General features: G+C 66.5%; 53 protein-coding genes (2 of these 53 cut by a window edge). 11 read left to right on the top strand and 42 right to left on the bottom strand.

The window, feature by feature from the left end; translation table 11 throughout:
- The 5 genes from NNX38_RS06735 to NNX38_RS06715 all read right to left on the bottom strand — a co-directional run.
- Positions 1–83, bottom strand: partial view of a hypothetical protein gene (locus tag NNX38_RS06735; RefSeq protein ID WP_255789884.1) — the 5' end (the start) only. It extends 88 nt beyond the left edge of the window; only the first 83 of its 171 coding nucleotides appear in the window; the start codon lies at positions 81–83; its stop codon lies off the left edge, out of view.
- A gap of 98 nt (positions 84–181) precedes the next feature.
- Positions 182–1,516, bottom strand: a complete 1,335-nt coding sequence (locus tag NNX38_RS06730; RefSeq protein ID WP_255797310.1) for an MFS transporter — start codon at positions 1,514–1,516, stop codon at positions 182–184.
- A 98-nt stretch (positions 1,517–1,614) separates the two neighbouring features.
- Positions 1,615–4,680, bottom strand: coding sequence for an AAA family ATPase (locus NNX38_RS06725; RefSeq protein WP_255797309.1), 3,066 nt, complete (start codon positions 4,678–4,680; stop codon positions 1,615–1,617).
- A complete protein-coding gene (locus NNX38_RS06720; protein ID WP_255797308.1) occupies positions 4,677–5,840 on the bottom strand; it encodes an exonuclease SbcCD subunit D in 1,164 nt (387 codons plus the stop codon). Before NNX38_RS06720 ends, NNX38_RS06725 begins: the two co-directional genes overlap by 4 nt.
- 98 nt (positions 5,841–5,938) lie before the next feature.
- Complete coding sequence (locus tag NNX38_RS06715) at positions 5,939–6,952, bottom strand: aquaporin (protein ID WP_255797307.1); 1,014 nt, start codon at positions 6,950–6,952, stop codon at positions 5,939–5,941.
- A gap of 620 nt (positions 6,953–7,572) precedes the next feature.
- Here NNX38_RS06715 and NNX38_RS06710 point away from each other — a divergent pair.
- Positions 7,573–8,613, top strand: a complete 1,041-nt coding sequence (locus tag NNX38_RS06710; RefSeq protein ID WP_255797306.1) for an ADP-ribosylglycohydrolase family protein — start codon at positions 7,573–7,575, stop codon at positions 8,611–8,613.
- A gap of 37 nt (positions 8,614–8,650) precedes the next feature.
- Here NNX38_RS06710 and NNX38_RS06705 read toward each other — a convergent pair whose 3' ends face one another.
- From NNX38_RS06705 to rph, 4 genes are all read right to left on the bottom strand, one after another.
- The gene (locus tag NNX38_RS06705; RefSeq protein ID WP_255797305.1) at positions 8,651–9,667 is read right to left on the bottom strand and encodes an exonuclease domain-containing protein; all 1,017 of its coding nucleotides are present in this window, start codon (positions 9,665–9,667) and stop codon (positions 8,651–8,653) included.
- Entirely contained in the window at positions 9,660–10,358 is a 699-nt protein-coding gene (locus NNX38_RS06700; RefSeq protein ID WP_255797304.1) for a DedA family protein, read from the bottom strand. The genes NNX38_RS06705 and NNX38_RS06700 overlap by 8 nt, the downstream gene beginning before the upstream one ends.
- A 95-nt stretch (positions 10,359–10,453) precedes the next feature.
- Complete coding sequence (gene rdgB, locus NNX38_RS06695) at positions 10,454–11,098, bottom strand: RdgB/HAM1 family non-canonical purine NTP pyrophosphatase (protein ID WP_255797303.1); 645 nt, start codon at positions 11,096–11,098, stop codon at positions 10,454–10,456.
- Positions 11,099–11,872, bottom strand: a complete 774-nt coding sequence (gene rph / locus NNX38_RS06690) for a ribonuclease PH (protein ID WP_229949457.1) — start codon at positions 11,870–11,872, stop codon at positions 11,099–11,101.
- 155 nt (positions 11,873–12,027) lie between these two features.
- Between rph and NNX38_RS06685 the strand changes: the two genes are divergently transcribed.
- Complete coding sequence (locus tag NNX38_RS06685; RefSeq protein ID WP_255797302.1) at positions 12,028–13,434, top strand: alpha/beta hydrolase; 1,407 nt, start codon at positions 12,028–12,030, stop codon at positions 13,432–13,434.
- Between the two features lie 8 nt (positions 13,435–13,442).
- On the opposite strand, the gene NNX38_RS06680 is transcribed toward NNX38_RS06685, so the two are convergent.
- From NNX38_RS06680 to clpS, 4 genes are all read right to left on the bottom strand, one after another.
- On the bottom strand, positions 13,443–14,294 hold the full coding sequence (locus NNX38_RS06680; protein WP_255797301.1) for an MBL fold metallo-hydrolase: 852 nt from the start codon (positions 14,292–14,294) through the stop codon (positions 13,443–13,445).
- Positions 14,291–15,292 carry a glutamate racemase gene (murI, locus tag NNX38_RS06675; RefSeq protein ID WP_370646381.1) on the bottom strand — a complete coding sequence of 334 codons (1,002 nt, stop codon included), beginning with the start codon at positions 15,290–15,292 and terminating at the stop codon, positions 14,291–14,293. The genes NNX38_RS06680 and murI overlap by 4 nt, the downstream gene beginning before the upstream one ends.
- A 94-nt stretch (positions 15,293–15,386) precedes the next feature.
- Complete coding sequence (locus NNX38_RS06670; protein WP_255797299.1) at positions 15,387–15,944, bottom strand: DUF2017 domain-containing protein; 558 nt, start codon at positions 15,942–15,944, stop codon at positions 15,387–15,389.
- A gap of 57 nt (positions 15,945–16,001) precedes the next feature.
- A complete protein-coding gene (gene clpS, locus NNX38_RS06665) occupies positions 16,002–16,310 on the bottom strand; it encodes an ATP-dependent Clp protease adapter ClpS (RefSeq protein WP_255797298.1) in 309 nt (102 codons plus the stop codon).
- A gap of 87 nt (positions 16,311–16,397) precedes the next feature.
- Between clpS and NNX38_RS06660 the strand changes: the two genes are divergently transcribed.
- Both NNX38_RS06660 and NNX38_RS06655 read left to right on the top strand, forming a co-directional pair.
- The gene (locus NNX38_RS06660; RefSeq protein ID WP_255797297.1) at positions 16,398–17,723 is read left to right on the top strand and encodes a nicotinate phosphoribosyltransferase; all 1,326 of its coding nucleotides are present in this window, start codon (positions 16,398–16,400) and stop codon (positions 17,721–17,723) included.
- A 3-nt stretch (positions 17,724–17,726) separates the two neighbouring features.
- Positions 17,727–18,329 (top strand): isochorismatase family protein, encoded by a 603-nt coding sequence (locus tag NNX38_RS06655; protein WP_255797296.1) that lies wholly within the window; start codon positions 17,727–17,729, stop codon positions 18,327–18,329.
- Between the two features lie 93 nt (positions 18,330–18,422).
- On the opposite strand, the gene NNX38_RS06650 is transcribed toward NNX38_RS06655, so the two are convergent.
- The 7 genes from NNX38_RS06650 to NNX38_RS06620 all read right to left on the bottom strand — a co-directional run bounded on the left by NNX38_RS06650 (position 18,423) and on the right by NNX38_RS06620 (position 26,906).
- Positions 18,423–20,219 (bottom strand): DEAD/DEAH box helicase, encoded by a 1,797-nt coding sequence (locus NNX38_RS06650; protein WP_229949470.1) that lies wholly within the window; start codon positions 20,217–20,219, stop codon positions 18,423–18,425.
- A 166-nt stretch (positions 20,220–20,385) separates the two neighbouring features.
- On the bottom strand, positions 20,386–20,694 hold the full coding sequence (locus tag NNX38_RS06645; RefSeq protein ID WP_227918249.1) for a DUF3039 domain-containing protein: 309 nt from the start codon (positions 20,692–20,694) through the stop codon (positions 20,386–20,388).
- Positions 20,695–20,718: 24 nt separating this feature from the next.
- Entirely contained in the window at positions 20,719–22,293 is a 1,575-nt protein-coding gene (locus NNX38_RS06640; protein ID WP_255797295.1) for a transporter, read from the bottom strand.
- Positions 22,275–23,048 (bottom strand): ABC transporter ATP-binding protein, encoded by a 774-nt coding sequence (locus NNX38_RS06635; RefSeq protein WP_255797294.1) that lies wholly within the window; start codon positions 23,046–23,048, stop codon positions 22,275–22,277. Before NNX38_RS06635 ends, NNX38_RS06640 begins: the two co-directional genes overlap by 19 nt.
- A 28-nt stretch (positions 23,049–23,076) precedes the next feature.
- On the bottom strand, positions 23,077–24,180 hold the full coding sequence (locus NNX38_RS06630) for an NADH:flavin oxidoreductase/NADH oxidase (protein ID WP_255797293.1): 1,104 nt from the start codon (positions 24,178–24,180) through the stop codon (positions 23,077–23,079).
- Between the two features lie 16 nt (positions 24,181–24,196).
- Positions 24,197–25,159, bottom strand: coding sequence for a tetratricopeptide repeat protein (locus tag NNX38_RS06625; protein WP_255797292.1), 963 nt, complete (start codon positions 25,157–25,159; stop codon positions 24,197–24,199).
- Between the two features lie 52 nt (positions 25,160–25,211).
- Positions 25,212–26,906: a hypothetical protein gene (locus NNX38_RS06620; RefSeq protein WP_255797291.1), complete on the bottom strand. Its 1,695-nt coding sequence runs from the start codon at positions 26,904–26,906 to the stop codon at positions 25,212–25,214.
- A gap of 292 nt (positions 26,907–27,198) precedes the next feature.
- Here NNX38_RS06620 and NNX38_RS06615 point away from each other — a divergent pair, with 292 nt between their 5' ends.
- Positions 27,199–28,545, top strand: a complete 1,347-nt coding sequence (locus tag NNX38_RS06615; RefSeq protein ID WP_255797290.1) for an AI-2E family transporter — start codon at positions 27,199–27,201, stop codon at positions 28,543–28,545.
- 4 nt (positions 28,546–28,549) lie between these two features.
- Here NNX38_RS06615 and NNX38_RS06610 read toward each other — a convergent pair whose 3' ends face one another.
- Complete coding sequence (locus NNX38_RS06610; protein ID WP_229949483.1) at positions 28,550–28,894, bottom strand: hypothetical protein; 345 nt, start codon at positions 28,892–28,894, stop codon at positions 28,550–28,552.
- 40 nt (positions 28,895–28,934) lie between these two features.
- Between NNX38_RS06610 and nucS the strand changes: the two genes are divergently transcribed.
- From nucS to NNX38_RS06595, 3 genes are all read left to right on the top strand, one after another.
- Positions 28,935–29,630, top strand: coding sequence for an endonuclease NucS (gene nucS, locus NNX38_RS06605; RefSeq protein WP_229949485.1), 696 nt, complete (start codon positions 28,935–28,937; stop codon positions 29,628–29,630).
- Between the two features lie 49 nt (positions 29,631–29,679).
- Positions 29,680–30,897 carry an N-acetylglucosamine-6-phosphate deacetylase gene (locus tag NNX38_RS06600; protein WP_255797288.1) on the top strand — a complete coding sequence of 406 codons (1,218 nt, stop codon included), beginning with the start codon at positions 29,680–29,682 and terminating at the stop codon, positions 30,895–30,897.
- Positions 30,898–31,130: 233 nt separating this feature from the next.
- Positions 31,131–31,334 (top strand): cold-shock protein, encoded by a 204-nt coding sequence (locus NNX38_RS06595; RefSeq protein ID WP_146361532.1) that lies wholly within the window; start codon positions 31,131–31,133, stop codon positions 31,332–31,334.
- 76 nt (positions 31,335–31,410) lie between these two features.
- Here NNX38_RS06595 and murA read toward each other — a convergent pair whose 3' ends face one another.
- The 13 genes from murA to NNX38_RS06530 form a co-directional block, all read right to left on the bottom strand.
- Positions 31,411–32,676 carry a UDP-N-acetylglucosamine 1-carboxyvinyltransferase gene (gene murA / locus NNX38_RS06590; RefSeq protein ID WP_255797286.1) on the bottom strand — a complete coding sequence of 422 codons (1,266 nt, stop codon included), beginning with the start codon at positions 32,674–32,676 and terminating at the stop codon, positions 31,411–31,413.
- Between the two features lie 105 nt (positions 32,677–32,781).
- Positions 32,782–33,210 (bottom strand): DUF2550 domain-containing protein, encoded by a 429-nt coding sequence (locus NNX38_RS06585; RefSeq protein WP_227918260.1) that lies wholly within the window; start codon positions 33,208–33,210, stop codon positions 32,782–32,784.
- Between the two features lie 9 nt (positions 33,211–33,219).
- Complete coding sequence (locus tag NNX38_RS06580; protein ID WP_227918261.1) at positions 33,220–33,513, bottom strand: F0F1 ATP synthase subunit epsilon; 294 nt, start codon at positions 33,511–33,513, stop codon at positions 33,220–33,222.
- Positions 33,514–33,518: 5 nt separating this feature from the next.
- Positions 33,519–34,982 (bottom strand): F0F1 ATP synthase subunit beta, encoded by a 1,464-nt coding sequence (gene atpD / locus NNX38_RS06575; protein WP_255797283.1) that lies wholly within the window; start codon positions 34,980–34,982, stop codon positions 33,519–33,521.
- A 77-nt stretch (positions 34,983–35,059) separates the two neighbouring features.
- A complete protein-coding gene (locus tag NNX38_RS06570) occupies positions 35,060–35,953 on the bottom strand; it encodes a F0F1 ATP synthase subunit gamma (RefSeq protein WP_229949496.1) in 894 nt (297 codons plus the stop codon).
- 99 nt (positions 35,954–36,052) lie between these two features.
- Positions 36,053–37,690, bottom strand: coding sequence for a F0F1 ATP synthase subunit alpha (atpA, locus tag NNX38_RS06565; protein WP_255797282.1), 1,638 nt, complete (start codon positions 37,688–37,690; stop codon positions 36,053–36,055).
- Between the two features lie 100 nt (positions 37,691–37,790).
- A complete protein-coding gene (locus NNX38_RS06560) occupies positions 37,791–38,606 on the bottom strand; it encodes a F0F1 ATP synthase subunit delta (RefSeq protein WP_255797281.1) in 816 nt (271 codons plus the stop codon).
- Complete coding sequence (locus NNX38_RS06555; RefSeq protein WP_255797279.1) at positions 38,606–39,154, bottom strand: F0F1 ATP synthase subunit B; 549 nt, start codon at positions 39,152–39,154, stop codon at positions 38,606–38,608. The genes NNX38_RS06560 and NNX38_RS06555 overlap by 1 nt, the downstream gene beginning before the upstream one ends.
- 44 nt (positions 39,155–39,198) lie before the next feature.
- Positions 39,199–39,420: an ATP synthase F0 subunit C gene (gene atpE, locus NNX38_RS06550; RefSeq protein ID WP_227918267.1), complete on the bottom strand. Its 222-nt coding sequence runs from the start codon at positions 39,418–39,420 to the stop codon at positions 39,199–39,201.
- Positions 39,421–39,492: 72 nt separating this feature from the next.
- Entirely contained in the window at positions 39,493–40,296 is an 804-nt protein-coding gene (gene atpB / locus NNX38_RS06545) for a F0F1 ATP synthase subunit A (RefSeq protein ID WP_229949509.1), read from the bottom strand.
- A 353-nt stretch (positions 40,297–40,649) separates the two neighbouring features.
- Positions 40,650–41,132, bottom strand: a complete 483-nt coding sequence (locus tag NNX38_RS06540) for a hypothetical protein (protein WP_255797277.1) — start codon at positions 41,130–41,132, stop codon at positions 40,650–40,652.
- A 126-nt stretch (positions 41,133–41,258) separates the two neighbouring features.
- On the bottom strand, positions 41,259–42,254 hold the full coding sequence (locus NNX38_RS06535; RefSeq protein ID WP_255797276.1) for a glycosyltransferase family 4 protein: 996 nt from the start codon (positions 42,252–42,254) through the stop codon (positions 41,259–41,261).
- Positions 42,254–44,185 (bottom strand): nucleoside-diphosphate sugar epimerase/dehydratase, encoded by a 1,932-nt coding sequence (locus NNX38_RS06530; RefSeq protein ID WP_255797274.1) that lies wholly within the window; start codon positions 44,183–44,185, stop codon positions 42,254–42,256. Before NNX38_RS06530 ends, NNX38_RS06535 begins: the two co-directional genes overlap by 1 nt.
- A gap of 157 nt (positions 44,186–44,342) precedes the next feature.
- Between NNX38_RS06530 and NNX38_RS06525 the strand changes: the two genes are divergently transcribed.
- Genes NNX38_RS06525 through NNX38_RS06515 form a run of 3 tightly spaced genes read left to right on the top strand, consistent with a single transcriptional unit; the run spans position 44,343 to position 47,207 of the window.
- Positions 44,343–45,242: a glycosyltransferase gene (locus NNX38_RS06525; RefSeq protein WP_255797273.1), complete on the top strand. Its 900-nt coding sequence runs from the start codon at positions 44,343–44,345 to the stop codon at positions 45,240–45,242.
- Position 45,243: 1 nt separating this feature from the next.
- Positions 45,244–46,236 carry a glycosyltransferase gene (locus NNX38_RS06520; protein WP_255797272.1) on the top strand — a complete coding sequence of 331 codons (993 nt, stop codon included), beginning with the start codon at positions 45,244–45,246 and terminating at the stop codon, positions 46,234–46,236.
- On the top strand, positions 46,233–47,207 hold the full coding sequence (locus NNX38_RS06515; RefSeq protein ID WP_255797270.1) for an NAD(P)-dependent oxidoreductase: 975 nt from the start codon (positions 46,233–46,235) through the stop codon (positions 47,205–47,207). Before NNX38_RS06520 ends, NNX38_RS06515 begins: the two co-directional genes overlap by 4 nt.
- Here NNX38_RS06515 and NNX38_RS06510 read toward each other — a convergent pair.
- From NNX38_RS06510 to lysA, 8 genes are all read right to left on the bottom strand, one after another.
- Positions 47,204–47,920, bottom strand: a complete 717-nt coding sequence (locus NNX38_RS06510) for an L-threonylcarbamoyladenylate synthase (protein WP_255797269.1) — start codon at positions 47,918–47,920, stop codon at positions 47,204–47,206. The two genes, NNX38_RS06515 and NNX38_RS06510, sit on opposite strands and share 4 nt — an antisense overlap.
- The gene (prmC, locus tag NNX38_RS06505; RefSeq protein WP_255797268.1) at positions 47,917–48,837 is read right to left on the bottom strand and encodes a peptide chain release factor N(5)-glutamine methyltransferase; all 921 of its coding nucleotides are present in this window, start codon (positions 48,835–48,837) and stop codon (positions 47,917–47,919) included. The genes NNX38_RS06510 and prmC overlap by 4 nt, the downstream gene beginning before the upstream one ends.
- On the bottom strand, positions 48,824–49,903 hold the full coding sequence (prfA, locus tag NNX38_RS06500; protein WP_229949524.1) for a peptide chain release factor 1: 1,080 nt from the start codon (positions 49,901–49,903) through the stop codon (positions 48,824–48,826). The genes prmC and prfA overlap by 14 nt, the downstream gene beginning before the upstream one ends.
- Positions 49,904–50,048: 145 nt before the next feature.
- A complete protein-coding gene (rho, locus tag NNX38_RS06495) occupies positions 50,049–52,265 on the bottom strand; it encodes a transcription termination factor Rho (protein WP_255797267.1) in 2,217 nt (738 codons plus the stop codon).
- 393 nt (positions 52,266–52,658) lie between these two features.
- The gene (gene thrB / locus NNX38_RS06490; protein ID WP_255797266.1) at positions 52,659–53,651 is read right to left on the bottom strand and encodes a homoserine kinase; all 993 of its coding nucleotides are present in this window, start codon (positions 53,649–53,651) and stop codon (positions 52,659–52,661) included.
- A gap of 11 nt (positions 53,652–53,662) precedes the next feature.
- Complete coding sequence (thrC, locus tag NNX38_RS06485) at positions 53,663–54,790, bottom strand: threonine synthase (RefSeq protein ID WP_255797265.1); 1,128 nt, start codon at positions 54,788–54,790, stop codon at positions 53,663–53,665.
- Positions 54,791–54,793: 3 nt separating this feature from the next.
- Positions 54,794–56,089: a homoserine dehydrogenase gene (locus NNX38_RS06480; protein ID WP_255797264.1), complete on the bottom strand. Its 1,296-nt coding sequence runs from the start codon at positions 56,087–56,089 to the stop codon at positions 54,794–54,796.
- A 23-nt stretch (positions 56,090–56,112) separates the two neighbouring features.
- Positions 56,113–57,121, bottom strand: the 3' portion of a protein-coding gene (gene lysA / locus NNX38_RS06475; protein ID WP_255797263.1) for a diaminopimelate decarboxylase. The gene runs 416 nt beyond the window's last position; the window shows 1,009 of its 1,425 coding nt (coding positions 417–1,425); the start codon falls outside the window, past its right edge; its stop codon occupies positions 56,113–56,115.

The raw sequence follows: 57,121 nt of genomic DNA, 5'->3' as shown, positions 1-57,121 counted from the left end.
TGGGGGATGGTGCCTTCGGGGCCGCCCTGCGAACCCGTCTTCGACTGATCCCCCTGGCCGGCTTCCTTTTCGGTATTTCCCATGGTGTTTCTCCTTTGTGGTGCTCGCTGGCCTACTTATTCGATACTAGGCCAACTGTGGCCCGGCCAACACCTGCCGATGGGTTCGGCAGCCGCCCTGTTCAGGCCGCAGAACGTTTGCGGGCTGCGCGGACAGCGACCAGGCTCAGCAGCAGCAGGGCTGCCGCTGAAGCAGTCGGAACGATGAAGGCGTGGCTGTGGCCGAAGGAATCCGCCAGTCCGCCAGCCACGGAGGAACCCAGCGCCTGGCCGGTGACGACGCCGCTGGCCAGCAGGGTCATTACGGTACCCATCAGCTCGCGCGGGGCCACGATGGCGCCGATGCCGAAGATGCTGACCATGGTCGGCCCCACGGGGAGACCCAGAATCAGCAGCACAACAACCATGGTGCCGATGCTCGAGGGCAGGAACAGGAGCAGGGTGAACGCCAGCATCGCCGCGGCGCACAGGACCCAGCGGCCTGCAGTGCCGAACCGCTCAGGCCAGAAGGCCACGGACAGGGCAGCAACGGCGGAACTCAAAGCCATGGCCGCGTAGATCAGGCCTGCGGAAGTGGCCATGCCGAAGCTGCCGGCGAACGCCGTGAGGCTGGTCTGGGTGGAACCGAAGAACGACCCCATGGCGACCATGCCGAGTACCGGAACCATGATCAGCAGCCACTGCGGACGTTCCCGCGGGGCCGGCGCTTCCGGATCCGGCATGCCCTGCGCTGCTCCCTTGCGGGCGATCTTCGGGCGGCGCGAGGTGGGGACAACGTGTTCCACGGTGTGGTGTACGGCAAAGGCGGTCACCATGGTGACCGTCAGCACTGCCGCCAGCACAAGCGGCAGCCAGGGGGCGACGGCGGCGGCGAGCAGGCCCACGAGGGCCGGCCCGAGCACGAAGGTCAGTTCGTCCGCGGTTCCTTCGTAGGCGAGGGCGGTGTCCATCTCGCGGCCCTGCGGACGGCGGGCGGTCATTGCCATCCAGCGGACGCGTGCCATGGGCCCCACCTGGGGGCAGGAAGCACCCATAAACAATGCGGCTGCCAGCATCCAGAACGGCGCGTCGGCCGGATCCAGAAGCGCGGCGGATAGGAGGAACAAGCCGATGGCCACGGGGTTCAGGACGGCGGTGCCCAGGAGGACGGGGCGCTGTCCGATCCGGTCCGCGAGGTACCCCAGCAGCGGGGCACCCACCGCGGAGCCGACACCGACGCCGCCTGCGGCGAGGCCGCCGAGCGCGTACGAGTCGGAAACCTCGGTAATGAGGGTAAGTGCACCGACGGTGAGCATGGCCAGGGGAAGCCGTGCGAGGAAGGCGATGGGGAAGAATGACTTGCCGGCCAGGGCGAAGATGGCCTGGTAGCGGCCGCCGGCGGACGGAGTCTTCCCCGGGTCGGCAGGCGTGGAGTCAGGGCTTGGTGCCTGAGTGGGGGTGGAGGTGTCTTGGGTCATGGTGCGGTATCCAGATACGTCGAACCGCGCACCGTCCCCCCTCCCGGTGCGCACAACCCTTGTAACCCGTCGATTTTACCCATGCCGGGCCGGTGAACCTAACCGGGAACGCCGGCGCTGTAACGGACCGAGGAACCGTTGCGGCCCTTGAGGATCTGGAGCTGCGCCGGGATCCGTTGTTTCATTTCCGCCACATGGCTGACGAGCCCGACCACACGGCCGCCGTCGCGCAGTCCTTCCAGCGCGTCCATGACCTGTTCCAGAGACTGCTCGTCGAGGCTGCCGAACCCTTCATCCACGAACAGGGTTTCAATGTTCACCCCTCCCGCTTCCTGCTGGACCACGTCGGCCAGCCCCAGGGCCAGGGCCAGGGAGGCCATGAAGCTTTCGCCGCCGGAGAGGGTGGAAGTATCCCGGTGCTGTCCGGTCCACTCGTCAGTGACGTGCAGGCCCAGGCCGGCCTTGCGGTTTCCGGACTTGGAATCGTTGTGTACCAGCGCGTACCGGCCTCCGGTCATAGCCGCCAGCCGTTCCGTGGCAGCCGCTGCCACCTGCTCCAACCGGGCTGCCAGGACGTAGGTACTTAACGTCATCTTGTATTGGTTTTCGCCACCGCCCCGGGCAGTGTCTGCCACCGACTGCAGCAGGTCCCGCCGGGCGCGAAGGGGCGCGGTGCGCTCAAGCGCCGCCTCCAGCTCGGCAGAGTATTCCGCGAGCCGCACCGCCGAGCCTTCCAGCAGGCGGACGAGCAGGGCGGCCTCTTCCTGTTCCTTCCGTGCAGCCGCGGCCGCGTCTGCCGCCTCCGCCACGTCTTCCTCGTCCGGCACGGCCAGCGGCTCCCCCGCGGCGTCGTCCGGGCCGGCCGCTGCCTGGGATTCCCGCCGCAGCAGCAGCCTGCGGCCCTGCTCTTCCCAGTCCGAAACAGCCAGCGCATAGGCGTCTGCGGTGGCGGCGTCGAGCAATGCAGCCGTAACCTCGGCCGCCGAGGCAAAGGTCGTTCCAGCCAGGGCAGCGTCCAGTTCAGCGCTCACCCGGTCCAGCTCCTCTTCGGCCGCGGCGACCGCGCCTGCTGCCTCGCGCGCGGCGGCGGCGAGCTTCGCGAACAAGGCCAGGGACTGGACCCGTTCACTGATGCTCGGGAAGCCCTGGAGCGCCTCCCGCAGGCGCTCCGACAGTTCCGCCGCCTGTTCGCGGGCCGCCGCGGCACGGGAATCCGCCTGTGCCGCGGAAATGAGCGCCTCGGACCGGGCAGCCTCGGCGGCCGCGAGTTCAACAGCGATTGCAGTGAGCCGGCGGTCTGCTTCGGCCAGCGCCCGGACGGCCCCGCGGGCATCCTCCAACTCTGCGCGGGCCGCATCGAGCTGGTCCTGTGCGAAGGCGGCATCCCCTGCACCCCCGCGGGCACGAAGGGCTGCAGCCTCCTCGGCAGCGGTACCGGCCAAACGCCGGGCTTCTTCGTAGGCCGCTTCGGCCTTGCCAGCGCGTGCCTTGGCTGCCTGTTCGGCTTCGCGGGTGACCGGAGCCTCCCCGTCCGGCAGCTCTGCCGGACGCGGGTGCTCGAGTCCCCCGCACACCGGGCACGGCGTGCCGTCTGCAAGTTCCTGTGCCAGTTCCGCAGCTGCCTGGTCCAGGCGTGACTGCAGCAGATCCTGCCACCGCTGCCGCAGATCCTGATACTCCTGGCGTGCGTCGGCAGCCGCCTTCTCCGTCACCGCTGCACGCTCGTTTGCCGCGGCATAACTGCTGATGGTCGCGACCAGTTCTTCGGCGGCGGCCAAGGCTGCTTCGGCCCGCGCTTCGCCTTCCGCCAGCCGTCCCAGCGCGGCGGCTTCGCCGGCCAGCTCCGCCTCTTCCGCCCGTAGGGAGTCCAGCGATGCGTCGGCGTCGACGGCCTGTACCCGGAATGCTTCGGCAGCGTCCGTCTCCGCTCCGGCGCGGGCGAGCAGGGCTTCGGTGCGTTCTTCGTCTTCTCTCGCAGCACGCGCAGCTGCGAGATCCGCGCTCACGCGGGCCTCCAAACCGTCCGGCAGCGGTGTCTCTGCGGCCGACGACACGGTGTAGGACGCCACAGGGTAAGCAGGGGCCAGCACATGGTCGGCCAGCGCCTGCAGGGTCACTGCGGCTTCGGAGCGGCGGTTTTCCGCCCGCCCGGCGGCGGCTTCCTGAGCCCGTACGCTGCCTGCCAGCAGGGAAGCGGCAGCGTGGGTCGCAAGCGCGGCCCGCTGGGGCTCAATCTCCGCTTCGGACGCGGCATGTTCTGCTTCGTCCCGGATCAGCTGCTGCAGGGCCACGCCGCGGGCACGGCGGTGCTCGAATTCCTGCAGGTGCTTCTCGGCGCTTTCCCGCGCCGTCATCAGCTCCGCGAGTTCCTTGCGGGCAGCGGCGGTCCGGGAGTCGAGCTCCGCCTGGAACTGTTCGAGCTCCGTTTCCCCGCCCTCGGCCTCGACGCCGTCATCCGGCCCGTTGCCGTCTGCCGTTTCGCCGCGGTAGCGCCGGATTTCGTCACGTGCACGACGCAGCACATGCTCGGACTGCTCCTGCGCCGTCTCAAAGCGGTCGGTGGCTTCGACAAGCTCGGCCTTGAGGCGACGTTCAATGTCTTCAAACCGGGAGGTGCCGAAGAGCTGCTGCAGCAGCTGCTCGCGCGAGGCCGCATCGGCGCGCAGGAAGGCCGCAAAATCCCCCTGCGGCAGCATCACCACGCGGGTGAACTGGTCCCGGTTCATCCCGAGCAGCTCGGTGATTTCCGCAGAGGCTTCGTCGTTGCGGGATGACTTCTGGACCCAGGCGCCGTCAACGAACTCGCGCAGCAGCGTCTTGGCCTGCTCGGTGACCGTGCCCTTCCCGCCCGCGCGCTTGGCCGGACGTTCCCACTGAGGGCTCCGGACAACTTCGAAACGACGGACCCCGGAACTGAACTCGCAGACCACTTCGGGTGGGGTGTCCTGGGCAGCGTGGTCGCTGCGCAGCCGGCGTCCCTGCTGGCGGGCACCGGGGACGGTGCCGTAGAGGCCGAAGCAGATGGCGTCCAGCACGCTGGTCTTCCCCGCCCCCGTAGGTCCGTTCAACAGGAAGAGCCCGTGGGTGCCCAGCTCATCGAAGTCGATAACCTGCCGGTCTGCGAACGGACCGAAGGCCTGCATTTCCAAGCGGTGGATTCTCACTGTGCGGCCTCTGCTTCGCGGACCTTGTTCAGGATTTCGATGAAGAGGTCCTTTTCCTCATCCGCTGCACTGCGCGAGCGGACATGCTCAAGGAAGCCGCAGCAGATGTCGAGATCGTCGGTGGCCTTTGCCAGCCGCTGGCTGTATGTCTGGGCCGGTCCCCGGGCGCCGCCCTCCGGGTCAAAAGCCAGAACCAGGGTGTCGGGGAACCGCGTGCGGAGCAGTTCCATGGCCTTGGCCGGCCGCTGGCTGTCCGTCAGGGTGACCTGGCAGTAGGCTTCCTCGGCCTCGGCAAGGTCCGGGTCCGCCAGCAGGTCCTCGAGCTTGCCGCGCAGCACCGCCAGCCGGCGCCGGGCCGGCCAGGTGACCGCCTCCACGGAAGCGACGCCGCCGCCGTCGAACTCCAACAGCCATCCGCCCTTGGCCTGCCGTGCCTCGGAGAAGGAATACGGGAGCGGTGAGCCGCTGTAGCGGACCGTGGGGCTGAGCTGCTGGCGGCCGTGCAGGTGTCCCAGGGCTGTGTAGGAGAACTCTTCGAAGAGGTCCAGGGGGACGGCCCCAAGGCCGCCCACAGCCAGGTCTCGTTCGCTGTCGCTGCTGATGCCGCCGCTGGCGAACGTATGGGCCATGACCACGGAAGCGACGGGTTCGCCCGCACGTTCACGGGCAAGGATGTCTTCGCGGATCCGCTGTACGGCCGCCGCGGTGACGGAGAAGTGGTTCGGGACCTCAACCCCCAGCTCCCCGGCGGCGAGGCGGGGCTCGAGGTACGGGATGCCGTAGACGGCCACCGGCCTGCCCTCGGCGGGCAGGATCACGGGCCGGGCAATGTCCTCATACCGCGTGCGCAGGTGCACGCCGGCCCGCTCGAAAAGTGCGCTGCCAAATCCCAGCCGGGCGGCGGAATCATGGTTGCCGCTGGACAGCACCACCACCGCGCCGGCCCCGGTGATGCGTTCCAGTGCCGAATCCAGCAGGCGCACGGTGTCCACCGCCGGAAGCGCGCGGTCATACACGTCCCCTGCAATCAGCACGGCATCCACCCGCTGTTCCCGGACAGTGTCCACCAGGGCGTCGATGAAGTCCGCCTGGGCGTCGAGCATCCCCACGCCGTGGAAGGAACGGCCCAGGTGCCAGTCTGAAGTGTGCAGTAAACGCATGTCTTAAAAACTACAGCCCGGCTCCGACAGTTAACGGATCGGGGGCAGCGGCGCGTGCCGCTGCCCCCGGGGGGTCCTGCTGTTTAGTGCTTAAGCTCTTAGGCGCGGTTGCCCGGCGTGCCGTCCTCCGGACGGGTTGTGCCGGTGCCGTCTGCGGGCTTGTCGAAGAAGCCTCGGGCTTCCTCGTCCACAACCGGCGTCGTGCTCCCGGCATCGGATGCCGGGTTGGCCGGCTTGGCGGCAACGGGCTTCACGGTGTCGGTGTCGTCCGCATCCTCGTCCAGGGCGGCGGCAGCGTTGTTGCTGTGTGCGTCAATGGTCATGTCGACGCTGCGGAAGATGAGGCCGGCAATCACTGCGCCGAGCAGCGGTGCAACCCAGAACAGCCACAGCTGCTCCAGTGCCCAGCCTTCGGAGAAGATGGCGACGGCGGTGGAACGGGCCGGGTTGATGCCGCCGTTGGTGACGGGAACAAGGACGGTCAGCAGGACCGCGTAGGTCACGCCGACGGCGAATGCGCCGGAAACGGCGAGGGACTTGCGGGAGCCCGTGCCTGCCTTGCGGGATGCTGCGCCGAGGAAGACGGCGGTCAGCAGGGCCGCGCCAACGACCTCCATGAGCAGCGCGCTCGGAAGCGGGAAGAGGTTTGTCGAGTGCTCCCCGTAACCGTTGGCCGTGCCGCTCAGGAACTGGCGGGCCTGCTCACCGATCTGGTCATGGCCGGTGATGACCACCCAAAGGATTGCAACACCGAGTACGGCGCCCACCAGCTGGGCCAGGATGTACGGCAGGACGAACTTCCACGCCGTGCGTCCGGCCACTGCACTGCCGAGGGTGATCGCGGGGTTGAAGTGGCCGCCGGAAATGAAGCCGAAAGCCGCCATGGCACCTGCAAGGGCCAGGCCGAAGGCCAGCGGCGAGCCGATGCCGCCGCCGGCGGTGTTGCCGAAGATGGCAATCCCGATGCCGACGAAGAGAAGCAGGAACGAACCAATAGCCTCGGCTACCGTCCGTCCGACAAACCCGTAGTTGTAGCCACCGTTCGCAGGCGCTGCATCGCGGGCGGGCACAACGGCTCGGGCTCCGCTGAGTGGTAAGGACTCAGATGACATGGAAGAAGGATTCCTAACGTGTGGGTGGCGACGCCGGATTCACGGCCGCCGGTATAAGAACAGAAGTGGTACTGCGACATGGCCTGCACCGAACGGTGCGGAAGCAGACATGCGCGAACTCACTACAAACTACCCCACCGTGTCAGCGCAGGCTGTGAACTTCCTGAATTTGCCCTGTACACCAGGGACACAGGGGCCCGCCCGGTGATACTGCAGCATGTCCGGATTCCCGCCGATTGTCCCCGCAGTGTGTCCGAATCCCCGCAGTATGTCCGGATCCCCGCACCGCGCGGCGCAGGAATTGTCACAAACCGCTGGGATCGCGACAAACCGAAGGGCTTTTCCCGACCGAGGCGCTCTGCTGGTCCGCGCAGCTGCCAGTGGGACCACCCGAGAGCACTCCAGCCCCACATGCTGGGACGCTGTGCTGCCTGGACCCGGCCTCGAACACAGGGTCCCACCCGGTGGTGCTGCTGTTGCCAGTGGGACCATACCAGGGCACTTCCTCCCCACATGCTGGGACGCTGTGCTGCTTGGACCATGCCAGCCCCACACCCGGCCCCAGCCCAGGGAACCGCAGCCCGACGGACCGCTCCGGACCCAGCGCCTATGCTGGAGGAGTGATCCCCGAACCCGATTCCGCCCCTGTTTTCCTCTCCTCCGCTGCCCTGTCGGCAAAGATCCGCGGCTGCCTGCTCGGCGGCGCACTGGGCGATGCGGCAGCCGCAGCCTCCGGGCCCGCATCCGCATCCAGCACGTCGATCACCGCGGACACGCAGCTGGCCCTGTATTCCCTCGACGGGCTGCTTGAAGCCATTGAATGGGCAAATCAGGGAGTAGGAGCGGACGAGACGGCATGCATCTGGCTGGCGTATCTCCGCTGGATGCGAGGCCGGGGCCTGTCGCTCCCCGAGAACGGTCCGTCACCGCTGCCCCGCCCCATTGATGCGGAGCCGCTGCTGCAGCCTGCCGGAACCGAGGGGGACGCAGACCTGGATCCCGACGTCCTGCAGGCGCTCTCCACGGGGGAAATGGGTACCCGGCAGCGCCCGCTCCACACCGGCGTCAACACTCCTGCTGCGCTGGTGCGCTCGGCTCCGTTCGGGCTGCTCCCCTACGTCCAGACGGAAACGGTCTACAAGCTGGCCCTTGACGCTGCCTCGCTGACGCACGGACATCCTTCGGCAAGGCACAGCGCCGCAGTCTTCGCTTCGATGGTCCACGGCCTGCTGGCACCGGGGGCAACGCTCCGCAGCGCGGCAACGGAGGCACTGGCGCAGGCCCGGGCTAACGGAGTTCCGGAGCTCGCGGACCGGCTGCAGGCGGTACTGGACGACGACGGCGGTGCGGGCGCGGCAGCGGCCGGCACCTCGGGCGGAACACCCACATCGGAAGAAGCCCTGGCGATCGGGCTGCACGCCGCACAGGCCGTGGAAGACGCAGCCGACGCTGCCCCGGGAGACGGTAACCTCAGTGCCGCAACAGGAGCTGCCATCCGGGACGCCGCAACGGCGGGCGGCACACCGGCCGCCGTCGTGACGGGAAGCCTGCTGGGGACCCGGTACGGCACCCTTCCGGAAACCGACCTCGAGACGCTGCGGGAACGCGGCGTCATTGAAAAACTGGCCTCGGGGTTCGTTGCCGCAACGGTCGCGCCCTAGGAGACCCCTAGGAGACCCCTGGGAGACTTTGCTGCCGCTACTGTGATGCCCGCGGCCAGATGCCGCCGAGGGTCTGCAGGAATTCGGCTTCCGACAGGACTTCAATGCGCTGGCCGCGCTCGTGCAGGTCCAGTACCCGCCGTGCCTTGCCGGTCAGGCGTCCGCTGCGCAGGTCCCCGGGCTCGAAACCGTCGCCGACCACCAGCACACTGGTGGCGCGGGTGACGTTGCTGGCAGTGCGGGCGCCGACCTCTGCGGCCCGGTCCTTGGCGGTCTGCCGGGCCATGCCCAGGTTGCCGGTGAACACAACAGTCTGGCCGAACAGCGGATGCGCCGGGTCCGCCAACGGATTAGGCGGCGGATTCTCGCCTTCCGAAGGCCAGCCCTGCCAGACGCCGCCTGCCGCAGCCGGCGTACCGGTGCCACGCGCCAGTGCGTCCCGCGTGGCTTTGGAAAGCGGATGCTGCCCCGGCACGTAGGCCGGGAGGTGGGACGCCGGCCGGCCGTCGCGCAGGAAAAACTCCGGCATGGACTGTGCTCCGCTGCGCCGGGCAATATCCACCATGATCCCGGCGCAGGCACGTGCGTCCTCGGTGGCGTCGTGGTGGTTCAGCAGGGGCACTCCGGCCGCTTCCGCGGCGAAAGGCAGCGAATGCGAAGGCAGCTGGTAGGTACGCCGTGAATGGACCACTGTGCAGGTGTAGTCATACGCCGGTCCAGCCAGCTCGGAAACCTCAAGCGCGGAACGGATAACGCCAAGGTCAAAAGCGGCATTGTGCGCCACGAGCAGGTCATCGCCGATGAAGGCACCGATCTCCGGAAAGAGTTCACCGAAGCGCGGAGCCCCCGCCACCATTTCGGGTTCAATGCCGTGGATCCGCACGTTGCGCGGGTCAAAGTAGTCGTGCCCCTCCGGAGGCCGCATCAGCCAGGACGCTTCCTCGACAACCTGGCCGCCCCGGACCTTTACAAGCCCAACGGAACAGGGCGAACCCCGGAAACCGTTGGCTGTTTCAAAATCTATTGCGGTAAAACAGAGCCCTGCATCAGGCATTGCCGCGGGCCGCCTGCTTCCGCCTCGAGCTACGCACCTTGGAAACCACGAACCATACAGCCGCAGCAATTACCGCCACGATAACGATCTTCTGGAAAACGCCGGCGTACTGTTCAACGATGTGCCAGCTTTCGCCCAGGTAATAACCGGCCGCGATGAAGATTGCGTTCCAGATCAGGCTGCCCGCAGTGGTAAGTGCCGTGAAGGTCAGCAGGTGCATCCGTTCGATGCCGGCAGGAATCGAAATAAGGCTGCGGAACAGCGGGATCATCCGGCCGAAGAACACCGCCTTGTTGCCGTGCCGCCCGAACCAGGCCTCCACTTTGTCCACGTCCTCCAGGTCCACCAGCGGCACCTTCGCGACCAGCCGGCGCATCCGGTTCCGGCCCAACCATGCGCCGAGGCCGTAGAGTGCCAGAGCGCCGACGACGGAGCCCAGCGTGGTCCAGAAGAGCGCGGCGGCAATGGAGAAGTTGCCCTGGCTGGCGGTGAAGCCGGCCAGCGGCAGGATGATTTCGCTCGGCAGCGGGGGGAAAAGGTTTTCCAGGGCAATGGCCAGCCCTGCGCCGGGAGCGCCGATGCTTTCCATCATGCCGACCGCCCAGTCCGCCACACCCCCAAGGGCTGAGGGGTCGCCTGAGGCTTCGGCGAGGACGGAGGTGGCTGGGGTAACGGCTTGTGTAATAGTCATCTCGCGCTCAATTCTGCCCTAGGCCCCCCGGCGGGGAAGAATCGGAGCTGCCCTGCCCGGCGTGTTTGGGACACATCACACAACCCGGCCGCGGGTCAGGAAACGTGCGAAGTCCCCTCTGCCAGCGCGAGGATGATGGCAGGCAGCAGGGCGCGGAAGGCCTGGCCGCGGTGGCTGATTGCGTTCTTTTCCGTACTGCTCAGTTCCGCGCAGGTGCGGTCCAGTCCGGCCGGCTGCAGGATCGGATCGTAGCCGAAGCCGCCCGCTCCCCGCGGCGCTTCCTGCAGTGTTCCGCGCAGCTCGCCGCGTTCCACGGTCTCGCCGCCGTCGGGCAGGGCCAGGGCAGCAGCGCAGACGAAGGCCGCTCCGCGGTGCTCGGCGGGAATGTCACCCAGCTGGGCCAGGAGCAGTTCGAGGTTCGCGGCGTCGTCGCCGTGCCGGCCGGACCAGCGTGCCGAAAAAATCCCGGGCGCTCCCCCCAGGACGTCAACGGCCAGCCCGGAATCGTCCGCAACGGCGGGCAGGCCGGTGGCTGCGGCTACCGCATGGGCCTTGAGCAGGGCGTTCTGTTCAAAGGTCACGCCGGTTTCGGCGACGTCGGGGACACCGGCCGCGGCGGCGTCGATCACCTGCGTGTCGACGTCGAGGCCGGGCACCTGCCCGCGGAGCAGTTCCCGCAGTTCGCGCAGCTTGCCCGGGTTGCGGGTGGCCAGGACCAGACGCGCTGTTGGCTGCGGCATTTAGGCCAGGCCCAGGGTCTGCCGCTGGATGACGGCCAGTTCTGCGGTACCCGCCAGGGCCAGGTCGAGGAGGGCGTCGAGCTCGGCGCGGTCGAACGGAGCGCCTTCCGCGGTGCCCTGCACCTCGACGAACTTGCCCGAACCGGTGACCACCACGTTCATATCGGTTTCGGCCCGGACGTCTTCCACGTACGGCAGGTCCAGCATCGGCACCCCGTCGATGATGCCCACGCTGATGGCCGCTACGGTGTCCAGCAGCGGGTTGGCGTTGCGGGCAATGAGCTTGTTTTCCTTGGCCCAGGCTACGGCGTCGGCGAGGGCCACATAGGCGCCCGTGATGGCGGCGGTGCGGGTGCCGCCGTCGGCCTGCAGGACGTCGCAGTCAAGGACAATCGTGTTCTCGCCCAGGGCCTTGGTGTCGATGATGGAACGCAGCGAGCGGCCGATCAGCCGGGAGATCTCGTGCGTGCGCCCGCCCAGCTTGCCCTTGACCGATTCGCGGTCGTTACGGGTGTTGGTGGCCCGCGGGAGCATGGCGTATTCGGCGGTGACCCAGCCCTTGCCCTCGCCCTTGAGCCAGCGCGGCACGCCGGGAGTCAGCGACGCGGTGCACAGCACCCGGGTGTTGCCGAACTCGATCAGTGCCGAACCTTCGGCCTGCTTCGACCAGCCGCGGGTAATGGTGATGCTCCGCAGCTGGTCGGGGGTACGGCCGTCGGAGCGGACGGCTGCAGAGGGTGAAGTGGAAACAGGGCTGTTTGCGGCGGTTGTCATGGGCCCAGTCTATCGGCCGGACGGTCCGCGCCCGGCGGGCTGGCGCCGACGATAATGCGCTTCCACCCTTCCCTGTCCGCTGCGCTGCTCCTAGGGTGGCGCCGTACCGTCTGACCCAGACCTCCTGCAATGACGCAGAAAGGATCGGCACACACATGCGCAGACTTTCATCTTTGGGGGTTGCCGTTTCGCTGGCCCTGGCAACGGCCCCGGCAACGGCAACAGCGGCGGAGCCTGATGTCACGGAGCTCGGGGGGACACTTCCCGGCGGGGCAACGTGGGCAGCACAAATGCCGCAGGACTGGAACGGCAAGCTGGTGCTCTACAGCCACGGCTTCCGGCCCGGACCCGACAACCCGGCAGAGGACCCGGGCTTCGAATCCACCGCGCAGGCGCTGACTGGCCGGGGATTCGCGGTCGCATCCTCGTCCTATGCATCCGCCGGCTGGGCACTCGGCACAGCGGTCGAGGACCAGCTGGGCACCTTGGCCGCCTTCTCGGCCGCGGCGGGCGAGCCGGTCCGGACCATCGCCTTCGGCACCTCGATGGGCGGCCTGGTCAGCAGCCTCATCGCCGAAACCCCGGACAGCGGCGTGGATGGAGCGGTGAGCACCTGCGGGCTGCTGGGCGGCGGAATCAACCTGAACAATTACCAGTTGGACGGAATCCACGCGCTCGCTGAACTGCTTCTGCCCGGAACGGACCTGCAGTTGACGGGATTCCGCACCGCCGAGGAAGCCGGTGTCACCATCGATGCCCTGATGGGTGCGGTACAGCAGGCACAGGCGACGCCGGAGGGCCGGGCCCGGCTGGCATTGGCGGCGGCCCTGATGAACACACCAACCTGGTTCAGCGGAGACATGGAACCGGATCGGAAGGACTTCGCCGCACAGCAGGAGGCGCAGTACAACTGGCTGCTGCAGACGATCCCGTTTGTGGTCGGATCGCGTGCCTCGATTGTCAACGCCGCAAACGGTGACAGCGGCTGGAACGAAGGGGTGGATTACCGTTCCCTGCTGCGGGACTCGGCGCAGCGGCAGCAGGTCAAGGCGCTGTACCGCAGTGCCGGCCTGGATCTGCGCCGGGACCTGCATACCCTCACCTCCACCGCGGACATTGCGCCGGATCCGGAAGCCCTGGACTGGATGGACCGCACCTCGACCCCGCACGGAGACCTCCTGATGCCGGTGCTGACCATGCATACCCTGGCCGACATCCTGGCGCCGGTTCAGTACATGGAGGAGTATGCGGAGACGGTTCGGGACGCCGGGGCCGGAGCGCTGCTGCGCCAGTCCTACGTCGAACGGACCGGGCACTGCACCTTCACCGACGCGGAGCGGGTCGGCGCCGTGCTGGCCATGGACGAACGCCTTGCCACCGGACGCTGGGGAAACCTGGCCGAGCCCCGGCAGCTTGACCGGGCAGCCGAATCACTGGGACTGGGCGAGGCGGACTTCATCAGGTACCGCCCCGAAGAATTCGTCAACGACCGGAGCTACCCGCAGGATCCCGGCTCCGGCCACGGACATGGACACGGACACGGACATGGAAAGGGCCGCTGACGGCGGGCCTATCCCGCTTCCCTCGCCCCGCCCTGCACGGCGAGCGGCGCGGTGAAGGGGCTGCCGACGTCGTAGGAGACACCGGCCACGGCGACGGCGAGGTCCCCGCTGTAGGTTCCGCGCGCTTCCGAGACGCTGACGCTGGCGTCGTTCCAGACCGGCAGGTGCGTGAGGAGCAGCCGCCGGGCCTGCGCTGCGGTGGCTGCTTCTCCGGCGCGGCGGCCGGTCAGGTGCACGCCTTCGATGGCGTCGTCGCGGCCCTCATGGAACGCAGCTTCACAGAGGAAAACGTCGGTGTCGCGGGCAGCATCTTCCAGCCCGGGGCAGGAATCGGTATCTCCGGAATAGGCCAGCGTCCGGAGTACGGGTTCGCCGTCGGCGTCCACGGTGCGGGCCTCCACGCGCAGGGCGTAGGCCTCTTCGGCCGGGTGCCGCACCGGGTAGGGGGTCACGGTGAACGGCCCGATCTGCACTGCGCTGCCGGCGGTCCAGTTGGAGAACTCGAAATCCTCGTGCATGCCCGGATCCAGCTCCAGCCCGTAGGCCGTTGCCATCCGGTCCGCCGTTGCCGCCGGGCCCCAAACCTTGATCCGGTCCCGGTTCCAGCCGGAGGGGTCCCAGTGCACGGCTACGTGGAGGCCGCACAGATCCATGCAGTGGTCCGGATGCAGGTGGGTCAGCAGGACGGCGTCGATGTCCCGCAGGTCCATGTAGCGCTGCAGCGCACCCAGCGAACCGTTGCCGAGGTCCAGCAGTATCCGCCAGTCCCGGACGCCGTCGTTGGCGGTCACGAGGTAGCACGACGCCGGCGAGGCCGGGCCGGGGAAGGATCCGCTGCAGCCCACAATGGTCAGTTTCATACCGTGCCGTTCCAGGAAGCGCCGCTGTGCGCCTCCGTGCGTTCAGGGGCATCAGCCCGGGCTGCGGCAATCATCTGCGGGGTTACCCGCGCCATGCTGCCTGTGGGGTAATGCGCGGCCACATGTTCCACCTGCTGGACGCTGAGCACCTCGGGACCCAGGAAACGCCGGGCAAGCAGTTCGAAGGAGGCCGAGTCTCCGGTGGCAACAAAGGTATGCTGCGGCGCGGTCTGCGAGCGCCGTTCAATCCCGTGCGAGATCAGGGCGCGGTAGACATCCTTCGCGGTTTCCTCGGCACTGGACACGAGCGTGACGCCGTCGCCCATGACATAGGAAATCACGCCGGTAAGCAGCGGATAGTGGGTGCAGCCCAGGACCAGGGTGTCCACGTCACGGGCCTTCAGCGGAGCCAGGTATTCCTCGGCAGTGGCCAGCACGTCGGGCCCGGACGTGATGCCGGCTTCGACAAACTCCACGAACGCCGGGCAGGCCACCGAAGACACCTGCAGGTGCGGGGCCGCGGCAAAGGTGTCGTCGTAGGCCCGCGAACCAACGGTGGCAGCCGTTCCGATGACGCCGATCCGTCCGGTCCGGGTAGCAGCCACCGCGCGGCGGACGGCCGGCTGGATGACCTCGATGACGGGGATGCCGTATCGGTGCGTGTAGCGCTCGCGGGCATCGCGCAGGACGGCTGCGGAGGCGGAGTTGCACGCAATCACCAGGAGCTTGACGCCCGAATCCACCAGTTCGTCCATCACACCCAGCGCTTTGGCCCGCACTTCGGCGATCGGCAGGGGTCCGTAGGGCCCGTTGGCGGTATCCCCCACGTACATGACGGCTTCGTTGGGCAGCTGGTCAAGGACCGCGCGTGCCACGGTCAGCCCGCCGACGCCGGAGTCAAAGATGCCGATCGGGGCGTCCGGGTCCTTGACCCGGACTGTTTCGTGCACAGACGTGCCCAGTGGATGGGTGGAGGGGCTGGCCGGGTTCGAACTCATAATGTAACGACCATAGTCCTCCCCTGCGCGCGGGCACATTCACCGCCCCGTGCCGTTGCTCACATAGTCGACTGCCGGTGCTATGGAGTCCTTGTCACTTCAGGGAGCCGAGCAGCGCCTGCATCAGTGTCTCCTGCAGCCATGTGACGAAGTTGTACACCAGAGCAAGGTAGCCGTCCAAGTCCTCGGCCTTGGACGGATCGGTGATGTCATGCAGCCGCTCGGCGTCTTCATCATTTTCCAGCCCCAGGCGGTCGGCCAGCACCAGCCGGACATCGTTCAAGGCGCGGGCAAAGAGCTGCGCCTGCTCGGTGTCCAGTCGAAGCGGTGCCGTCTCCAGCTGCAGCGCGGCGGCGCGCAGGGCGGCTTGTTTTGATTCGCGCAGCGTTCGTTCCGTGAACCGCCGGAACTCCAGGGCGTCGTCGTCGTTCCCCGTGGTGCCGTTGGGGAGGAGCCTCAGCAGGGCGGAGTCATCCGGAACGGCCGCCGACGGGTCGATGCCGACCATGGCCGCGAGGGGATCGGCATCCGCGGCGGTGTCGGGTTCCAGCAAGGACTGCACATCGGAGAAGAGCTTGCGGAGCAGGTCCCGCTCCCCCGGTTCCAGGTTGGCGGTAATGCCCTTACGGGTGAGCTTGAAGCCGGTGGCCACGAATATCCGTTTCTGTTCTGTGTTCAGGGTCGGGCGGTGCAGGCGGTGCAGGCGGCGCTAGGCCGCGTCCGCCTTCTGGAAGGTGGCCCACAGCCCGTAGGAATGCATGGCGACGGTATCGCGTTCCGCGGATTCCCGGGATCCGGTGGCCACTACGGACTTCCCTGCCTGGTGGACCTCCAGCATGAGCCTGTGGGATTTGGACTCCGAATAGCCGAAATAACTCTGGAAGACGTAACTGACATAGCTCATGAGATTAACCGGGTCGTTCCAGACAATCACGACCCAGGGAACGTCCGAAGACGTGAGGGTATCCGTCTCCTCACGTGTCAGGGTGTCCGTTCCGGGCGCGGTGCTGGTAGCCATGGGTCCAATTGTAGTGAGGAATCGGTTTGCGATCCTCCACCGTGCAGCCTTCTACTCAATGGGGATCCGCGGGTTAGAGTTTTGCCTGTGAACAGTCCCGCCGTCCGGCACACCCCGAATTCAGCCCTTTATACGGACCACTACGAGCTCACCATGCTCCAGGCCGCCCTCCACTCGGGTACGGCTTCCCGCCGGTCCGTGTTCGAAGTCTTTGCCCGGCGGCTGCCGGAGGGCCGCCGCTACGGCATCGCTGCCGGAACGGGCCGCATTCTTGAAGCCCTGGAGAATTTCCGCTTCGAACAACCGCAGCTGGATTTCCTGGCCAGGACCAACGTGGTGGACGAACGCACGCTTGAGTGGCTCGCGGACTTCCGCTTCTCCGGCAACATCTACGGCTACGCCGAGGGTGAGGCGTACTTCCCGCAGTCGCCCCTGCTGATCGTTGAATCCACCTTCGGCGAAGCCTGCATCCTCGAAACCATGATCCTGTCCATGCTCAACCACGACAGTGCCATTGCCTCCGCAGCATCCCGCATGACTTCCGCAGCCGACGGACGTCCCTGCATCGAGATGGGTTCGCGCCGCACCCATGAGGAAGCCGCCGTTGCCGCAGCCCGCGCGGCTGTGATCGCCGGCTTCGACAGCACGTCCAACCTCGAGGCGGGCCTGCGCTACGGCTTGAAAACCGTGGGCACGGCCGCGCATTCCTTCACCCTGCTGCACGATTCCGAGAAGGAAGCCTTCACCGCACAGACGGCGTCCCTGGGCTTTGGCACCTCACTTCTGGTGGACACGTACGACGTCGAGCGCGGGGTCCGCACCGCGGTGGAAGTCGCCGGACCGGCGCTGGGCGGCGTGCGGCTGGATTCCGGCGACCTCGTGGCGCAGGCCCGCTGGGTCCGCGACCTGCTCAATGAGCTGGGCAACACCAAAACGCGCATCATGGTCACGTCCGACCTCGATGAGTTTGCGATAGCAGCCCTGGCCTCGGCTCCCGTGGATGCCTACGGCGTCGGCACCTCCCTGGTCACCGGCTCCGGGGCACCCACCGCCGGCATGGTCTACAAACTGGTCAGCCGCGAGGGAGACGACCACGAGTTCGTTTCCGTGGCCAAGGCCGCAAAGAACAAGGTCTCGCTCGGCGGGCGCAAGTACGCACTGCGCCGGCTGGACGAACACGGCACGGCAACCGCCGAGGTGATCGGCATCGGCCACGCGCCGGCGGACGACGGCAACGACCGTACGCTGCTGCACCAGTTCGTGGCCGACGGCGAAGTCCTGCCCGGCTGGACGGGACCGGAGGCCGTGACGCGTGCTGCCAAGCAGCACGAAGCGTCCCTTGCCGAACTGCCAACCTCGGTGAACCGCCTGCAGCGCGGCGAGCCGGTCATCCCCACCGAATACGAGGAGTAAGCAATGGCCCGCGCCCTGATAATTGTCGACGTGCAGAACGACTTCTGTGAAGGCGGCTCGCTGGCTGTGGCCGGCGGGGCCGACCTCGCGGGGGAAATCACCGACTACGTGGAAACCTCCGCCGGCCGGTACGATCTGGTCGCCGCCACCCAGGACTGGCACATCGATCCCGGTGCGCATTTCTCTGAAACGCCGGACTTCGTGGACTCCTGGCCGAGGCACTGCGTGGCCGGCACCCCCGGCGCCCAGCCGCACCCGGACCTGGACACCGAACTGGTGGATGCCTTCTTCCGCAAGGGCCAGTACGAAGCCGCGTATTCCGGTTTTGAGGGCGTCCTGGCGCCGGACGTTGAGGTGCCCCTCGGGGAGCCGGAAGCCGAGCCGGAGACAGACGCCGAGACATTAAGCCTGGACGACTGGCTGCGGGACAACGACGTGGACGAGGTGGTGGTGCTGGGCCTTGCCGCTGACTACTGCGTACGCGCCACCGCTCTGGACGCGATCGCTGCCGGGTACACCACCGCGGTGATCCCGGAGCTGTGCCGCGGCATCAAGCGCGAGACCACGCTCGCGGCCTGGCCCGAACTCGACCCCCCCGGGGTGTAGAACATCGACCGTGCGCAGGGGCGCAACGCGTGGGCCGGCCGCTGCTGCGGCCGGCCCTCTGCTGTTCCCTGTTGCTGTTCCCTGCGGCCGGAGCTACTTCCGGCCGATGAACCAGTCCTGCAGCTTCTTCAGCCGCTTATTGAGCTGTTCCTCGTTGGCCTGGGCCACGGGCGGTCCGCCGCAGATCCGGCGCAGCTCGCTGTGTACCACGCCGTGCGGCATGCCGGAGCGGGCGGACCAGGCGGAAACGTTCTTCGCCAACTCACCCCGCAGTTCGGTCAGCCGGCGGTGGTCCACCACTTCCGGGGCTTCCGCGGGCGCTGCCTCAGCGGCGGCACCGGAACGGCGGCCCCTGCGGGAAAGCTGCTCATGCTGGCGCTGGCGCAGCAGCGTACTCATCTGGTCCGCGTCCAGCAGACCGGGGATGCCGATGAAATCCTGCTCTTCCTCGCTGCCCAGCGCACCACCGGTGCCGAACTCGCCGCCGTCGAACAGTACGCGATCGAAGGACGCCTGGGATTCCAGGGCCTCGAACTTCTGCTTGGTCAGCTCGCCGGAGGCCTTTTCCTCCCGGTTAGCCGCCTCCATCAGGCTGTCCTCGAGGCCGAAGCCTTCCTCCTCCAGATGGTTGTCCGGGCGGTCCAGCGCGTGGTCGCGTTCGACTTCCATCTGGTTGGCCAGCGCCATCAGGTTCGGCACGGAGGGCAGGAACACCGACGCCGTCTCGCCGCGCTTGCGGGCACGCACAAAACGTCCCACGGCCTGTGCGAAGAACAGCGGGGTGGCGGTGGAGGTGGCATACACGCCGACGGCGAGGCGCGGCACGTCCACGCCTTCGGACACCATCCGCACGGCTACCATCCAGCGCTGGGTGCCGGCGGAGAATTCCTCGATCTTTTCCGAGGCCTTGGCATCGTCGGACAGGATGACCGTGGGTGATTCGCCCATGATCTTCTTCAGCCAGCCGGCGTAGGCACGGGCGTCGTCGTGGTCCGTTGCGATCACGAGCCCGCCGGCGTCGGGCACGGACCGGCGGACCTCGGTGAGGCGGCGGTCCGCTGCGGCCAACACTGCGGGGATCCACTCCCCGGTGGGGTTCAGGGCGGTGCGCCAGGCCTGCGCCGTGATGTCCTTGGTCACCGCGGCTTCGCCCAGCGACGCAGCCATTTCGTCACCGGCGCTGGTTCGCCAGCGCATCTGCCCGGAATAGGCCATAAACATCACCGGGCGGACCACGTGGTCCTTCAGCGCCTGGCCGTAGCCGTAGGTGTAGTCCGCCTTGGACCGGCGGATGCCGTCCCGGTCCTCGACGTACTCCACGAACGGGATGGCGGCGGTGTCCGAGCGGAACGGCGTACCGGTCAGGGAAAGCCGCTTGACGGCAGGCTCAAACGCTTCGCGGATGCCGTCACCCCAGGACAGGGCGTCACCGCCGTGGTGAATCTCGTCCAGGATCACCAGGGTGCGGGCTGCCTCGGTCTTGGCACGGTGCAGCATGGGCTTGGACGCCACCTGCGCGTAGGTGACGGCCACGCCGATGAAGCCGTGCCCGTGCCGTCCGTCGGCGTTCTTGAAGTTCGGGTCGATGGCCAGGCCCACCTTTGCGGCGGCGTCGGCCCACTGCCGTTTCAGGTGGTCCGTGGGGGCGACAACGGTGATGCGGTTGACGATTCCACGCTCCACCAGCTCGTTGGCCACACGCAGGGCGAAGGTGGTTTTACCGGCGCCGGGGGTGGCGACGGCGAGGAAGTCGCTGGCATTGGATGCGAAGTACTTCTCCAGCGCCTCCGCCTGCCACTGACGCAGCTTCGGGGCGGTGCCCCAGGCGGCGCGCTCGGGGTAGGCGGGCGGCAGGGACGCACCGGCGCCGAACAGGGTTTCGGAACTCACGCGGGGAACGCAACCTTTCTCATTTCTCGATTGGTTGTTGCCGTGCGGGCACCGGACGGGCGCAGCGCTGAGCGACTGCGCACGGGCGCAGGCGTAAACACATAGGTCATGCAGGCATCAGGACTAACTGCCTTCACACAGGAAGGCTGGGAAACGGAGCGACGAACTACTTCTTGCCCTTGGGATTGTCGCCTTCGGGACGCAGGCCCTCGTAGATTTCCTTGCAGGTGGGGCAGACGGGGAACTTCTGGGGATCCCGGCCTGGCGTCCAGACCTTGCCGCACAGAGCAATAACCGGTTCGCCCGAAAGCGCCGATTCCATGATCTTTTCCTTGCGCACATAGTGGGCAAAGCGTTCGCTGTCGCCGGGTTCCAGCTCTTCGCGCAGTTCTTCGCGCTCGATGGTTGCCGTGGACGTACCGTTGTCATCCAGGCGGCGTGGATCGTTTTCGAAAGGATCGGGAGGCAGGCTCATGCGTTCCATCTTAGTACCCGCCGACTACTTGTTGATGGAGACCTGCTGCAGCAGTTCCGGCCCGCGCGCGTCCAGCCACCGTCCGCCCAGCCGGATCCCGAGGATCAGCACCGCCGCACCCAGCAGCAGTCCCGCGAGCAGTGTCACAACTCCCCACAGAGTGCTTTCCAGCACGACGGCGAGCACTCCCGGAACGAGCACGGGCACCAGCAACGCAAAGGTCACGAGGCTGAAGGCACCCTGGACCAGCAGGGCCCGGCCGGTGGAACCGGGCGGGGTCTTGAATGCGTTTTCCCCCGGCAGCGGCACGTTGTAGGTGTAGCGCGCAGACACTGCGCTGGAAACCCCCAGCCCGATCATCAGCGCCGCCAGGGAAACCCCCAGTACGGGGGCTATGAGGTCCGCGTGCCCGGTCAGGGCCGCCGGAAGGACGGCTGCGGCAAGCACGGCCGGCACGCTCAGCACTGCGCAGGCCAGTGCCCGGCCGGCACGGTCCGCCCGTCCGGACACGCCGGTGGCCAGATGCAGCGCGAACGCCGTGCTGTCATAGGAAACGTCCGCGCTGATGGAGAAGCCCAGCATAAAAGCCACCAGCGGCCCCAGCGCCAGCGGTACCATCAGGCCCGCTTCCGCACCGGCGTTGTTGCCCGCGAACAGCAGGACCACAACGAGCAGCGGGAGGATCAGCAGCGAAGCGCTGTAGCGCGGGTCCCGCAGCCAGTAAATCAGCGACCGGGCGGCCACGGCACCGGTGGGAGTGGCCGGGAAACGGGCGAGCAGCCCCAGGCCTGCAGCCTTGCGCCCGGCGCCGGCCTGCGGCGGGCGGACCAGGGCCCTCAGCAGCAGGGTTTTCCAAGCCAGCACCAGGAGTGCCAGGAAGGCCGCGCTGATAAGGGTCTTCGCCGCAGCAGCACCGTAGTGGCCAATGGCAATGTCTCCGGGGACCGCCCACACCGCGCCCAGCGGCGTCCAGGACAGCACCTCGGCGAGGCCTGGAAGGAACTCTGCGCCGGCCCGGATCCCGTCGGCAACACCGGCAATGATGGGCCCCAGCAGAACAAGCGGAATGATCAGCAGCAGTCCGGTGAATTCGCGGAACCTGCGGGAGCCGGTCAGGGAGACGGCTGCTGCCACGGCCACCCGGGCGGCGATAAGACACGTGAAGACTGCAACGGCCGAGAGTACAAGCGCTGCGGCCAGCGCAGCCGGCGAGCGGTACCAGCTTGCGGCCTGCGCCAGCACGGCAAGCAGCGTGACGGTGCCCGGAATGCCGATGAGCCCGCCCGCGGCCAGGCCCGCGAGCAGCTGCGGCACCGGGACGGCATAGGTGGTGAAGCGCGCCGGGTCCAGGGTCAGGTCCAGCCCCGACGATGCCACGGGAATCACTGCCCAGGCAACCACGGCTGTGCTCCCTGCCAGGATCACCGCAGTCCGGGCAAGGGCGGGATCGGCTCCGAAAACAAACAGGGCTCCCGCCAGGACAACCAGCAGGGACAGCGCATACAGGCCGCCGAGTATGATCCCCACCAACTGCCAGGGACTGCGCTTCAAAGAGTTGCGCAGCAGCAGCAGCTTCAGCCTTAGAAGGTGCGCAACCATTCCAGCCCCTCCGCGTGGGTGCGCCCGCCGACCAGTGAAACGAAGCGGTCCTCCAGGCTGGTGTCGCCGCGGACCTCGTCCAGCGTTCCCGCGGCCAGCAGGTTTCCGCCGGCCACTACGGCCACGTGGTCGCACATCCGCTGGACCAGGTCCATAACGTGGCTGGAAACAATCACCGTGCCGCCGGCGGCGACATAGTCGGAGAGGATGTCGCGGATGTTGGCGGCCGAGACGGGATCCACTGCTTCGAACGGTTCATCCAGCACCAGCAGGCGGGGAGCGTGGATCAGGGCCGAGGCCAGGGCCACCTTTTTGGTCATGCCGGCGGAGTAGTCCACCACAAGGGTGCCTGCATCGGCAGCAAGATCCATGGCGGCCAGCAGGTCCTTCGTGCGGGAATGCGCCGTTTCCCGGTCCATCCCGCGAAGCAGGCCGGCGTACGTCACCAATTGTTCGCCGGTCAGCCGGTCAAAGAGCCGGACACCGTCCGGCAGTATGCCCATCAACCGCTTGGCCTCCAAGGGACGGGCCCACACATCGGTGCCGTGTACCCAGGCGGAGCCCGCATCCGGACGCAGCAGCCCGGTGGCCAGCGACAACAGGGTGGTCTTGCCGGCTCCGTTTGGGCCGACCAGCCCGTAGAACGAGCCCTGCGGCACTTCGAGGCTGATGCCGTTGACGGCAGTCTTCCGGCCGAACTGCTTGGCTAGTCCCCGGACGGCGAGAGCCGGGACGGGATCCGGTGTCGATGTCATGGCCATAGCCTAGCCATCGCCGTACCGGCTAGAACATGCCGCGCCGAGCGGCCCGCTCGTACTGCGGCACCCAGGGCAGCTTGGCGTCCAGCTCCGCCGCTGCACGCATCCACCAGTGCGGATCCCGCAGGGCGGCACGGGCAATGAGGACCGCGTCCGCGGAGCCGGCCTGCAGGATCTTCTCCGCCTGCGTACCGGAATCGATGAGTCCGACGGCGGCGGTAGGCACTCCTGCGCCGTGCCGGACCGCTTCGGCATACTCCACCTGGTAATTCGGTCCGACGGGGATCGTGGCCCCGGGAACGGCTCCGCCGGTGGAAACATCCACCAGATCCACTCCGTGTTCCCGCGCAGCCCGGGCCAGGACCACCGAGGACTGGGCGTCCACTCCCCCGGGCATCCAGTCCGTGGCGGAGATCCGCAGCAGGAGCGGCATGGAATCGGGAATCACAGCCCGTACCGCGTCGATGACCTCGAGGGTCAGCCGGTTCCTCCCCGCCTCGTCCCCGCCCCACGCATCGGTGCGGGTATTGACCAGCGGGCTGAGGAACTGGTGCAGCAGGTAGCCGTGCGCGCCGTGGATTTCGATGGTGTCGAAGCCCGCGTCGACCGAGCGGACAGCCGCATCGGCGAAGTCGCGGATTATCTGCCGGATACCCGCTTCATCCAGGGCGGCGGGAGCCGCGTAGCTGCCGAACGGGTCCGCCGTCGGTCCGACGGTCTGCCAGCCGCCGTCGGACTGCGGCACGCTGCCTGTGCCGGCAGCGAACGGAGCATAAGTGGAGGCCTTGCGCCCGGCGTGGGCCAGCTGGATGCCGATGCGCGCCTGGACGGCGCCGTGCCGGTGCACGAAATCCGTGATGCGCTGCCAGGCGGCGGCCTGCGCCTCGTTCCAGATCCCGGCGTCCTGCGGGCTGATCCGTCCTTCCGGCTGAACCGCAGCGGCCTCGGTGATGATCAGGGCGGCCCCGCCGGCGGCGAAGGAGCCCAGATGCATCAGGTGCCAGTCATTGGGTACGCCGGGCGCATGGGCGGCGTCCGCGGAATACTGGCACATGGCGGCCACCCATCCGCGGTGGGCCAGCTCCATTCCGCGCAGGGTGACGGGGTCAAAAAGCGATGACGTGTCCAAGGAAAGGCCCCGCAGCCTAGAACAGTGCCCGGGCGAGGGCGGAACGGGCCTTGGTGACCCGTGGATCGGCGATGCCCACCACTTCGAAGAGGTCAAGCAGCCGCAGCCGGGCGGTTTCACGGTCTTCGCCGTGCACCCTGCCGATCAGGCCGGTGATCCGGCGGAAAGCATCCTCGACGTGCCCGCCGGCAATGTCCAGGTCCGCGACGGCAAGCTGCGCCTGCACATTGTCAGGCTCTTCGGCGCCTGCCCGTCGGACGGCCTCCGCGTCAGCGTCACGCAGCCGGGCCATGAGTTCCACCTGCGCCAGGCCGGCCTTGGCTTCCGCGTCGGCGGGCTGCTCGGCAAGTGCCCGGCGGTAGGCCGCAGCCGCGGCGTCGTAGTCCTCGGCGTTGATGGCGTCGAAGGCTTCCTGGTGGAGCGGGGGCAGCGGCGCTTCCGGCGCCTCTTCCGGGGTACCGCCTTCCAGGGACCCGTTGACACCGTTGGCGGCGGCCACCTGCATCAGCTCGCCGACCAGGGCACGGATCTGTTCCTCCGGCATCGGCCGGTCCAGGAGCGGCACCGGCTGGCCCTTGATCACTGCGGCCACGGTGGGAACGGTGACGGCGGAGAAGGCCTGTGCAATCTGCGGGTAAGCTTCCGCGTCCACCCGTGCCAGCAGCATCCGGCCGTTCTGTTCCACGGCGATGGACGCCAGGATTGCGGAGACCTGCTGCGAGTCGGGGCTCGCATCGGAATACAGGTCAATGACCACCGGAACTTCGGCGGAAAGCTGGACAATCTGGGGGAAGGTTTGTTCCGAGACCTGCACCACGAACGGTGACGGCGCGGGAGCGGCTCCGGGGGCAGCTCCACCCGGGGCTGCGGGGGCCGCCGGGGCCGTGGAACGTGCCTTGAGGGCGGAGAGGTCAACTGCACCCCGCAGGTTCATCGAGGAGGGGGCTGCCGGTGACGGGCGATGGTTCGGTGTGCTCATTTCTTCACCTTATTACGCCTCGCCCGTCCACCGGCAAGCCCAACGCTTCCTCCTACAAAAGGTTCGCGGACAGCAGTTCCTGCGCTGCACCCACTACCAGGGCCTGGCTGGTGCCGCCGGAAGCCGGAACGTAAAGCATTACGGCTTCGCCGTGGGTGACGTCGATGCCCTTGTCGGTGTTCGTCTCGCCGGTCAATGCCTGGTAGACGGTGCCTTCAAGGTTGACCGAGTCGCCGGCTTCCTTGGGTGTGCTGGAGAACGTGTTGGACAGGTAGCCGAACACGATGGCCCCGCCGTCCTCGGTCCGCAGTGCGTACGTTTCCTTCGGATCGGCGGCATGCTGGAACGTGTTGGTGGCGAACTCATTCTTCGGGTCGCTCTGCACCTGCTGCTGGAACTTGACCACGTCCTCGCTGAACCGGTTGGCGCCGAAGGTGTCCTTGTTCTCGCCCTCCGGATTGGTCAGGGAGTCTGCCAGCGCAGCGACGGCGTCCTGCGGCGACATGGCCAGTCCGTTGTCCGAGTCTGCGGGAATCTGGGCCGAGCCTTCGGTGGCAGCGGGCGGCTGCGGGAAGGTGCTGGCAGGCAGCATCTGGACAGCGGAAACGAGCTTGTAATTGTCCCTGGCCGAGTCCTGGACCAGCAGCAGCGCCTGGGGCACCGGGTTTTCCTCGCCCTGGGTCACAGCGACGACGGTGCGCGGCCAGTCGGCGGCGGTGCCGATCGACTGGGTCCGCAGCGTTTCCGCGGCCACCGGCACAGGGGCTTCATGGTCGGCGGACTTCGCGGCCACGGCGTAGTTCGCAGCACGCATGGCGTAGGCGGCGCCGCCGACGCGCGGCTTCAGCATCGACGCATCCTTGGCCGCGTCGCCCGCCTCGACCGTGCCGGCCACGGAATCCAGGATGCGGGTCAGCTGGGAATCCACAATTACCGGCTGGCTCCCGGCGGCGGACTCGTCGGCAGCCAGCGCCGCTGCGGGGGCAGAGCCCGCTGCCAGAACGGCGGCGGCAGCAGCGGCCAGGAAGGCCGGACGACGGCGGTTGGGGGCGGCGGCGGTGAAGGCCGACGTCGTTCCCGAGACGCTGGGCTGCTTGTCAGCAGGCCCGGTCTCCGGACCGGCGCTGCGGCGGCTGCTGCGTCGCGGACCGTCGGAGCCGCTGCGCAGGAAGGCGAGGGCCAGGCCCAGGACGGCCAGCAGGGCACCGATGACAATCAGCGGCACGGCGAACGGACGGGTGGCGTCATTCGCCCAGGTCAGGGTCACGTCGGTGGGGGCGGCAGCGGTGCCGTCCGTGGCGAGCAGCATCCGCCAGTCGCCCTCGCCCGGCGCCTCCCAGTCGTAGGACAGTTCGCCTTCACCGGACTCTTCAATGACCCAGAGGTCAGAACCGGCAGGATTCGGAGCGGTCTTGCCGGTTTTGTCGGTGCCGACGGTTAGGTCCGAGTTGCCGTCTCCCGGACTAAGCCGGGTGGCGGCGGCGTCGGCCACCCATGCCTGGACATCGTTGGCCCGGCCAACCGCCAGCGTGAAGGGAGCATCCGAACGGACGGTGATGTCCACGCCGTCGGAGTATTCGGCCAGCAGTTCCGGTTCCAGTACGGTGACCACGGCACCCTCGGTGCCCTCGGCTTCCATGGAAACCGACTGTGTCTCGGGTGGCGCCCAGAACGTGCGCTGGCCAATGCCTATCAGCATCAGCAGCACCCCGAGGACGATCAGCGGAACCGCAAATTTGTTTCGCACAACTTACCTATCTTCAGTCTGGGCAAATGACATGGCAGGGCGGCGGATTTTCCGAACCGGCAGGCCCGAACGCGGGCGCCGGAATGCGGCGGCTAATTCGCAGCTGGTCATTGATGTCCTGGCACTTGGTAACCCAATGGTAACGAAATCCCTCCAGAGCACCCATTCGGGTGATGAACCGGCGCGGTTACCGCCGGATGCGCGTAAGCGGAAAACGGTTTCGGCGGCGCGCCGGCTGGTAAGGTTTCGGTTCGTATCGGCAGCCCAATCAGGCAGAGGAGAAACGCGCGAAATGAGCGATAACGAGGACGTGCCCGTCCACGCGCCGCTCCCCGGCCCTGCGGACAAAAAAGCGGCGGACGGGAATGCCCCTGACGGGAATGCGCCCCGCACCCCTCTGCCCGGATTCCTTTCCACCGCTGCGGACCGTGTCCGCTACAGCCTGCGCCACGGCGTTCCCGGCGCCCGGCCGCGGCCGCGCTTCGAATTTCCGCCCGAGGACGCAGCCGGTCCGGAGATCACGGTCGACGAGGACGTGCGGCTTCCCGATGAACGGCTCAGCGTCAGCGGCAGCGGGCAGGGGCATGACCCGGAAAGCGGGAGCCTGCGCGCCCATCCCATCTACTTTGGTTTTATGCTCACGGTCGGCGTTGGCCTGGCCCTGCTGTTGTTCTTCGTCATCACCAACGTCGGCGAGCTGCTGGTCTGGATCGGCGCCGCCCTGTTCATTGCCCTGGGACTGGATCCGGTGGTCCGCTGGCTGGCCGCGCGGCGGATCCCCCGCCCCGCCGGCATCGCCATCACCGTGCTGGTGCTCGCCGGCGTCGTTACGGCCTTCTTTGCGACGCTGATCCCCACCATCGTCAGCCAGTCGACGGAAATCATCGCCAACGCTCCGGGCTATATCAACAACTTCCTTGCCTCGGACTTCTTCGTCAACATCGACAAGCAGTTCCAGATCCGTGACCGCATCGAGCAGGAAGTCGGCAGCTTCTTCTCTAACAGCTCCGCCGTGGGCGGCATTTTCGGCGGGGTCCTCAGCGTGGGGACGGTGATTGCCAACGGCCTGTTCGGTGCCCTGATCATCCTGGTCCTGACCCTGTACTTCCTGGCCTCCCTTCCGTCGATGAAGAAGTGGGCCTACCGGCTTGCCCCGCGCAGCCGCCGCCGCCGGGTGGAGGCCCTCTCAGAGGAAATCACCGGCAGCGTCGGCAACTACGTGATCGGCCAGGGCCTGGTCGCGTTGCTGGACGCCACCTATGCCTTCATCGTGATGACCATCACCGGCGTGCCGTTCTCGGTGCTGCTGGCCTTCCTGGTGGCGCTGCTCGCATTCATCCCGCTGGTGGGCCCGCCCATAGCGCTCGTGCTGGTCTCATTGGTGGCCCTGACGGAGGGCTGGCAGACGGCGGTGGTCTTCGCCATCCTCTACATGGCCTACCTGCAGTTCGAGGCCTACTTCGTCTCCCCCCGCGTGATGCAGCGGGCCGTGGCAGTGCCCGGCGCCGTCGCCGTCATCGCCGTGATTGCCGGCGGCAGCCTGCTGGGAGTACTGGGGGCGCTGATAGCCATCCCGACGGCGGCCGCCACCCTGCTGCTGCTCAAGGAAGTCTTCATCGCCCGGCAGGACCGGCAGTAGCCCGTCAGTATCTGCGGCGGATCCGCCAGCAGTGGTTGTGCCAGTGCCGCCGACCCTCGACGGCGGTCTGGCGGCCCAGCAGCGAGTCTTCCTGCCACACGACGAGGTGCGCGGTTCCGGGCGGGATGATCTGCCCGCAGCCGGGGCACCGATAGTCCTTTGCGGCGTTGCCGGCCGTGATCTGCCGCACCGACCATTCGCCGTCGGGACCGCTTTCACGGCGCGGAATACCGGCACGCGTGCGTTCCAGATCCCCTTCCGGCGGGGCGGAAGCCCACTTGCGGCGGGCGTTCCGGCCGGCAGCACTGCCGGCGGCAGGCGTGCGGCGGGGATGGTTCGAACGGGGCATAGAAGTCATTTTGCCGTAGTTCAGCCGGTAAAGTGCAACTGTGCGTTTAGTAATAGCCCGATGCTCCGTTGACTACGTCGGCCGCCTCCGTGCCCATCTGCCCCTGGCCGTAAGGCTGCTCATGGTGAAGGCCGACGGTTCCGTCCTGATCCATTCCGACGGCGGATCCTACAAACCGCTGAACTGGATGAGCCCGCCGGCCACCATGCGCAGCCTCGAACCGGACGAGACGGACGCCGAAGCCGGCGTCACGGAAGTCTGGAACGTCCAAAGCGCGAAGACCGACGACCGCCTGATCATCAGCATCCACGAGCGGTTCTCGGACGTCTCCCATGACCTCGGAACCGATCCCGGCCTCATCAAGGACGGCGTGGAAGCAGACCTGCAGCGCCTGCTGGCCGAACAGATCAACCGCTTGGGCGAGGGCCACACGCTGATCCGCCGCGAATACATGACGGCCATCGGCCCCGTGGACATCCTGGCCCGCGACGCCACGGGCGCCACGGTGGCCGTGGAACTGAAGCGGCGTGGAGACATCGACGGCGTGGAGCAGCTGACCCGCTACCTGGAACTGCTCAACCGGGACCCGCTGCTGGCTCCGGTCCGCGGTATTTTCGCCGCCCAGCAGATCAAGCCCCAGGCCCGCGTGCTGGCCGAGGACCGCGGGATCACCTGCCTCACGCTCGACTACGACGCGATGCGCGGCGTGGATGACCGGGATTCCCGCCTCTTCTGACTCCCCCGCCCCGCTCCCGGCCGCCGGGCAACATGCCTAGAATCGGTGCATGAACCCCACAGCGCGCAGCCGGGACCGCGGCTACCTCCGAGGCAGCCTGCTGACCCCGGACGAGCTGGTTCCCGACGGCGCACTCGCGTTTGTCGGGGACCGGATCACCTACGCCGGCCCGGCCGGCGGTTTTGACGACGCCGGCTGGCCGGAGCCCGCGCCCCTGCCGGCCGGTTCGCTCATCCTTCCCGGACTCGTGGACCTGCACTGCCACGGCGCAGCGGGAAGCGATTTCACCAGCTCCGATGCCGGGGGAATCCGGCGGGCAGCTGCCTTCCTGCATTCGGCGGGAACCACCACGCTGCTCGCCAGCACGGTATCCGCGTCCCGTCCGGACCTGCTTGCTGCTGCCGCACGGCTCGGGGCCCTGGCGAGGGAAGGGCTCATTGCCGGAATCCATGCCGAAGGGCCGTTCCTCGCGCCGGAGCGCTGCGGCGCGCAGGACCCGAGGTTCCTGATCCCGCCGGACCCGGGCTTCGTGGATGAGCTGATAGAGGCCGCGGACAGCGAACTGGTCACCATGACCTATGCTCCCGAGCTCCCCGGTGCAGACGATCTGGTGGACCGCCTGGTCCTGCACGGCGTGACGCCGTCGCTGGGGCATACCGCCGCCGCGGACCCCGTTGCTGCCGAGTCGCTGGAGTCCGCCCGGGAGGAAATGGAAGAGGCCGGCTTCGGCGGCTACGCCCCCCGCCCCACGGTGACGCACCTGTTCAACGGCATGGATCCGCTGCACCACCGCTCCCCCGGCGCAGTCGCAGCGAGTCTGCGGTCCGCACGCAGCGGGGCGGCCGTGGTGGAGCTTATCGCCGACGGGGCGCATCTGGACCCCGCCCTCGTACGCACCGTCTTCGAGCTTGTAGGCGGTGCCAACGTGGCCCTCGTGAGTGATTCCATGGCGGCCACCGGGCTGGGCGACGGCACCTACCGGCTTGGCTCTGCCGACGTCGTGGTGGGGAACGGGACGGCCCGCCTGCCCGACGGCACGCTGGCCGGCGGCACGGCCACGCTGCTCCAGTGCGTACGCACGGCTGTCGCTGCCGGTGTGCCGCTCGCCGACGCCGTGGGTGCTGCCACTGCGGTGCCCGCAGACGTGCTGCGGCTCGCCGATGAAGTGGGTGCCCTGCGCCGCGGTCTGCGCGCCGATGCACTGGTGGTCTCGCCGGACCTGGAGCTGCACGCGGTCCTGCGCTGCGGAACGTGGCTACCGGTTTAGAAAAGCACGGAAAAAAAAGTTCCAAATATTTCGTTTCGACCATTGACCAGACATTTCGGTTATGCAACGCTGTTACCAAGTCTTTGTGTAGGTGTTTTTTCATGCTCGCAAGACCGTTGCGAGTGAGAAGCTCCTCAAGGAACTGCTGAACGGCAAGAACTTGGGCTTTCTTGCTTCAGTAACATATCCGGCACGGACTGTGCAGGTAAGTTCCACATTATGAGGAGAAACAAATGGCTCAGGGTACCGTCAAATGGTTTAACGCCGAAAAGGGCTTCGGCTTCATCACCCCGGACGACTCCGACGGCGACGTCTTCGTTCACTACTCCGAAATCCAGACCAACGGATTCAAGACCCTCGACGAAAACCAGCGCGTTTCCTTCGAGATCGGCCAGGGCGCCAAGGGCCCCCAGGCCACCGGCGTAACCGCCCTCTAAGGTTCCCGCACTTTCTTCGCAGGAAAATAAGGAAAGCCCCCGGCAAATGCCGGGGGCTTTCTAGTTATTGATTCCGCTACCCGCGCCGGCGGACCACGTTCGCACCGAGACCCCGGAGATTCTCCATGAATCTTTCATACCCGCGGTCAATATGGTCCACGCCCCGCACTTCCGTGGTTCCGTCAGCGGCCAGGCCCGCTATGACAAGGGCCGCGCCGGCCCGGATGTCGTTGGCCACCACGGGTGCACCGGAGAGCAGCTCGACGCCCTGGATCAGGGCGTGGTGCCCGTCGAGGCGTACCACCGCTCCGAGCCGCGCCAGTTCGGAGGTGAAGCCCCAGCGCGCTTCGAAAACGTTCTCGGTGACCATGCCCGAGCCGTTTGAGACGGCGTTGAGGGCCACCACGAAGGGCTGCAGGTCGGTCGGGAACCCGGGATACGGCAGTGTGGAGACATTGATGGGCTCCGGACGGGCCGGCCCCTTCACGGTGAAGCCGTCCTCCCCCGTGCTGACTTCGCAGCCCGCCTGGGTGAGCTTGTCGAGTACCACGGCCAGCGCCGATGCATCCGCGGAACGCACCTCGATCTCCCCGCCGGTGATCGCTGCCGCGAAGGCCCAGGTGCCGGCGACAATCCGGTCCGGCACCACGCGGTGTTCCACCGGGTGCAGTTCCTGAACTCCGTCGATAACGAGCGTGTTGGTGCCCACGCCGCTGATCTGCGCGCCCATGCCGTTGAGCATGCGGGCAATGTCCGTGATTTCCGGTTCCCGGGCAGCGTTATCGATCACGGTGCGTCCGCGGGCCAGGGTGGCGGCCATCATGAGGTTCTCGGTGGCGCCTACGGAGGGAAAGTCCAGGATATGGTCTGCGCCGTGCAGGCCTTCCGGGACCGAGGCAACCAGGTACCCGTGGTCGATGCCGATCTCGGCGCCCATGAGTTCCAGCCCGGCGCGGTGCATGTCCAGTCCGCGGGAACCGATGGCGTCTCCGCCCGGCAGCGCCACCTCTGCGCGCCGGCAGCGGGCCACCAGCGGTCCCAGCACGGAGATGGAGGCACGCATGGCGCGGACGAGGTCATAGTCCGCCTGGTGGCCCAGCTCCTGGGGGACGTCTACGGCAACGGACGCGGCGTCGACGTCGTAATCCACCGAGCATCCCAGCCGGCGCAGCAGCTCCGCCATGATCCAGACATCCTGGATGTTGGGGACATTCGTGATGACGGATCGGCCCTGCGCAAGCAGCGTCGCCGCCATCAGCTTCAGGACGCTGTTCTTGGCACCCGGGACAGTAACGGCTCCGTGAAGGGTGGACGGGCCGGTAACAACAATGACGTCTTCCATTACTCCATAGTAGGCGGACGGGACAGGCACCCGCGGGCAGCAAAAAAGGCACAGGGACAATTCCCTGTGCCTTCTAAGCAAAGCTTTTTCCTGCCGGCCCGGCGTCTAGCGCCAGGTACCGATGCCGACCACGGGGCCGGCTTCCACCCATGAAGACAAGCCCGTATAGGCCTCGTATTTCATGGCCACCAGGATGATGCTGCCCTGGTAGTTCAAGCTGACGACGACGGCACCGGGCTGGATACGCGCACGCTCGGCTTCAGTGGGCTCCCGCCAGCCGGCCATCTCCAGCGAACTGCGCAGGAAACGGTACGGCGGACGCGGGCTCAGCGAGACCAGGCGCAGCCATTCCAAATGGGTGTCCGTATAACGGCAAACCCCCATCCGCCACCCCGCAGGGGGGAGGCAGATGGAGGCATCGAAGGTCCCCAGGGCGCGCCGCAGCTGGCTGCGGCGCACCCCGAAGAGCACTACTGCAAGGACGAGCAGCCCGAAGAGGGCGGCCAACGCAATGAACACATAGGAGCTGTCCATCGGAAGGAGTCAGCGGGTCCCGGCGGTTGCTTCGTTGGTCACCTTGGCATTGTCCGCCACGATGACCACCCGGTTGTTGTCGACGGAGAAGAATCCGCCGTCGACGCTTACCTCAATGCGGGAACCGGACACCGGTTCGATGGCCAGTCCGCCCTCTGCCAGGATGGCCAGCACCGGTGAGTGCCCGGGAAGGATCCCGATCTCGCCGTCGCTGGTGCGGGCCTTGACCATCTTTGCCGCTCCCGACCACACGAAGTGGTCGGCAGCAACAATCTCAACTTCGAGTTCAGCAGCGTCCGCCATGGGGCTCACTTCCCGGTCTGCTCTTGGATCTTCGCCCACTGACGCTCAACGTCATCCATGCCGCCGACGTTGAAGAACGCCTGCTCGGCAATGTGGTCAACGTCGCCGTCGCAGATGGCCCGGAAGCCTTCGATGGTGTCCTTGATGGAAACCGTCGAACCCTCAACACCGGTGAACTGCTTGGCGGTGTAGGTGTTCTGGGACAGGAACTGCTGGATGCGGCGTGCACGCGACACGACGATCTTGTCCTCTTCCGAGAGCTCGTCGACGCCGAGGATCGCGATGATGTCCTGCAGTTCCTTGTTCTTCTGGAGGATCTGCTTGACGCGGATGGCCGTGTCGTAGTGCGCCTGGCCGACGTACTGCGGGTCGAGGATACGCGACGTCGAGGTCAGCGGATCCACGGCCGGGTACAGGCCACGGGAAGCGATTTCACGGGAAAGTTCCGTGGTCGCGTCCAGGTGGGCGAACGTGGTGGCCGGGGCCGGGTCGGTGTAGTCATCTGCAGGCACGTAAATGGCCTGCATGGACGTGATCGAGTGGCCCTTGGTGGACGTGATGCGCTCCTGCAGCAGACCCATCTCGTCAGCCAGGTTCGGCTGGTAGCCCACAGCGGAAGGCATGCGGCCGAGAAGGGTGGAAACCTCGGAGCCTGCCTGCGTGAAGCGGAAGATGTTGTCGATGAAGAGCAGCACGTCCTGGTTCTGCACATCGCGGAAGTATTCCGCCATGGTCAGAGCGGACAGTGCCACACGGAGGCGCGTTCCCGGCGGCTCATCCATCTGGCCGAATACAAGGGCGGTGTCCTTCAGGACGTTCGCCTCTTCCATTTCAACCCAGAGGTCGTTGCCTTCACGGGTACGCTCGCCGACACCGGCGAATACCGAGGTACCACCGAAGTTGCGGGCAACACGGGTGATCATTTCCTGGATCAGCACGGTCTTGCCGACGCCGGCACCGCCGAACAGGCCGATCTTGCCGCCCTTGATGTACGGGGTAAGAAGGTCAATCACCTTGATGCCGGTTTCCAGCATCTCGGTGGAACCCTCAAGGTCCGCGAAGTTCGGAGCCGAACGGTGGATCGGCCAGCGCTCAGAGATCTCCAGCTTGTCTTCGGTAACGTCCAGGGGCTGGCCCAGGACGTTGAAGATGTGGCCCTTGACGCCGTCGCCTACCGGCACGGAGATGGGAGCACCCGTGTCGTACACGGCAGCGCCGCGGACGAGGCCGTCGGTGGCCTGCAGGGAGATGGCACGGACGAGGTTGTCACCCAGGTGCTGGGAGGTCTCGAACGTGATGGTGCGGGTCTGGCCGTCGAGCGTCAGCTCGGTGGTCAGTGCGTTGTAGATGGTGGGGATTGCGTCAGCCGGGAATTCGACGTCGACAACCGGGCCGATGACACGGGCGATACGGCCGGTGGCACCCGAGGCTACGGATTTAGATCCGTGCTCGACAGTTTGGGCAGTCATCTCTCTCACTTCACTCAGTTAGATGGCGTGTGGACTAAGTTTTTTATGCGTTTGAACTTATCTTCGAGCGGGGCAGGCTAGGAGGCGCTGAGCGCGTCCGCACCGGCGACGATCTCGGAAAGTTCCTGGGTGATTTCGGCCTGACGGGCGTTGTTGCGAAGTCGCGTGTACTTCTTGATCAGGTCCGTGGCGTTGTCCCCTGCGGCCTTCATGGCGCGCTGGCGGGCAGCAAGCTCGGAAGCGGCGGCCTGGAGCATGGCTGCGAAGATGCGCGACTCGATGTAGCGCGGCAGCAGTGCGTCCAGGACCTTTTCCGGCTCGGGCTCGTATTCGTAGAGAGGCAGGAACTCAGCGTTTGACTGGGCTTCTTCCTCCACTACCTCCAGCGGCAGCAGTCGGATGACCGCAGGTTCCTGAATAACCATGGACTTGAAGCGCGTGTAGACGATGTGGATTTCGTCCACGCCGCCGTCTTCGTAGGCCGTGTTGAAGTCATCGAGGAGTGCCTTGCCGATTTCACGGGCTGTTTCGAACTCGGGTGCGTCGGTACCGCCGGTCCAGACCCGTTCTACTGAACGGTTCCGGAATTCGTAGTACGCCTGCCCCTTGCGTCCAACAAGGTAGGTCTTAACTTCCTTGCCCTCGTCACGGAGCAATTCATTGAGTGCTTCGCCCTGCTTGAGGACACCGGCGGAGTACGATCCGGCAAGACCGCGGTCGGAGGTCATGATGACCACGGCTGCGCGCCGGATCTGCTCCGGTTCGGTGGTCAGCGGATGATCGATCTCCGACTGGGATGCCACAGCAGAAACGGCACGGGTGATCGCATTGGAGTAAGGCAGTGACGCAGCCACACGGGTGCGCGCCTTTCCAATGCGAGAGGCAGCAATCAGCTCCATCGCCTTGAAGATCTTCTGCATCGACGTGGTCGACGCGATCTTCTGGCGGTAGACCCGAATTTGGGCTCCCATACTCTTCCTTTCAGTTCCTAGCGTTGAAGCTAGGGGCTAAGGCAATGGCCTAAGGTTCCGCTGCCGGACCCAGGGCCCGGCAGCGGAACTTCAAAGCCGCTAGCGCTTCTGCTTGACGATCTTTTCCTGGTCTACGGCGTCCTCGTCCAAGGCGGAGGTAGCTTCGTTGCCGGCGGCGACCATGCGGTCGTCACCTTCGCCGAAGAAACCCTGCTTGAACTTGGTGATGAGGCTCTTCATCTCATCAACCGTGGAATCCTCGAGCTTGTTCGTCTCGGCCAGGACGGTCATGACGGACGAGGAGTGGCGTACGTGTTCCAGGAACTCGGACTCGAAGCGGCGGACGTCCTCTACGGGGACGTCATCCAGGTAGCCGTTGGTGCCCATCCAGATGGAGACCACCTGGTCTTCCACCGGGTACGGGGCGTACTGGCCCTGCTTGAGCAGTTCCATCAGGCGTGCACCGCGGGTCAGCTGCTGGCGCGAAGCGGCATCCAGGTCCGAGGCAAACATGGCGAATGCCTGCATGTCGCGGTACTGGGCCAGTTCCAGCTTCAACGTACCGGAGACCTTCTTCATGGCCTTCTGCTGTGCAGCACCACCGACGCGCGAGACGGAGATACCGACGTCGACGGCGGGGCGCTGGTTGGCGTTGAAGAGGTCCGACTGGAGGAAGATCTGGCCGTCGGTGATGGAAATAACGTTGGTCGGAATGTAGGCCGAGACGTCATTTGCCTTGGTTTCGATGATCGGTAGACCGGTCATCGAGCCGGCACCGAGCTCGTCGGAGAGCTTGGCGCAACGCTCCAGCAGGCGGGAGTGCAAGTAGAAGACGTCGCCCGGGTAGGCTTCGCGTCCCGGCGGGCGGCGCAGCAGCAGCGACACGGCGCGGTAGGCTTCAGCCTGCTTCGACAGATCATCAAAGATGATCAGGACGTGCTTGCCGCCGTACATCCAGTGCTGGCCGATGGCCGAGCCGGCGTACGGTGCCAGGTACTTGAAGCCGGCGGGGTCGGATGCCGGGGAGGCCACGATCGTGGTGTACTCCATGGCGCCCTTGTCTTCCAGCGTGCGCTTGATTTCAGCGATCGTGGAAGCCTTCTGGCCGATGGCTACGTAGATGCAGCGAACCTGCTTCTGGACGTCGCCGGAATCCCAGTTGGCCTTCTGGTTCAGGATGGTGTCAACGGCAATGGCGGTCTTACCCGTCTTGCGGTCACCGATGATCAGCTGGCGCTGGCCGCGGCCGATCGGGATCATGGCGTCGATTGCCTTGAGGCCGGTCTGAAGCGGCTCGTGAACCGACTTGCGCTGGGTAACGCCCGGTGCCTGGAGTTCCAGTGCACGGCGCGCCTCAGCGGCGATCGGGCCGAGGTCATCCATCGGCTCGCCCAGCGGGTCGACAACGCGGCCCAGGAAGGCGTCGCCTACGGGTACGGACAGGACTTCACCGGTGCGGTGAACTTCCTGGCCTTCTTCAATACCGGCGAAATCGCCAAGTACTACGACACCGATTTCACGGGTGTCAAGGTTCTGGGCGAGGCCCAGCGTGCCGTCCTCAAACCGAAGCAGCTCATTCGCCATAACGGAGGGCAGGCCCTCCACACGGGCAATGCCGTCGCTGGCGGTTGTTACGCGGCCAACTTCAACGCGCTCTGCGTTTCCGGGTTCGTAGGACGCCGCGAATTCGTTCAACGCATTACGGACGTCGTCGGCGTTGATGGTCAATTCGGCCATCTGCAGTCCCTGCTCTCCTATGTTGTGATCATCGCGTAAAAGCCGATGACCGTGATTGGTTCTCAAAAATTCTGACGGCCTTCTAGGGCCATCAAGGTGACTAGACAGCGAGCTTTCGGCGAAGTTCAGTCAGGCGCGTCGTAACGGTGGAATCAACTACTTCATCCCCCACTGTGACACGAATGCCGCCGAGAATCGCCGGGTCCACGTTGACGTTGATCTTCAGCTCGCGGCCATACAGTCCGTTGAGAGAGGACTGCAGACGCTTTTGCTGTTCCTGCGTCAGCGGGCGGCTGGACTGCACTTCTGCAATCCACCGCTGCTGGCGACCGGCTACCAGTTCCATGAAACGGTTGACCAGTGCTGCAGGACGCAGGCCGCGCGGGGCGGTTACTGCCTGCGTGACCAGCACCTTTGCTTCGGCGCCCATGCCCGGTACCAGCTTCTGCGCCAGTACGGACTTGGCCTCGGCCGATGCCTGCGGTTCCTGCAGGGCACGCTGCACCTCGTGGTTGGCTGCAACGGTCTGGTTGAAGCGGAACAAATCGCTTTCCAGTGCTTCAAGGCCGGCCAGGCCGGGACCCTTGTTCTCCGCGACAGCGGAGACAACCGTTGCACCCAGGGTTTCAAGGGCATCGCCCAGGTCACGCGAAGTGCGCCACCGGGACTCCACCAGAGAAGCAACCAGCTGCTCAGCGTCGGCCGAAACCTTGCCGCCGACCAGCTTGGAGACCAGGGCTGCCTTGGCAGAGGCTTCACGAGCCGGATCCGTCAGGGCACGCATAAGTCCAGCGTCGCTGTCCAGCAGGCCCAGAATTCCAAAGAGTTCCTCGGCCAGGGTCAGGGTTGCGCCGGGAAGCTTTGCTTCCAGCTTCTCCTGCGCCGCGGCCAGTGACTCGCTCGATATACCTGCCATTACTGGACCGCACCTGCGTTCTGGGTTTCCAGATCGTCAAGGAAGCGGTCAACCACACGGGCGGCACGAGCATCGTCAGCGAGGGACTCGCCGACGATCTTGCTGGCCAGCTCGGTGGCGAGGGTTCCTACTTCGCTGCGGAGGGAAACGACAGCTGCCTGGCGTTCCGCTTCGATGGCGACGTGGGACTGTTCCATGATGCGGGCGGATTCGGCGCCGGCCTTTGCCTTCAGGTCAGCGAGGATCTGGGCGCCTTCGGCGCGTGCTTCCTCACGGATCCGGTTGGCCTCGGTACGGGCATCGATCAGCTGCTGCTTGTATTCATCCAGAGCCGCGCTGGCTTCAGCCTGTGCGGCTTCGGCCTTCTTGAGTCCGCCTTCGATGGCCTCGGTACGCTCTGCATACGTCTTCTCGAACATCGGGACGACGAACTTGACGACGATGTACATCAGCACGGCGAAGCCAAGCAGTGTTACGAGGATCTCCCAGATGTTTGGGATCAGAGGATTCGCGCCTTCTTCAGCGGCGAGGATTAGTGCCTCGTTCATTTCAATCCGTCCTATCTACTTGGTTAGGAAAATACGCGCTGAAGTTAGAGAACGAACGCGAAAACCAGACCAAGGATAGCCAGTGCTTCGGTCAGCGCCAGGCCCAGGAAGGCGATCGGCTGAAGAACGCGCTGCGCTTCAGGCTGGCGGGCAACGCCGTTGATGTAGGCCGCGAAGACCAGGCCCACGCCGATGGCGCCGCCGATAGCGGACAGGCCGTAGCCGACGAGGTTGATGTTGCCTTCGATATCCAAAACACCAGTCATTTGGTTTTGTTCCTTTCAAGATGCCCATTGGGCAGGTTGCATGGTTCAGGGGGTTCCCCGGTGAGGGGAGGTTTAGTGTTCCTCGGCCAGGGAGCCTTGGATGTAGATCGCGGTCAGCAGGGTAAAGACGTAGGCCTGCAGGACCTGGATCAAAACTTCGAACAGGAACATGGCGACGCCGCCTACCAGGGTGAGCGCACCCAGCGGCTTCAACAGTCCTTCAGCCTCGAGCAGCAGGAACGCGGTTCCGCTGCCGGCAAGCATGATGATGAGGTGGCCCGACAGCATGGTCGCGAAGAGTCGCAGGCTGTGCGTGATCGGACGGACCAGGAAGGTGGAGATGATTTCGATCAGCACCACGAGGGGCAGGATGGCCATCGGCACGCCGGACGGGACGGTGGCGAACTTGAAGTAACCCAGACCGTGCTTCCGGATCCCGACGATAATCCAGGTGAAGTAGACAATCGCGGCCAGTGCATAGGCCGTGCCCACGTGCGACGTGGTCGGCAGCTGGGCCAGCGGGATGGTGCCCCACAGGTTGTTGATCAGGATGAAGAAGAACAGCGCGAACAGCAGCGGAGTGAAGGACCGGAAGTCCTTTTCACCGATGATGTCCCGGCCGATCGAGTTGCGGACGAAGTTATAGCTCCATTCGCCCAGGAACTGCAGCCGGCCCGGGACCATCTGGCCCTTGCGGGCTGCGGCTACGAAGAACCACCCGATAAGGATGACGGAAAGGAGGATAAGCAGCATCTGCTTTCCGAATCCTTCACCGCTTTCGGCGCCCCAGGGAAGGATCTCAGGGAGGTGCATGTCTTCGAGGGTAGGTGCGACGAATCCCTCGTCATTGGAGGCGGGAAGCGCAAGCGCGATCAACGCGTTTCCTCTCTGCTGTGTCCATCGTTGGGCATATCATTGGTGGGCACGCATGATGTGCGCCCATTAATTCGGTTTTGTGAAATCAATTCGATTTATCCGTATCCGGCTGTTTTCCGCCCGTGACGGGTCGGTCTGCACCCGAGGTGCGCCTGTGCGCGGAGGCCACATAGTAGCCACTGACCGCGCCCAGAACGATACCGGCCGGTAAAATCCAGCGAGTTCCCAGGAGACTATCCAGGCTCCACCCTATCAAACCCAGGGCGATGATTCCCGCAAGGACATACTGGAGCAGAGCGCGCCGCCGGGAGGACGGTTCCTGGAACGCCGCAGGGCCGGACGAGGGCCGATTCTTAGGCATTTGCGCCTCCTTGGGGACTGGAATCGTCAGCATCGTTGTAAATCAGGTGACGGGTCCTCGAGAAGGCACGGATTTCCGCTGCCTGCCAAAGGACCACGGCGCCAACGGCAGTCAGGGCAAACCATTCCCGGTGCAGCCAAACAGGTGTTCCGAGCCCGAAAAGAATGACGGCAAAGCCCACAACCTTTATGGCATAGGTAACCGCGAACATTCCGATGGCTCCGGAGGGATTGCTACGTCCGACGACGTGGCCGACCAGGAGGCTGATTCCGAAGAATGCGGCAATGAGGAACCAGCCCAGAAGGGAGCTCGCCGCTGCAAACAGGTCCGTCGTGAGAGCCGCCGCGACTGCCGCCAGGACTGCGGCGGAGCCGGTCACGGCAAGGGCCTTCCCGAGGATCCCCAGCCAGGGGGCCTTCGTTGGCCCGGAGGGGGTCAGGTATCCGCCGGGGCGGGTACCGTCTGCGGATCTCATGGTGGAGGCAATCTTCCTTGCTGGTTTTGCTGGAGCCGGAGGGCTTCGTGACGGGGCGGGCTACCGCGACCCTTGAATTCTACAGTACATAGAAGACGTCCCCGGCAGGGCGTGCGCCGCCCCTGGTCAGGCCACCGTCCGCCGGGCGAACAGGCGCGGCGAGGCTAGGTAGAAGGCCAGGACCGCGACGGCGAAGAGGACCCCGGCTACCGTGGCACCGGTACCGGCACCGGCGGTGAGCAGCCCCGTAACTCCGACGGCCACAGTGCAGCCGGTGACAATCAGCGACACCTGGACGTGGCTCAGGCCGGTGTCGGTCAGCCGCTGGTAGACGTGTTGGCGGTGCGCCGAGTACCACCGCTCCCCGCGGCGCATCCGGCGCAGGAGAGTGGTGAAGGTGTCCGCCAGATAGATAACGATCGGGAACAGGAGGTACTCCACGTAGACACCGGCCAGGAACGCGGCAACGGCAATACCGGCAATTGATGACCCCAGCAGGTAGCTGCCCACGTCTCCCAGGAAGACCTGTCCCCTGCCCAGGTTCCAGGGCAGGAACGCGGCGAACGCCGCGGCCACCACTGCTCCGGTCACGGTCAGCCAGAGGTGGTCCGACAGCACGCCGCTGATGGAGTACATGGCCCCCACGACCAGCCCGTGCAGCCCGGAGATTCCGTTGATGCCGTCCATGAAGTTGGCGACGTTGATGTAGGCGGCGATTGCAAGGCCGCCGACGGGGACCCACCACCAGCTCTGCTCCATGGTCCAGGCCAGGCCGGCCGTGCCAAGCAGGCCGATGGCCAGCTGGGTAGCCGCCCGCGTCCGGACGGAGACGCCGCGCCAGTCCTCGATCCAGCCCAGCAGGGATGCCGCGCCGATCACGGCAATCAAGATGGCAAGCACGGAACGGTCAACGGCCACCAGGCCTGTCACCAGCGCCAGCAGGAGGCCGGCCAGGACGCCGGCGGCAGTGGTTCCGCCCACCCCGCGGATGACAGCCTTGGTATGCGAGGACCGCTCATTGGGGATGTCCAGGACACCCAGCCGGCGCAGGACGGGGATAAAAAGGAAGGGCAGCAGCAGGCTCGACAGGAAAGCCGCGGCGACGCACAGCGCCAGAAGCATCAGCCGGTCCGCCGTTCACTGTAGGGTTCCCCGGACTCATTCGCGGCGTCACCGGGGGCGCCGGGATGGCGGGCACCCGGAATCCGCACTATCTCGCCGGCGTCGGTTGCGGCCCCGTCCGTCGGCACGCTGCCGGGTTCGATCCCGCAGCGCCGCAGCCAGTCGGCCAGGTCCAGCTCATCGGGATCCAGCACGGCAACCGCGGCGTGGGAGATCTTCGGATGCAGGGGACGGGAGTCCTCTTCTCCGGTGCCAACAAGGATCTCGTGCAGCTTTTCGCCCTGGCGCAGTCCGGTGAAGACAATTTCGATGTCCTTGCCGGACATCGCGATCATGCGGCGGGCGACGTCGAGGATCTTCACGGGCTCACCCATGTCCAGGATCATCACCTCTCCCCCGCGGCCGATTGCACCGGCCTGGATCACCAGCTGGCAGGCCTCGGGGATTGTCATGAAGAACCGGGTCACTTCCGGGTCGGTCACGGTGACCGGTCCGCCCTGCCGGATCTGTTCGCTAAAGAGCGGCAACATGGATCCCCGGCTGCCGATCACATTGCCGAAGCGCACGGAGACATACTGCTCGCCGGTGGCGCGGGCCATCCAGGCAGTCAGCTTTTCGGCCACGCGCTTGGAATGGCCGAGGACGGTGGTGGGGTTGGCTGCCTTGTCGGTGGAGATGTTCACGAAGTGGCGCACGTTCGCCTTGCGGGCTGCAGCCAGCACATTCGCGGTGCCGATGATATTGGTCTTCCAGGCTTCCTGCGGGTACTGCTCGAGCAGGGAAACATGCTTCAGGGCTGCGGCGTGGAAAACGACGTCGGGGCGGCGTTCGCGGAAAATGCGGTCCAGCGCTTCGGGGTCGCGGATGTCCGCCAGGACCGTGTCCGGGCCGTCGAGCAGGCCGCGGCCGGTGATGGAAAGCTGGGTCAGCTGCAGGCCGGTCTCGTCCCGGTCCACCATGATCAGTTCGCCGGGATTGAAGGCGGTGATCTGGCGGCAGAGTTCGGAGCCGATGGAACCGCCTGCCCCCGTGACCAGGACCTTCTTCCCGGACAGGTAGCCGGCCACTTCGTCCACATGGATGTCGACCGGCCTGCGCCCGATGAGGTCTTCGACTGCCACATCGCGGAAATCGCCCAGGCCGGCGCCGTCGCCCTTCGAGAGCATGTCCTTGAGCGGCGGAAGCACCAGGACGCGCAGGTCCAGGCCTTCGGCGAGATCCGAAATCTCTCGAACCTGCTTCGCTTCCACATCGGCAATGGCCACGACCAGCACCGTGGCGCGGGTCCGCTGCACCAGTTCGGGAAGGTCTACGAGTTTGCCGAGCACCGGAACAGTGGCCAGCCTCAGGTGCTTCTTGGCCGGATCGTCGTCGACCAGGCCAACCGGGTAGTACGGCGACTCCGGATCCTTCATCATCCGTGACACCAGGGAACCGCCAAGGAAACCCGCGCCGTACACGAGGGCACGCTGGGCTTCCTCGCCGGGCCGCGCCTTGCTCTCCACGTACATCCGCTTGAGGTACCGGATTGCCGCCATGAACAGGCAGGCGAAGGGGAAGGCGATCATTCCGGTGCTGCGCGGGATATCTATCACTAGCCCGAACAAGGCGCTTGCGAGGACCAGGATGGCGGAGACAATGAGCGTCACCACCGCGAGCAGCCGCATCTCGTGGAAACTGCCGAAGCTGTAGCGTCCGCGGTAGAGGGCAAACGAATAGCCGACTATCAGCTGGGTAAGGACCGCCACGCCGCAGAAGACGGCCAGGCCGCCCGGGTTGATCTGCTCAACCGTGAGTTCGTAGCGCAGCACCAGCGCGAGGCCGATGGACACGATCCAGGCCAGGGAGTCCAGCATGTACTGCGACCAGAGCCACAGGACGGGCTTTTCCTCCCTGGGAACGCGACTGTTGTCCGTAGGTTTTTGCCTCATGGTCCTCAACGGGTAGGTACCCGGCTTTCTTCTCGGTGATGCGAAGAGCTGGCGGAAGAATCCGGTGTAATAGACTGGAATCTATTCAGCATACTAACTGCACACCCTCTCCGGTTTCGGTTTTGGCCGATCCCCCGGGTTGCCTGAAAGGACCATCTTGCCGGACTCCGTGGCCGTAGCAGCAGTGACCTTCGACCGTCCCGACGACGTGAAGATCCTACTGGAGGCACTGGCCGCGCAGAGCGGCAACATCACGTCCGTGGCGCTGGTGGACTCCGGCAAAAGCCCGGTGTCGGATATCGCTGAAGCCTCATCGGCGCCGGTCAATTACATCCGGTCAAACACCAATCTTGGCGGAGCCGGTGGATTTTCGCTGGCCATCCTTTCAGCCATGGCGTCCGGAGCCGAGTGGATCTGGATCATGGACGACGACGCCCATCCCGAGGATCCCGAATGTGTCGCCACCCTGTTGGCTGCAGCGAAGGAACGCGGCCTCGACGTCGTCCTGCCGCTCGTGGTTGCCCCGGGGGCGCCGGACACGCTGTCCTTCCACTTCCGCCTCGACGGGAAGCTCACCCACGACCGGGCCGAAGTGGCTGCCCGCGGGTTCCTGCCCAACGTGGGGCACTTCTTCAACGGCGCCCTGATCCGGGCCGATGTGTTCTACCGGGTGGGACTGCCGGACCTCCGCCTGTTCATCCGCGGCGACGAGACGGACTTCATGATCCGGCTGCGCAGGGCGGGCATCGAATTCGGCACGGTCACCACGGTGGCCCTGACCCACCCGGCTGCCTGGGCCGAAGTGCAGCCCGTCCTGGGTGACCGGATGCACGTCCTGGTTCCCGAGACGCCGTTCAAGCAGTTCTACTTCTACCGCAACCGGGGCCACCTCACCCGCCGCTACACAAGGGTGAAGTCCTTCGTAGCCGACGCCGTGGGCTACCCCATCCACTTCGCTCGAACCCGGGATCCCCGCGGCTTCGCCAACTGGCTGCGCGCCTACGCGGCAGGCATGGGCGGGCGCCGCTTCGGTCCGCCGTCGGACTTCGGGTTCTGACATGGACGTCGTCCAGGAACCGGCCCCGCTGACAATCGTCATCACGACGTTCAACCGCTCCAGCTACCTCACCGCCCTGCTGGAGAGCGTCAAGCGGCTCGACCCCGCACCTGCGGCGGTTGTCGTGGTGGACAATGCCAGCACCGATGAGACGCCCGAGGTCCTGGAAGCGGCCCGCGCCGGGTTCCCCGTCCCGCTGGCAATCCTGCGGCTGGAGGCCAACACCGGCGGGGCCGGCGGGTTTGCCGCCGGTGTCGAAGCTGCCCTGGACGCCGGCGCGCAGTGGCTGTGGCTGATGGACGACGACGTCGAGGTCCTCCCCGGTGCCGTGGCTGCGCTGCGCAAGTGGACCGGCAGTTACGACTGCATCCACGGCCGGCGGTTCGATGCCGGCGGCGCACCGTTCTTCTGGCAGCACCGCTTCGTCCCCTTCCTGGGCGTCCACCTGCCGGTGCCGGGCAACGTTTTCCGCGATTCCCCTGTTTTCGACACCAATGTGGGCTGCTTCGAGGGAATGCTGATCAGCGCGGATCAGGTGCGCCGGATAGGCCTGCCGGATGCCCGCTACTTCATCAACGGCGACGATGTAGTTTACGGCTGGCTTGCCTCCCTGGACCGGCCGGTGGCCTACGTCAACGACTTCGTCATCCGCAAGGTCCGGGTGCAGAGACAGATCGACCTCGGCATCCGGCACCTGAACGATTCCAGCGACCTTGGCCGCTTCACCGCCATGCGCAACCGCGGCCATACAGCCCGGTACCTGCAGGTCCACGGCCGGTATCACCGGTACGGATTCGGTCTGGGAACTTTCCTGACCGCCGGGAAGGAACTGCTCAGGCTGGTTGCCGTAGAACATTCACTTCGGGGTGCCGGGCGTCTCTGGGCCGGCTGGCGCGGTGCCCGACGCATCCTCCGGGACCAGACCTGGTCCCCGATGGCTCCGCTGTCCGCGTCCGGGCAGCCCTTACCGGAAACACGAAAGCAGCAGGTTTGAGCACTCCTTCTCCCGGCCCCGCCCCTTCCTCCGGCACACCCTCGGTGTGGGCGGTCCTCGGCGGCACCGGCTTCATCGGCTCGGCCGTCCGCTCCGCCCTGGCTGCGCGCGGGGTCGAGATCCGGGCCGTGTCCGCTCCCCGGCTGCGTACCGATGCTGCGGACGTAACCGGTTTGCTGAAAGAGGCCGCAGCGCTGGACACGGAACGCCGCCGGCTGGCCGACGCCTTCGCGGGGGTCGACGTGGTGGTAAATGCTGCCGGACTGGCGACGCCGGGAGCAACGGACTCCCCCGAACTCCGGGGTGCGAACTCGCTGCTGCCTGCGTTGGTCGCCGATGCCGCGGACGCCGCCGGTGTCCGCCGGTTCGTACACCTAAGCAGCGCCGCGGTGCAGGGGCACCGTCCGTTCCTGGACGAAAGCCCGCACGTGGAACCCTTTTCGGCCTACTCCCGTTCCAAGGCGCTCGGCGAACAGGTCCTTTCCGCCCGGCACAGCGGGTCCTGCAGCGTTTCCACAGTGCGCGCCACCTCGGTCCAGGGACCGGGCCGGGCGACGACGGCTAAGCTAAGCCGGCTCGCGGCCTCGCCGCTGGCATCCGTCGCCGGGCCCGGAACCGCGCCCAGCCCGGTAAGTTCAGTAGATTCACTGGTCGACTTCGTCCTGCGGGTAGGTTCACACACCGGCCCGGTTCCTGCAGTGGTGCTGCAGCCCTGGGAACAGGCGTCGGTGTCCTCCGTGCTTGAAGCAGCGGGCGGCCGGCGGCCGGCACGTCTGCCGGTCTGGTTCTGCCGCACGGCGCTGCGGTCCGGCTATGCGCTCTCCTCGCTGGCCGGGGAGCGGCTGCACGGAGCACTGCGCCGGGTGGAGATGATGTGGTTCGGGCAGCGCCAGGAGCCCGGCTGGGCCGAGGCCACGGGCAACGTCCCGGAACCCCGCGTCCGCGAGGTCCTGGCAGCCTCCCGGAACTAAACCGGCTTCTGGTCTTTGGCCAGGGAAGGTGCGGTACCGCCGGGTGCGGGTTCTTCGCCCAGATCCAGGATTCCCGGAACGACTTCACGCAGGGCGGCAGTACTGATCGCACCGCTGCGCACCACCCGCATCGGTTCGCTGGTGGCGTCCACAATCGTCGAGGGCACTCCGTCGCTGCCGGCCACCGGACGGTGTCCGGCTTCCAGATAGACCTCCACGGATTCGCCCAGCTGTTCACGTGCCTGCGCCGCGGTCTGTCCTGCAGGGGATCCCGTGCGGTTGGCCGAGGACACAGCCAGCGGCCCGGTGACGGCCAGCAGGTCCAGGGCAACCCTGTCATCGGGCATCCGCAGCGCCACCGTTCCCATGGTGTCGCCCAGGTCCCAGCTCAGGGACGGCTGGGCGTGGAAGATCAGTGTCAGCCCGCCCGGCCAGAACGTACGGGCCAGGCTGCGGGCGTCCTCGGAAATATCCGTGGCGAGGCCGTCCATGGTCTGCAGGCGCGGGATCAGCACGGGCGGGGGCATGCTCCGGCCGCGCCCCTTGGCTGCGAGCAGGGTAGCCACTCCCTGCGGGGAAAAAGCGTCGGCACCGATTCCGTACACGGTGTCGGTGGGAAGCACCACGCAGGATTTGGCGGCTATGGCGCGCTGGGCTGCCGCCAGGCCCTCGCTGAGTTCGTCGGGATTACTGCAGTCATAACTGGTGCTCACGTTTTCATTCTTTCACTAGGGCACGTCTTCGGTGCGGGCCGACGGACGGCCGACGTCGCCCGCGGGCGGTCATTGAGGTCACGGTGGGACTGGACATCGGTCCAGGCCGGATCGTCGGCCAGCAGCCGGGCAATGGCCGGCGCCTGCACTTCGGCATGTTCCATCACGAAGTAGCCGCCTTCGGTAAGCAGCCGTGCCGCGGTCCGTGCCGCGGCCATCGGCAGTTCCAGGCCGTCCGCTCCCCCGCCGTACAGTGCCATGGCAGGATCATGCTCGGCGGCCTCGGGTTCGTTCGGGACGGCTTCGGCAGGGATGTACGGCGGGTTGGACACCACCACATCGAAGCTGGATTCGTGGCCGGGCAGGGCGGTCCGCAGGTCTTCCAGGACCAGGTGGACGCCCAGCGGAGCCAGGTTCCGTTCCGCCCAGGCGAAGGCGAGGGGGCTTAGTTCGACGGCGTGCACCTCGGCTGCGGGAACCTCGGATGCCACCGCAGCCGCGATGGCGCCGGAGCCGGTGCCGAGGTCCACAACCTTGGCCGAACCAGCCCGGCGCGCCGCATCGATTGCCAGCTGCGCCACCGTTTCGGTTTCCGGCCGCGGCACGAAGACCCCGGGACCGACCGAAAGCTCGAGGTACCGGAAATGCGCCTTTCCCGTCAGGTGCTGCAACGGCACCCGCGCGGCGCGTTCGGACACCAGTGCGGCGTAGCCCTGAGGTGCCGGCACATCGGTGAAGGCCAGCGCCCGGATCCGGCCGGGGGTTTCTCCCAGCAGGTGCGCCGCCAGCAGTTCAGCGTCCACCCGCGGGGACGGCACCCCGGCGGCGGCGAGTTCCGCCGTCGCACGACGCAGCGCCTCGGCAAGGGTGCCGCCGGCACCGGACGCGGAGCCGGTGAGGCTATTAGCTTTCGTCACCGATGGCGTCCAGCCGTGCCTGCTCGTCCATTTCAATGGCTGCCTGCACCACTGCTTCAAGCTCGCCGTTCAGCACGGTGTCCAGGTTGTAGGCCTTGTAGCCGGTGCGGTGGTCCACAATCCGGTTTTCCGGGTAGTTGTAGGTCCGGATCCGTTCCGAACGGTCCATGGTGCGGATCTGCGACTTCCGGATGTCGGAGTTCGCGGCGTCGATCTTCTCCTGCTCGTGCGCCAGGATGCGGGAGCGCAGCACGCGCATGGCCGCTTCGCGGTTCTGCAGCTGCGACTTTTCGTTCTGCATGGCCACCACAATGCCGGTGGGCAGGTGGGTGATGCGTACAGCCGAGTCGGTGGTGTTCACCGACTGTCCGCCGGGACCGGAGGAACGGTAGACGTCGATCTTGAGGTCGTTCTGGCTGATTGCGACCTCTTCGGGCTCGTCCACTTCGGGCAGCACCAGGACGCCGGCAGCCGAAGTGTGGATCCGGCCCTGGGACTCGGTGACGGGAACTCGCTGCACGCGGTGCACGCCGCCCTCGTACTTCAGGCGGGCGTACACGCCTTCGGCAGGATCGTTGGAGTTGCCTTTGATGGCCATGGCAACGTCCTTGTAGCCGCCCAGGTCCGACTCGGTGGCGGAGATGATTTCCGTACGCCAGCCGCGGTGCTCCGCATAGCGGGTGTACATGCGCAGCAGGTCCCCGGCGAACAGGGCCGCTTCGTCGCCGCCTTCGCCGCCCTTGACCTCAATGATGACGTCACGTCCGTCATTGGGGTCACGCGGGATCAGCAGGCGGCGCAGCTTCTCCTGCGCATCCTCCAGCTGCTCCTTGAGCACGGGCACCTCGGCGGCGAATTCCGGATCCTCATCCGCCATTTCGGCAGCGGCGGCAAGGTCATCCTCGAGTCCGTGCCAGCGGTTGTAGGCGTCCACAATCCGGCTCAGTTCGGCGTAGCGCCGTCCCAGCCGGCGGGCCAGGCCCTGGTCCGCGTGCACTGCCGGGTCGGACAGGCGCAGCTGGAGTTCAGCGTGCTCATCCAACAGGCCCTGAATGGACTCAAACATGTTTTAGATTCCTCTTTCGGCTGTGTTTCCCACAGGGAAGTTTATCGGTTCGCGCGCCCGTCGGTCCCCAGGCGTTAACGCACGAGCCGCCCAGGCTCCCTGCCCGCTGTTCAGCGGGAGGGAGCATGAGCGGCTCGTAAGGCAGCTAGTTGTCCTTGGTGCCCAGGGTGGTCTGCTGGACCTGCATCAGGAACTCGACGTTGGACTGCGTCTCCCGGATCTTTCCGGTGAGCAGTTCCAGCGCCTGCTGGGTGTCCAGGCCGGACAGGACCCGGCGCAGCTTCCACATGATCTTGACTTCATCCGGGGAGAGCAGGTTCTCTTCGCGGCGGGTACCCGACGCGTTGACATCCACGGCCGGGAAGATGCGCTTGTCCGCAAGGTTGCGGGACAGGCGCAGCTCCATGTTGCCGGTGCCCTTGAATTCCTCGAAGATGACCTCGTCCATCTTGGACCCGGTCTCCACCAGGGCCGTAGCCAGGATGGTCAGCGAGCCGCCGTTTTCGATGTTGCGGGCAGCACCGAAGAAACGCTTGGGCGGGTACAGGGCGGACGAATCCACACCGCCGGAGAGGATACGGCCCGACGCCGGAGCGGCCAGGTTGTAGGCACGTCCCAGGCGGGTCATGGAGTCAAGCAGCACCACGACGTCGTTGCCCATTTCCACCAGGCGCTTGGCGCGCTCGATGGCGAGTTCAGCGACGGTGGTGTGGTCATCGGCGGGGCGGTCGAAGGTGGAGGCAATGACCTCGCCCTTGACCGTGCGCTGCATGTCCGTAACTTCTTCGGGACGCTCGTCCACGAGGACCATCATGAGGTGGACCTCAGGATTGTTGATCGTGATCGCATTGGCAATTGCCTGCAGGATCAGCGTCTTTCCGGCCTTCGGCGGGGAAACGATGAGGCCGCGCTGGCCCTTGCCGATCGGTGCCACGAGGTCAATGACACGCGGGCCGATCACCTTGGCGGACGTCTCCAGGCGCAGGCGCTCGGAGGGGTACAGCGGAACCAGCTTGGAGAACTCCACGCGGTCCTTGTTGTCCTCGGCGGGCTTGCCGTTGACGGAGGTGAGGCGGACCAGTGCGTTGAACTTCTGGCGCTGGTTTCCACCCTGGTTTTCGCCTTCACGCGGGGCGCGGATGGCGCCGACGACGGCGTCGCCCTTGCGCAGGTTGTACTTCTTCACCTGGGCGAGGGAAACGTAGACATCGTTCGGGCCCGGCAGGTAACCGGAAGTCCGTACGAAGGCGTAGTTTTCCAGGACGTCGAGGATGCCGGCTACGGGCAGCAGGACGTCGTCTTCGGTGACCTCGACGTCGTCGACCTCGGGGTTCTGGTTGCGGTTGCGGCGGCGCTCGTTGCGGTCGCGGAAACGATCGTTCCGGTCACCGCGGTCGTTGCGGTCATTACGCTCGTTGCGGTTCCGGTTGCGGCGGTTGCGCCCGCGCCCGTTCTCGTCGCTGTCGTCGCGGTTGTTGTCGCGGTCGCGGTTGTTCTCGCGGTTGCCGCCGTTGTCGCGGTTGTTGTCGCGGTCCCGGTTGTTCTCGCGGTTGCCGCCGTTGTCGCGGTTATTGTCGCGATCCCGGTTGCCGCCGTTGTCGCGGTCCGAACGGTTGCGGTCACGGCGCTCACGGCGTTCGCCGCGCTCGTCGTCGCCCTGGGTCCGGGTCTCGGCGCCGTTGGCAACGCCGTTGCTGGAAGCAGCACCGTTGTTGTTGGCAGCACTGTTGTTGTTGGCAGCACCGTTGCTGGAGGCGTCCTCTGCAGGTGCCTCGGAGGAAGCGTTGCTGACCGTGCCGTTGGACTCGTTGGAGTCGCTGCGGCGGTTGCGGCTGCGGCGGTTGCCGCGCTCGCGCTGGCCCTCTTCGCGTCCGTTGTCTTCGCGTGCCTCGCGGTTCCGGGCGGGAGCCGTCTCTGCTTCGGGCGAGGCGGCGGGTGCCGGTGCCTCGGCCGCTGCAGTTTCCGCGGGAGCGGAAGTGACGACGCCGTCACTGGCTGCACGCCGGTTGCGGTTACGGGTACGCGTAGGGCGGGTCGTTTCGGCCTCGCCGGTCTGCTCCGCGGGTGCTGCTGCCGCCTTCTCGGGCGCCGAGGCACCCTTGGCTGCGTCGTCGCCTGCCTCGCCGCGGGAACCGCGGACCGGCCGGTCGGCTACTGCGCCGCCGCGCTGGTGGTTGGAGATGGCTGTAACCAGATCTCCCTTACGCATGCGGGAACCGCCGGTGATGCCGAGCTGGCCGGCAAGCGCCTGGAGCTGCGCGAGCTTAAGGCCTGCAAGGCCTGCGCTCTTTGATGCGTTCTCGCCGGTTGAACCGGCGGATGCTGAATCCACGCCTGCAGTCAGGCTAGTGGTATCTGTCACGAAGGATCCTTCCCCCTCGTCGGGCGGTCCGGCGCAATGCCGGCCGCGGTGATTGGCCCTGGTCCCAAAATCAGACATTGGGTCAGGGTTCGCCTACTACCGGCCCGATGGCCGGAGAAAGGCGAATCTGCTGGGTGCCTTATGTAAAGAAGAATCCACGCAGAGTCTGGTCAGCTTCGCTGCCGAACACGCGGCATTCAAGCGGGACACGCCGCTTCTTGGCGGTTCCTTTGAAGGCTGCACCGGAGACTGTGCCTCCGCGGGTGGGCAATTGAATCAACGGAAATCACCGCGGGACGGGTGTAATCACACCTGACGGCGGCAAAGTGTTTTCAACGAAAGCCCGGGGCGGCCCGAAATGGACGGCTACCTACGGGAGCACAGGACGGAAAATTACCGCTGGTGCCCTTCCACTCTAGCACCATCTCGCTCCACGCCAAGCCGCAAAACACGCCAATTTTCGCCGAATTCCGCTGCCTGCAAATGTTTGGTCATCGCCTGCTCCGCTTCCAGGGCGGACTCCTCGCCGTAGGCAAGGCACATCACCGTAGGACCGGCACCGGAAATCACGGCGGCGAACCCCGCCGAGCGCAAGGACGAAAGCAGCCGGGCACTCGGCAGCATCGCCGGTGCGCGGAAATCCTGGTGCAGCGCGTCCTGCGTTCCCTCGAGCAGCAGCGACGGATCCACGGTCAAGGCGTGGATCAACAGTGCGGCACGGCCTGCATTGGCTGCGGCCGTCCGGTGTGCCACGGTGGCCGGCAGCAGGCCGCGGGCACTCTCGGTGGAGAGTTCAACGGCCGGTATTGCCACGACGGGAATTACATCGGGATGGACTGAGGCCCGCACGGAGCGGAAGACGCCGTCGTCTTCCCAGGAAATGGCGAGGTCGCCGACGAGGGCGGGAGCCACATTGTCCGGGTGGCCCTCGAGTGCGGAGCAACTGTGCAGCAGGCCTGCGGCATCAAGCCGCGCCTCGGCCGGCAACAGGGAATTCGCCGCGAGGACGCCGGAGACAATAGCCGACGCCGACGAGCCCAGACCGCGGCCGTGCGGAATAGCGTTTTCCGCGCTCAGGTGCAGTCCCTCCGCACGGTACCCGGCAGCGGCCAGGGTGGAGAGCAGGGTCCGGACCACCAGGTGCGAGGAATCCAGGGGAACGTTTCCGGCGCCTTCCCCGGCGACCTCAACGAAGATGCCTTCCTCCGCGGACGTACGCACCCGCACTGTGTCATACAGCGTGAGGGCAAGCCCCAGGGAATCGAACCCCGGGCCCAGGTTGGCGCTGGTCGCGGGCACGGACACGGTCACGTCCTGCCCCGGCGCCACGGTGCGGGAGCCGGTGCGGGAATCAGACCGCTGTCCGCCGGGCAGATCCACCTGCATGCTTTCCCGCCCTACTTGCCGGATCCGGCGGGCTCTGCCGCTTCCAGGCCCAGCGCTGCTGCCACGCTGACGACGTCGAAGTCCACCTTGGTGGGTTCGACGTCGGAACCGTCGGCGGTGCGCAGTGCCCACTGCGGGTCCTTGAGGCCGTGGCCGGTAACCGTAATGACGATGGTCTTGCCTGCGGGGACTTCCCCGGCGGCGTGCTTCTTGAGCAGCCCGGCCACACCGGCTGCCGAGGCCGGTTCCACGAACACGCCTTCGCGGGAGGAGAGCCAGCGGTGCGCGTCGAGGATTTCAGTGTCCGTGACGGCTTCGATCAGGCCGCCGGATTCGTCGCGGGCGGCAATGGCCTGATCCCAGGAGGCAGGGTTGCCGATGCGGATGGCGGTGGCGATGGTGTCCGGATCGGTGACCGGGTGTCCCTTCACCAGCGGCGAGGCGCCTTCAGCCTGGAAGCCCCACATGTGCGGGGTCTTGGTGGCCACCGGAGCCAGTTCCTCGCCGGCCACGTTGGTCCAGGGCTTCGCGTATTCGGAGTAGCCCTTCCAGTACGCAGTGATGTTTCCGGCGTTCCCGACGGGCAGCAGGTGGTAGTCGGGGGCATCGCCGAGGTAGTCCACCACTTCAAAGGAGGCCGTCTTCTGGCCCTCAATGCGTGCCGGATTTACGGAGTTCACCAGGAACACCGGGTAGGCCTCGGCAAGCTTGCGGGCCACCTCCAGGCAGTTGTCGAAGTTGCCGCGGACCTGCAGCAGCTGGGCGCCGTGCGCAATTGCCTGGCTGAGCTTGCCCATGGAGATCTTGCCGTCCGGCACCAGCACGGCGCAGGTAATGCCCGCCTGCGTGGCGTACGCGGCAGCCGAGGCGCTGGTGTTGCCGGTGGATGCACAAACCACTGCCTTGGCGCCGGATTCCACGGCTGCGGTCATGGCCATGGTCATTCCGCGGTCCTTGAAGGAGCCGGTGGGGTTCATGCCCTCGACCTTGAGGTAGACCTCGCAGCCAGTGAGCTCGGACAGCGCCTTCGCGCGGACCAGCGGTGTACCGCCCTCGCCGAGGGTAATGACCTCGGTGTGTTCGGTTACCGGAAGACGGTCAGCGTATTCGCGGATAACGCCGCGCCATTGGTGAGCCACGGCTCAGACTCCTTCTACCCGCAGGACGGATTTGACGTTCTTGATGACGTCCAGGCCCTTGATGGCCTCGACGGTGGCCGCGAGGGCGGCCTCGGAAGCACGGTGCGTGACGAAGCGCAGCTCGGCGCTGGCGCCTTCACCGTGGATGGTCTGCCGCATGGTTTCGATGGAGACTCCGTGCTCGGAGAACACCCGGGCGACGGCGGCCAGGACGCCGGGCTGATCGGCCACTTCCAAGCCGATCGAGTAGCTGGTGGTGACCTTTTCCAGCGGGAGGGCCGGCAGCGAGCCACTCGGACGGCCGGCGGGAACGGGACCGCCCAGGACGAGCCTGCGGGCGGCGGTGACGACGTCGCCCATCACCGCGGACGCGGTGGGTGCACCGCCGGCACCCTGGCCGTAGAACATCAGTTCACCGGCGTTTTCCGCTTCGACGAACACCGCATTGAAGGCGCCGTGTACGGCGGCCAGCGGATGCAGGCGGGGCAGCAGGGTGGGGTGCACGCGTACGCTGACGCCTTCGGTGCCGTCGGTGTCCGTAAACTTCTCGGCGATGGCGAGCAGCTTGATGACGAACCCGGCTTCCCGGGCGGCGCTGATGTCCTCTGCAGTAACCGAGCTGATGCCTTCGCAGGAAACGGCGGAGAGGTCGAAGCCGGTGTGGAACGCGAGGGAGGCGAGGATGGCACCCTTCGCGGCGGCGTCGTGCCCCTCGACATCAGCGGTGGGATCCGCCTCGGCGTAGCCAAGCCGCTGGGCCTCGGCCAGGGCGTCGGCGAACTGGGCTCCGGTGGAATCCATGGCATCGAGGATGTAGTTGGTGGTGCCGTTCACGATGCCCATGACCTTGGTGATCCGGTCTCCGGAGAGGCTGTCCCGGATGGGGCGGAGGATCGGGATCGCCCCGGCGACGGCGGCCTCGTAGGACAGCTGGACACCGGCGGCGTCGGCCTTCTCGTAGAGGGCGGCGCCGTCTGCGGCGAGCAGGGCCTTGTTGCCGGTCACGACGGCGGCGCCGGAACCCAGTGCGTGCAGGATCAGGGTGCGTGCCGGCTCGATGCCGCCCATCAGCTCAATGACAATGTCCGCGTCGCGGACCAGGGTCTCGGCGTCGGTGGTGAACAGTTCCGCGGGCAGGTCGACGTCCCGCGGCGCATCAACGTTGCGCACGGCGATGCCGGACAGTTCCAGCCGTGCGCCGAGGCGCGAGGTGAGGTCCGCGGCGTCGTCAATGAGGATCCGGGCAACCTGCGAACCCACGTTTCCGCACCCCAGCAGGGCTACTTTCAGGGTCTTCATATGTCGTGCCACTCCTCTAAGAATTAGGAAACGTCCCGGGCCAGCAGGTCGTCTTCGGTCTCGCCGCGGACAATCAGCCGCGCGGCGCCGTCCCGCACGGCCACTACGGGCGGCCGGGTCAGGTAGTTGTAGTTGCTGGACAGGACCCAGCAGTATGCACCGGTTCCCGGAACGGCCAGCAGGTCGCCGGCGGCAACGTCACCGGGCAGGTAGGCGTCCCTCACCACTATGTCGCCGCTTTCGCAGTGTTTGCCAACGACGCGCGAAATAACCGCGTCATCTTCGGAGGTCCGCGAGGCCAGCACGGCCGAGTAATCCGCGCCGTAGAGAACGGGCCGGGCGTTGTCGCTCATCCCGCCGTCCACGCTCACGTACCGCCGCGGCGAGGTGCCGCCGTCGGGCGTATCCACCCGGACCGTCTTGGTGGTGCCTGCCCGGTAGAGCGTGAAGGTGGTGGGCCCCACGATGGCGCGGCCGGGCTCGATGGAGATCCGCGGAACCGCCAGTCCCAGCTCGGTGCAGGTGCTGCCGACGACGGCGGCCATCGCGTTGGCGATCTCGGCCGGCGGACGCGGGGCGTCTGCCTCGGTGTAGGCGATGCCGTAGCCGCCGCCCAGGTCCAGTTCAGCCAGTTCGACTCCGTAGCCCTGCTTCACCTCGGCCAGGAAACCGAGCAGCCGGCGGGCTGCGAGTTCGAAGCCGGCGGATTCGAAGATCTGCGAGCCGATGTGGCAGTGCACGCCGACCAGGTTCACGCCGTCGTGCTTGAGTGCGGTTTCCACGGCGGCCATGGCCGGGGACATCCCGTCCAGCTCCGGATCCGCCACCATGGACAGGCCGAACTTCTGGTCCTCGTGGGCCGTGGCAATGAACTCGTGCGTGGAGGCATGCACTCCGGGGGTCAGGCGCAGCATAACGTTCGCGCGTTCACCGCGGGAGGCGGCCAGATTCCCGAGCATTTCCAGCTCGCCGAGACTGTCCACCACAATCCGGCCCAGCTCCATGTCCAGGGCACGGGTCAGCTCGGCCAGG

This window comes from Arthrobacter sp. zg-Y238, assembly GCF_024385525.1.
GTDB classification, from domain to species: Bacteria; Actinomycetota; Actinomycetes; order Actinomycetales; family Micrococcaceae; genus Arthrobacter_B; species Arthrobacter_B jinronghuae.
Note: the sequence above shows the minus strand (reverse complement) of the source record. Positions and strands in the feature narration are given on the sequence as shown.

Coding starts and splice junctions, on each gene's coding strand:
- NNX38_RS06730 (WP_255797310.1), bottom strand. CDS start 1,516: ATGACCCAAGACACCTCCACCCCCACTCAGGCACCAAGCCCTGACTCC.
- NNX38_RS06720 (WP_255797308.1), bottom strand. CDS start 5,840: ATGCGTTTACTGCACACTTCAGACTGGCACCTGGGCCGTTCCTTCCAC.
- NNX38_RS06715 (WP_255797307.1), bottom strand. CDS start 6,952: ATGTCATCTGAGTCCTTACCACTCAGCGGAGCCCGAGCCGTTGTGCCC.
- NNX38_RS06705 (WP_255797305.1), bottom strand. CDS start 9,667: ATGCCTGATGCAGGGCTCTGTTTTACCGCAATAGATTTTGAAACAGCC.
- NNX38_RS06700 (WP_255797304.1), bottom strand. CDS start 10,358: ATGACTATTACACAAGCCGTTACCCCAGCCACCTCCGTCCTCGCCGAA.
- rdgB (WP_255797303.1), bottom strand. CDS start 11,098: ATGCCGCAGCCAACAGCGCGTCTGGTCCTGGCCACCCGCAACCCGGGC.
- rph (WP_229949457.1), bottom strand. CDS start 11,872: ATGACAACCGCCGCAAACAGCCCTGTTTCCACTTCACCCTCTGCAGCC.
- NNX38_RS06685 (WP_255797302.1), top strand. CDS start 12,028: ATGCGCAGACTTTCATCTTTGGGGGTTGCCGTTTCGCTGGCCCTGGCA.
- NNX38_RS06680 (WP_255797301.1), bottom strand. CDS start 14,294: ATGAAACTGACCATTGTGGGCTGCAGCGGATCCTTCCCCGGCCCGGCC.
- murI (WP_370646381.1), bottom strand. CDS start 15,292: ATGAGTTCGAACCCGGCCAGCCCCTCCACCCATCCACTGGGCACGTCT.
- clpS (WP_255797298.1), bottom strand. CDS start 16,310: ATGGCTACCAGCACCGCGCCCGGAACGGACACCCTGACACGTGAGGAG.
- NNX38_RS06655 (WP_255797296.1), top strand. CDS start 17,727: ATGGCCCGCGCCCTGATAATTGTCGACGTGCAGAACGACTTCTGTGAA.
- NNX38_RS06645 (WP_227918249.1), bottom strand. CDS start 20,694: ATGAGCCTGCCTCCCGATCCTTTCGAAAACGATCCACGCCGCCTGGAT.
- NNX38_RS06640 (WP_255797295.1), bottom strand. CDS start 22,293: ATGGTTGCGCACCTTCTAAGGCTGAAGCTGCTGCTGCTGCGCAACTCT.
- NNX38_RS06635 (WP_255797294.1), bottom strand. CDS start 23,048: ATGACATCGACACCGGATCCCGTCCCGGCTCTCGCCGTCCGGGGACTA.
- NNX38_RS06625 (WP_255797292.1), bottom strand. CDS start 25,159: ATGAGCACACCGAACCATCGCCCGTCACCGGCAGCCCCCTCCTCGATG.
- NNX38_RS06615 (WP_255797290.1), top strand. CDS start 27,199: ATGAGCGATAACGAGGACGTGCCCGTCCACGCGCCGCTCCCCGGCCCT.
- NNX38_RS06610 (WP_229949483.1), bottom strand. CDS start 28,894: ATGCCCCGTTCGAACCATCCCCGCCGCACGCCTGCCGCCGGCAGTGCT.
- NNX38_RS06600 (WP_255797288.1), top strand. CDS start 29,680: ATGAACCCCACAGCGCGCAGCCGGGACCGCGGCTACCTCCGAGGCAGC.
- NNX38_RS06595 (WP_146361532.1), top strand. CDS start 31,131: ATGGCTCAGGGTACCGTCAAATGGTTTAACGCCGAAAAGGGCTTCGGC.
- murA (WP_255797286.1), bottom strand. CDS start 32,676: ATGGAAGACGTCATTGTTGTTACCGGCCCGTCCACCCTTCACGGAGCC.
- NNX38_RS06585 (WP_227918260.1), bottom strand. CDS start 33,210: ATGGACAGCTCCTATGTGTTCATTGCGTTGGCCGCCCTCTTCGGGCTG.
- NNX38_RS06580 (WP_227918261.1), bottom strand. CDS start 33,513: ATGGCGGACGCTGCTGAACTCGAAGTTGAGATTGTTGCTGCCGACCAC.
- atpD (WP_255797283.1), bottom strand. CDS start 34,982: ATGACTGCCCAAACTGTCGAGCACGGATCTAAATCCGTAGCCTCGGGT.
- NNX38_RS06570 (WP_229949496.1), bottom strand. CDS start 35,953: ATGGGAGCCCAAATTCGGGTCTACCGCCAGAAGATCGCGTCGACCACG.
- atpA (WP_255797282.1), bottom strand. CDS start 37,690: ATGGCCGAATTGACCATCAACGCCGACGACGTCCGTAATGCGTTGAAC.
- NNX38_RS06560 (WP_255797281.1), bottom strand. CDS start 38,606: ATGGCAGGTATATCGAGCGAGTCACTGGCCGCGGCGCAGGAGAAGCTG.
- NNX38_RS06555 (WP_255797279.1), bottom strand. CDS start 39,154: ATGAACGAGGCACTAATCCTCGCCGCTGAAGAAGGCGCGAATCCTCTG.
- atpE (WP_227918267.1), bottom strand. CDS start 39,420: ATGACTGGTGTTTTGGATATCGAAGGCAACATCAACCTCGTCGGCTAC.
- NNX38_RS06540 (WP_255797277.1), bottom strand. CDS start 41,132: ATGAGATCCGCAGACGGTACCCGCCCCGGCGGATACCTGACCCCCTCC.
- NNX38_RS06535 (WP_255797276.1), bottom strand. CDS start 42,254: ATGCTTCTGGCGCTGTGCGTCGCCGCGGCTTTCCTGTCGAGCCTGCTG.
- NNX38_RS06530 (WP_255797274.1), bottom strand. CDS start 44,185: ATGAGGCAAAAACCTACGGACAACAGTCGCGTTCCCAGGGAGGAAAAG.
- NNX38_RS06520 (WP_255797272.1), top strand. CDS start 45,244: ATGGACGTCGTCCAGGAACCGGCCCCGCTGACAATCGTCATCACGACG.
- prfA (WP_229949524.1), bottom strand. CDS start 49,903: ATGTTTGAGTCCATTCAGGGCCTGTTGGATGAGCACGCTGAACTCCAG.
- thrB (WP_255797266.1), bottom strand. CDS start 53,651: ATGCAGGTGGATCTGCCCGGCGGACAGCGGTCTGATTCCCGCACCGGC.
- NNX38_RS06480 (WP_255797264.1), bottom strand. CDS start 56,089: ATGAAGACCCTGAAAGTAGCCCTGCTGGGGTGCGGAAACGTGGGTTCG.